Consider the following 57,671-nt stretch of genomic DNA (forward strand, 5'->3'; position numbering starts at 1 on the left):
AATCTCGGGAGGGACCGGCCCGTCCCAGTGTGTTCCGGCGACCTTACAGCATTCCCGGATCGACTGCTTTACGATCAGCGCATCATCGAAACCTGGAGACTTGGGATGCGCAAACCACGTGACTTCGACGCCGAACTGAAGAGCCTCGAAGACAAAGCCAAGACCCTGAAGGATCGTAAGGTTCGGCAACTTGGCGAACTGGTAATCGCCACGGGCGCGGACGCCCTCGACATCGACACCCTGGCGGGCGGGCTTCTCGATTTGGCCGACGCCGGAAACGCCGCTCGCAAGGAAGGTTGGAGGAAGCGCAGCGCGGGGTTCTTTCGCGGCGGGAAGGACGGCGCTCCGCCAAGCGCTGGCGGCGAGCAATGACGCCGAGCGCCGAACGAGGGCCGCGCGCCACCGCTTGGAAGCGCGGCGAGCGCGCATGGACACGCGGGCCTGGGTGGTGAAGCGGAGGGAGCGCACCCGCCACCTGATCGAACTGGGCGGCCTGGTGCAGAAGGCCGGCCTCGTCGATCTGACCTGCGACGATCGCGCCGCCCTCTACGGCGCGTTCACGTTCCTGGCGACCATGCTCAAGGCCGACGACGCCGAGCACACCCTGGCGCTCTGGCGGCGTGGCGGGAAGCGGGCGTTCGAGGCTCAATCCCGCCCGGCGTCGGAGATCCGCTAAAGCGATCGTCAGCCCTTATCGCGGCTTTCGTCGTCGGCCATGGCGCGCACGAGATCGAGGACTTGGCGACGGACCCGGCCTCGGCCGATCTTCGGGAACATCTCGGCCAGTTCCAGGCCTTCGGGCGTGTTGAGGAAGTCGGTGACGATGCGTTCGGCAGCGGCGCCGACTTCGTCGACCTCGTTGGCCGTCGGGTCGGCCAGACCATCGAAGAAGTATGACACCGGGACCTGGAGCGTCTTGGCGATATCGTAGAGCTTGCTGGCGCTGACGCGGTTGGCGCCCCGCTCGTATTTCTGCACCTGCTGGAAGGTGAGGCCCAGCGCATCGGCGAGCGTTTCCTGGCTGATACCCAGCATCTTGCGGCGCATGCGCACGCGGCCTCCGACGTGGATGTCGACGACGTTGGGCGTGCGAGCTTCAGGCGTATCGGTCACGAAAGTCTCCATGGTCGGTTCGCCGGCAACGCCGCCGATCCGCGAAAGGGCTTGCGGCGCAGAAACGCCCGCAAGCGTGGCTTTTCAAGGTCGTTCTCCACTCGCGCTAGTCGCGTGTGGATTTCGACGCGTCCGGATCAATCGGCGATGCTGGGGGATGTCCAAGTACGATCCCCTGTCGGGTCATCTGCGTCGCCAGCGTCAAGACGAACTCGAACTGACCTTCGCCGAGATCGAGCGCATCCTCGGCGCCATGCTTCCCAAGAGCGCGGCCCGCCAACAGTGGTGGGCCAACACCACCGATCCCTACACCAGCCAGGTGCAGCGCAAGGCGTGGGGCGACGCCGGCTACGACGCCTTCCTCATCGCCGGCAAGGACCGTGTCCGCTTCAAGCGCGTGCGCTGACAGGGCCGCTTGGCTGAGCCTGTCCGGCCGACCACCGAGCACGCGGCCATCGACCATCTTCGCTCGGAGACAAGACGCCCTGGATCGCTTGGTGGAACAAGGGCCGGACGGGCTGGTGCGCGTCAAGGGGACGCCCTGCGGGCGTCTCGCGGAGCGACGGCGAAGCCGCCCTTGACCCGCACCAGCCCGCCCGGCAGAGGCTCTCCAAGCGCTCCAGGGCGAGCACCGACCGTTCCGGTCCTGGCTCCCGCAGGTTGGGGTTGGCAAGGCAGTCGCCGGAGGGGGCGCTGCTAGCGCTTGCAAACGGGCGCCCCGCAGTTTGGACAGCGGGCGGTACGCAGTTCCTCCATCGTCGCCTTGAAGAGGTCGTAGCCGTCGCCCTGCTGGTGAACCATGACTCTCAGCGCCACTTCCAGCTTGGCGACGACGCCGTGCATGTCGTTGGCGCGCACAGCAGGAAGGGCTTCCAGCCACGCCTCCCGCTGGTCGAACAGCGATTCCATCTGCTTGTCGATGGCGTCCATCTCTTCGGAGGGCAACAGCTCCCCGCGCTCCTCGGGCGTCATGCGTTCCCAGCGCTTCTGCCGCACCAGAATGGTCTCCAAGTCCGACCAGCGCAGGCCCAGCCGATCAATCTCCGCGTCGAGCGCCAGCCACTCGGCGCAGCGCGCCACGGCGTGGTCTGACGGTGCGCTGCCACCGGCGCCACCGACCACGGGCGCGGCGCTGGCAGCGCCGATTACGACACGCCGGGACACGGCGAATGGCCCCTTGTCGTCAGACATCGGGATGCTCCGCTTTGGACAGTTTGGATGCAGGACGGGCGCGCTCGATCAGATCGACCGTTCGCGAGATTTCATAGAGCGCGTCGGCCAAAAGCGACTGGACGTCGGCGATGGAGAGACCGAGGTGACGCGCGATCAGCGCGTAGTCGAACTCCCTGATATGATTGAGGAGGAACACGTCTCGTGTTCCTCTGCGAAGGCGCAAGACCGCGTAGGACAAGACCTGCTGGCCGTTGTGTGGATCGAAGGTCCGGCCCCGCCAAAGACTGGGATATCGCCAGCGCCACCATTGGCTGACGACAAGCGGCCAAGGCAGGTGGAGACGGGCCATCACGCTATGCCCTCTCGACAAATATCCGCCCTGGCGGCCTCGATGACGGCGTCAATGAGCGCGCGGACAGTCGTGCAGGCCTCCGCCCAACAGACCGATACAATGGCCTCCGGCGACATCTCTGAGATGGCGTGGACCTTGTAAGGGCTCAGCAGCGCGGCCAGTCCGGGAAGCTGGGCGGGGACGGCGGTAAAGCCGGCGCGTCGTGCGAACCGGAGCACCTTGACGAGGTCGTGCCGGAGGTAGACGCGGTTCCAGTCGTCGCTGATCCCTCGGTCGAGCAGGTACGCTTTCAGCGCCAGTTCGATGGCGATGGCCAGGAAGTAGCGGGCGCCTTCGGGGTGTCGCGTCAGCACCGCCTCGGCGCCTTGGTGGAAGCCAGTGGCGTTACGGCGAAACGTCGCCGCTAGGGGGCGGTCGGCGCCGTCCCGTCGTCGCGGGACGCGGCGCGTCACTTTCCACCGGAGAAGGCGGTGAGGTCGCGGACGGCGCGGGTGATCAGGCCGTGGGCTTCGGGATGGTCTTCCTCGAAAATCAGGCGCGCAGCCACTGAAAGGTTGGCGATAACGGCCTCGACACTCCTGGCGGGCTTGGGCCGCATGGTCTTCAGCAGGGCGTGTCCCTCGACCTCCAGCACATCGAGCCGCGCGTCGATCTCAGAGAGCCTGGCACCTTCGGGGATTTCGGCCTGCTGGGCGAGCGTGAGTTTGTACCAACTGCGGTGGGTGATCAGCCAGCCTTCCAGCGTGCCCCATTCAAGTTGAAGGCGACGCTGCTCCGCGTCGATGGCCAGCCACCGACGACAGATGTTGATCGAGGGCTCGGTTGCCTCATGGGGCGCTGGGTTGGCCACAGTCGCGCAAGCAGCAGAGCTGCCAACTATGATTGCTCGTCTAGAAGGTTCCTGAAGGCGCGCAGCTGCACGCCCCGCCTTTCGACGTGACTCCATAGCCTGGACCCTATAATCATGGGTGACAATTTTATTATCACTCGGCATTCCAGTGAGGTCAATTATAAAATGATCACGCACGATAATAAAATTATCGCCTCGTGATTACCGCCGAACAGATCAAGGCGGCTCGCGCTCTCTTGGGCTGGAGCCAGCCGCAACTGGTGGCGGCCTCAGGTGTCTCCCTACCGACCATTGTTCGCATGGAGGGTGCGGCCGGTCCTGGCCGGAGTTCCGCCGCCAATGTGGATGCAGTACGCCAGTCGTTGGAGAATGCCGGGGTGACGTTTTTGTCGGCTGACGAAGCTGGCGGCCCGGGTGTGCGCCTGAAAAAATAGCGGAGCTAATCCGAGGCCTAGGACGGAATTCGCGGCGCCAGGGGCGCAGCCAGCTTCACGAAGGTACGTTCTCACCTTCGCTAGAGGCGCCTAGAGCCTGTCTTTCTTCCCCAGAGTACGATCTGGCCCCGCGAGGTCTTGCCGCCAGCGGCGAGCAATCCAATTCTGGCCCATCCAATGCCTTCAGATCCCAGTCTGTGGAGCTTTAAACGATGGCCGACCTCGACCGCATTGTCCGCCTGAAGACCGTGCTGGCGCGCACGGGCCTGAGCCGCTCGACCCTCTATCGGAAGATCGGGGAGGGCACCTTTCCTCGGCAGGTCCCGATCAGCGTCCACGGTGCGGGATGGCACGAGTCTGCGATCAACCGTTGGATTGCCGATCCGGCAGGGTATCGTCCGGACGCTAGTTAGCGCGCTCTGTGCCTCGTATGCGCCACAAGGGCCAGAGCCTATCCGTTGTCACGAACGGGCGACCTGCCAACAGGTCAGCGCCAGGCGCCGCTGTCGGGATCCCACGTTCCCCTCGCGCCTTCTGGTGTGGCTAGGCCTGCCAACACAGGGCCAAAGAACGTGCGCAACTCGGCCTGTAGTTCGGGGAAGGTGGGTGGCGTCAGTGCTGGCGGAGTGCGTCGAAGAAAGCCCGTCCAAAGTCCGCGCTCCTCTTGGATCACGGCAAAGGCTTCGGTCAGACCGATGGGTAGGTCTGTCGGGTCTGCGGTTTCGCGACGCCGTAGCGTACCGGCGACTGCGGCGACCACGTTGGCCAGATCCAAAGGAAAAGTGCGCGTGGTGACCCAGATGTCGTGGAAGTCCTTGATCCGGCCATTGGCTTCGCCGAAGCGGATCATCGCTTCGAACTTTTCGGCGACAACGGTCTCTGGCGGATACATCAGGATGTTCGCCTGCGGTAGGCCTGGCAACAGGCCCGGGAACATCTCGCGCTTGGGCGCAGGGTGCACGTTGTCGCCGAACCCGATGTCGACCAGAACGGTGATCAATGCACCGGCTAAGGTCGCCTTTAGGCTGAGGGTGGCGCCCTGGTACTTATCTGCTTCGCGGACCGGCTCGACTTTGACTGTTGAGGGATCGAAGCGGATGCCGTCGTCGGGAAGTTCGACTGCACAGATAGAGGCGAACAAGGCCCGGAGCGCTTCGGGATCGGCATCACCCTGGCCCAGAAGATCTAGATCGCCGGTTGGTCGGGCGACGTGTTCGGGCCAAGTCACGAATAACATCGCGCCCTTGAGGACATATCGTTCGGCCGCCTGAGTCTGGCTAAGGCGGAACAGCAGCCGTTCGATGGCGTAGCGCGTCAGGACACGCCCGAAGTCGTCACCTTTGGCCTTTGCGTGAGCCAGCAGCCTGGCGCGGATGGAAGCCGCTGGGTCCTTGATGATCTTGCCCTTCATTGGAGTGCCCTAATGAACGGCTCGATCCGGCCGACTACGCGATTGATTCCCGCAAAGAACATGAGTTCGCTGGGTGTGGTCTTGCGCTGGCGCAGCGCATCGCGCAGCGCCTCGATGGCTACATCCTCACCGATTTGGCGGCGGTGCTTGAAACAGTCAGTCACAGTCTTGGCGACGCTGTAGATGGGGACGTCGACGCCCTCGATCCGTGCATGCTCTACGCCTGCGGTCAGGACCTGCCCGGTGGCGCGAACGATCTCCAGGCGCACGCTGGTAATCGAGGGTGTGCGCGCCTTATGTGGTATTGTTAGCCAGACCGCATGCGGAAGTTGGGTGGTCAGTTCGTGGTGGCGGAGAGCACTCAGCAGGCTGACCACACCGTTGGGTACCAGTCGAGCCGCCTCGGCCAGATCGTGGGCGACGTCGGTACCTGCTTGTTCTGGATCCTGGTATAGTCCGCGTCCTAGTTTGAGCAGGTCGCCGGAATCCGTAAGGCGCTTGAGATAGGCCAGCGGAATGCCAGCGGCCTTGTAATCCCGCGCTCGCGCGATCCCGCGCTCCCGGGTCAGGCTGAGTGCGCGCTCGCGATAAGTTCTATGACCGTCAGCCATGTTGTTACCTATTGTCGGCAAAAATCTCTGTTTGTCGACAAAAGAAAACGGTTTGGATTTCTTCATTGAGGTCATATATTTCTTATGACCATGAGCAAGTCCAGCCCAGACGATTTAACGCCTAAGCACGTCCGCGCCGCCCGTGCGCTTCTGGCTTGGTCTCAGCAGGATCTGGCCAAGGCGGCGGGCGTAGGAACCTCGACGGTTGCGGACTTCGAGCGCGGATCGCGCACGCCGGTGGCCAACAACGCCCAGGCCATTCGAACAGCCCTAGAGGGCGCCGGCGTCACCTTCCTGGCAGGGGGCGCGGTGATTGGCCCCGTCGTGCCAGGCTTCGCGTCCGCAGGTGTCGACGCTGGTGAGCCGGGGACGCCTGTGCGTTGGGTAAGCGCTCAGGATCTTTCCGAATGGGGCGACCGTACGGACGGGGCCGTTAGCCTGCCGACACTGATCGCCAAGCTCGTCCAGGCCTCGCTCGACCCGGCGACAGAACTGCGCTTCCCGTCCGATGAGGGCGTGCGCCATCCGGGGTGGGACGGCATCACCAAGGCGGTGACGGGAAACGCTTATGTGCCCAAAGGGCGCGCGGGTTGGGAGCTTGGCGTCCAACGCCGCAACATTCAGCAAAAGGCCGAGGGCGACTACGCTAAGCGCACTGAAGATCCGGCCGATCTCGATCCGGCGACCGATGCCTTTATCTTCGTAACCCTGCGTCACTGGCCGCAAAAGGACGTCTGGGCCAAAGCTCGACAAGACGAGGGACCTTGGCGCGAGGTTCGAGTCTACGACGCCGATGATCTTGTTCACTGGATCGAACAGAACCCGGCAGTGGGCCTGTGGATCGCCGCGCGCCTAAACAAGCGCCCGCCCGGCACGCGCGAACTCGAAGAGGTCTGGGAAGAGTGGTCGCTCGCAACAGAGTGGCGGTTAACCGAGGACCTCGTGCTCGCCGACCGAAGCGAGGACGCGGCCGAAGTCCTGCGCTGGCTTCGCGGTGCGCCGTCGGTCCTGTCCCTACAGGCGACCACTACCGACGAGGTGGCGGCTTTCGTTCACGCGACTCTCGCGGAGCTGCCGGCCGACGTCGCGGCGACCTATCGCGCCCGCACCCTGGTCGCGACTACGCTAGACGCCGCGCGAGCGCTGATGAATGCCCGCGCGCCTCTAGTACTGGTGCTTACTGAACCCGATCCGGGCGTAGCGCGCGCGCTCGTCAAGCGAGGACACTATGTGCTCCTGGCCTACGACGAACGCCTGATTGGCCGGGGCGAGGTCCGAGCCCTGGCTCGTCCGTCTCGCGATGGCATCGCTGGGGCCTTGGAGGCGTCAGGCATGGCGGAGCCACGCGCCCGAGCCCTCGCCCGAGACAGCGCCCGTAATCTGGCCGCCCTTCGCCGTCTTATTCCCGGTGCGCCTGGGCGCCTGCCGCGTTGGGCAGAAGGGGCGCCATCCACGGCGCTGCTGGCAGCGCTACTGGCTGGCGGATGGGACGAAACCTCCGATGGGGATCGGGCACGCCTGGCCGATCTTGCCGATCAACCTTATGACGCGGTGATTGCCGATCTTGCGCCCTTACTCGGGGCTTTCGACAGTCCGGTGCAGAAGGTTGGACCCGCCTGGCGCATCGCTTCGCCATCCGACGCCTGGTTCCTGCTTGCCCACCACCTGTCGCCTGCGATGCTCAGCCGGTTCGAGGCTGTAGCCCACGCTGTGCTCGGCGCGGCAGATCCCCGCTTCGAAATGGATCCTGATGAACGGTGGATGGCCGGCGTCCACGGCGTCAGGCCCGATCACTCGGGTCTGCTGCGCCATGGGGTTGGGCAGGTGCTCATCCTGCTGGCGCTTTGGGGCGGCAAAGTACTAGCCGTGTCCGACGCCGCGCGCCGCGCCGACGTCATCGTCGCCAAGCTCCTGCGCGACGCCGATGCACAACGATGGTGGTCGCTGTCCAGCGATTTCCGTCTGCTGGCTGAAGCCTCACCTGAGGCGTTCCTTAGCGCCGTCGAAGACAGTCTCGATCAGGAAGAGCCGCCGATCAGCGCCCTGTTCGGCCACGACGAAGGCGGTCTCTTCGGGTCTGAGCACCTGTCAGACCTGATGTGGGCGCTGGAGGCGTTGGCATGGTCGCCCGACTGGATGCCAAGGGTCACGCACGCGCTGGCGCGGCTGGACGCCATCGACGTCAAGCCGCGCAAGTACATCAATGGCCCCATGAGCAGCCTCGGCAAGATCCATCTGCTGTGGCTGCCGCAGACGAACGCCAGCCTGGAGCAGCGCCTCCGCGCCCTAGACCTGATCCGCAAGCACGAACCTGTTGCGGCCTGGAAGCTCATGTTGCGCATCTTGCCAAGAGGCCATGACAGCGCGGACCCTTCACCGCTTCCCCGCTGGCGAGATTTCAGCGTCGACAAGCCCGAAGTCGTGACGTGGAACCTAATCGGGCGTGGCGCAGCCAAGATTACCGATCGCCTAGTCAGCGATGCTGGCGCAGACCCAAGGCGCTGGGCTGAGCTCCTTGAGCGACTGAACGACCTTGCGCCAGATCCGGATGCGGCACTTTGTGCGCTTGAGACCGTCGCGCCCACCATCATCGACAAGGCCGATCGTACCTTTCTTTGGGACAGGCTGCGTCGCGAGTTGCATCGCCACCGCGAGTTCGTCGATGCAGAATGGTCTTTAGACCCGGTGGCGCTCGACCGTTTGGAAGTAATCTATGACCGGCTAACGCCCGCCGACCCGCTGGAGCGATCAGCTTGGCTATTCGAGAACGGCGTGGCTCTGCCCACGCCAACTCGGGAGGGTTGGGAAGCCGAGCAGCGCCAGATCGACTCCGCCCGGCAAGCTGCTGCTAAGGCCCTTTTCGCCGAAGGCGGAGCAGAGGCGGTGCTGGGGTTGGCGCGATTAGTTGATACCGGAGGCTATATCGGCAAGGCGCTCTACGACGCCGGCGTCTCGACAGTTGATCTGGACCCAGTGCTGGAGATGGCGGCTCGCAGCAGCGACGCCCGTGAGCGCAACCTCGCTCATGGCCTGATCATTTCAATGTTCCGCGATCGCAAGGAACCGTGGGCCGTTGAACTCATCGGCCGGGCCCGGCGAAACGCTTGGGGCGCCGAAGCGCTGATGACCATACTGCGAGCCATGCCGGCCTCGCGATGGACTTGGGATCAGGTTGCCGCCATCGGTGGCGACTTCCAAGTAGCCTACTGGCGAGGCGCGCCGGTGTTCTGGATTGACGAGGACATCGACGCGGTCTGCTACGCGATCCGCCAGTTGATCGATGTTGGACGAGCGCGCCACGCGCTGGCCCTGGTTGGGCGGCGCAGTAAGGGCGTGCGTTTGCCGTCGCCGCTGCTGATTGAGGTTCTTGAACAGGCCGCGAAGCAGCCGTTCGACAGGGCCGACGACGGCAACGAAGCGACGATGTTCCAGCATTATGTCGCCGAGACCCTGTCGGAACTCGACAGCCGCGACGACGTCGATCGCCAGGTTCTGGCGATGCTCGAATGGAACTACCTTCGAGTTCTGGAATACTCACGCCGTCCGGCCAAGGTCCTACTAAGCGTGCTAGCCGAGCAGCCCAAGCTGTTCATCGAGATGCTCAGCACCATTTTCAAGGCAAGCGATGATAGCGGCGTAAAGGAGCCCGAGCCGGAGAACCCCGAACAGGCCCGCGCAATCGCCAATCAGGCTTATCGACTCCTCGACCTTTGGGATCACATACCGGGACGTCGCGCCGACAACACTATCGATGGCATGGTTCTAGAGGCCTGGGTCAAGGAAGCCAGAGCCCTGGCCAAGGTCGCTGGGCGAGCCGAGATCGCCGACAGCAAAATCGGCCAAATGCTTTCCGCCTCACCGATGGGGGCCGACGGGAACTGGCCGGCTGAGCCTGTCCGTGATGTGCTCGACCTATTTCGTAGCAAGCCAATGCTAGAGGGCTTCAGCGTTGGTAAGGCCAACCGCCGGGGCGTCACCAGGCGCATGCCCGGCGATGGTGGAGATCAAGAGCGTGCGTTGGCGGCGCAATATCGAGCGTGGGCCAAGGCCATCGCCATCGAGTCTCCGCACACCGCAAAGGCGCTCGATGGACTGGCGGATCGCTATGAATGGGACGCCGCTCGTGAGGACGAAGAAGCCGAGCTCCGCGACTGGTCCTATTGACTCCCGCCTTATCGCCGCAAGCTTCGATAGCTAAGCTGACTTGGTCTTTGGCTCTGCGGGCGTGGCCAGATAGTCAGCCCAGGCCTGCATCAGCTTGCGTCGCTTTTCGAAAAAATCCGTCCGGCGATAGGCGGCTTCGACCCGATCTGGAATCTTGTGCGCCAGCGCCTTGTCGGCGACCTCCTTGGGAAAATCAGTCATCTCCGACGACCAGTCGGTGAAGGCGCTGCGGAAACCGTGAACGGTCACGTTCTCGACCTTCATGTCGCGAAGCACCTTGGACATTGTCATGTCGCTGATGGGCTTGACCCCATTTGGAGAGAACAGGAGTTCGTCGTCGTCCATCCGGTCGTCGTGCATTCGCCGTAGGAGAGCGAGGGCGGGCTTCGATAGCGGGATGGCATGGGCCACCTTCATCTTCATGCGCTCGGCCGGAATCGACCAGACGCCCTTTTCGAGGTCAAATTCACTCCAGACCGCAAACCGCGTCTCGTTGGAGCGCACAGCCGTGTAGACGGTCAGTTGCAGAGCATCCCGACCAAGGGTTGGCGGCATCGCCGCAATTGCTTGGAGGAAAGCCGGCACGTCCTGATAAGGCATCGCCGCATAGTGCGAGCCAGTGTTGTTCTGGCGCGGAAGTCCCTTGCGGACCGATCGCAGGGAAACTTCCTTGCTAATCCAGCCCTTGATGTGCGCGAAGTCGAGAACCGCATTGATCCGCTGAAGCACCTTATTGGCGGTATCAGGCACCGTCAGCCAAATCGGCTCCAGAACATCTCGAACAACGAGCGCATCGACCGTGTCTACGGGCTTGGACCCGATCATTGGAAAAACATGCCGCTCGAAGCTGGCGATCCAAATGCCCTGCCGGCTGTCCTTCCAGCCGGCCTTCAAGGTCTCGTAGCAGGCGCGGGCAGCGGACTCGAACGACGGAACGGACCGACGAGCGCTTCGACGATCGGCGGCTGGGTCGCCCCCGCTCCTGACTTTCCGGCGCATCTCGGCCGCCGCGATCCGCGCATCGGCGAGGCAAACGTCCCGCACGGAGCCCAAGCCGAAATCGCGACGCACCCCCTGGAACTGGATACGGAAAAGCCATGACCGCGATCCACTAGGCTGAACATCGAGATACAGGCCGCGCCCGTCGCAATGGCGACCGGCTTTCGCGTTCTTCACCTTCAGGGCTGTAAGCGACAAGTTAGAAGTCCCTGTTCTGGAGCCTCCGATTTTCCCCTCGGTTTCCCCACACTTTTGATGCGGATTTCAGGGAACAAAGTGAGATTACCTGAAACTGCAATTTCGATCAACTATATGAAGATAAAGAGGTTTTGGTACGGAATGGGACGTTCTGGTTAGACCCCTAGATCATCCTCGGCTCCACCAAGGACCTTCCAAAGGCTTAGAGGCCTTGGATTTCCAGGGAAATCAGCAGCTTAGAATGGCCAAGACCCGCGTGCGTGTTACACACGATGAGGTGGGACCATTGCCGGAAGGGCTGCAACGCAAGGCCAATGGCCGTTACTATCTGCGCTATCGGATACCGAAAGACTTGGTGCCGAGGTTGGGATGGGCGGAGATCTCCTGGGCGCTTGGAACTAGCGACCCGAAGGAGGCTAGACGGGTGCTGCCGCAGCAGGTGGCGAACCTACTCAACGAGTTTGATGCCGTGCGCACTGGGGCTAATCCCGCTGCGCTGCCCCTCCTATCTCGAAAACGTGCTGTCGTTAGAGACGGTGACGCCATTGCTCCCAAGCGTCCGTATCCTACGATCTCAGACGCGGAGTTTGCGTATATCCTCGATCGTCAAGCCTATGATGAAGAAGAGATCGCCGATGATCTGCGCAGGCAGTACGAGGAAGAAGAGCTAGAAGATCGCGTCGCCGAGATCGTTACACAGTCGCGAGATAGCATGAGTGACGCGGACAAGATGGTTCTTATGCTTTTCCGCGAAAGGGAGGAGTATAAACGCCTCTCGACAGATCAGGACCATGCTCTCAAGCGCTCCAATCTGTTCGCGAACTCGGTAGTCCAAGTGGAGGCGGTTTCCATCAAGGCCCCCGCCGTCGAGCCTACGCCAGTCACAACGACCTCATTCGACCGTCTAGTTGACCGATGGGCTAATGAGCGTGGGCCTGACGCCAAGGGCATTGACGCCCACCGTGCTGTTGCACGTTGGTTCGTTGAGAGAACCGGTGTTTCTCAAGTCGAGATGGCGGCAAAGAAACATGTACTGCTCTTTAAAGATAAGCTTTTGGAGGAAGGTCAGTCCCTCGCGAACATCAAAACAAAGATCTCGCGACTGAAAACGCTTCTGAATTGGGCTGTTCAGAACGACATCATACAGATTAACCCCGCAAACGATGTGATCGTTGTCATACCCGATGCAGATCGGGCGAAGCGTATGACTTACGATCATGCTTCGTTGCGCCTGTTGTTCGACAGCCCCGTTTATCAAGCTGATGACCGTCCAGCTGAGGGTCGGGGAGAGGCAGCTTACTGGCTTCCTCTATTGGCTCTTTTCACAGGGGCAAGGCTGGAGGAGCTTGGTCAGTTAAGGCCTATCGACGTGAGCTTGGAGCGCTATCCCGATGCGAATGATGTCGATCAAGCGGCATGGTTCATTCGCATGGTCCATAACCCGAGCGCAGGCCTTAAGCTGAAGAACGCAGCAAGCGAGCGGGCCGTCCCGGTCCACTCGGCCCTGGAGCGACTGGGTTTCACGCGCTTCGCGCTGGACGCCCAATCTTCTGGGCAAGATCGCCTGTTCCCCGAACTGCGCCCGAACAAGTACGGGACCAAAAGTGCAAAGTGGGGCGAGTGGTTTGGTTCGTATCTGCGGGATGTTGTCGGCCTAACTGACCGCCGACTGGTGTTTCACTCCTTCCGGCACACGTTCAAAGACAATGGTCGTGGCCGCATGGCTGAGGGGGTGCAGCGTCGGATCATGGGGCACGCAAACCGAGATGTGGCTGAGAGCTACGGCTTGGGATATCCGATGTGGCAGCTGGTTGAGGCGATGGGACAATATCGGGTTCCAGGTGTCGTCCTGCCACCGTCGCCGCCGAAGTACCGCGCAGGCCAGCCCTGATTTCAACGCCGCTGAAGGTGGGAAGGTCGGTCGGCGCGGAGCAGGCCCGGTGGGCGCATTGCCGCCCTCTGGCGGGCTACAAATCGGCCTTCTTGAACAGCTCGGCTGCCGTGGTGTTCAGCGCTTCGGCCAATCGCAGGACATTGAGGGTGGTGACGTTCCGCTTCCCTCGCTCCACCTCGCCCATGTGGGACCGGTTCACGCCTGACGCATCGGCCAGGGCCTCCTGTGACAATCCTAGTTCACGGCGGCGCGCGGCAACAGCTTGGCCCAGCGCGTACAGGCGCTCATCCCTCTTGCCGTCTGTATTTCCCGACACCCTGGCCACGGCGACGAAATCGCCAGATGCCGGATTTACGAACCGCCGGATTTACGCACCAATCGGAGGTGCCTACCGGTGAAGTGACCTGTGTGAGAGATTTGGGGTCGGGGTGGGGCCAACATAAACATGGTCGAAGTCAGTCTCATCCTGTCCCAGCCTGAGGTCGATCGCGAGGTAGGGGATGAGCATCGATTTCCCAGTACGGTATTGTATGTCGTTGTCCCTGAAGTTTGACCTCGGCGGGGAGACCATCCGCCATTCACCTTCCTCCTTGAAGGTTGCGTTCTTAAACAGCGCCCCAATGCTTAGAATGACAGGCTCAAGCTCTTCGAATACCCCGTAGTAACATTGGCTGGAGTGCTTTGCCTCAGACGGGCCCCGGCGCTCGGTCTCCTCAACCACGCCATCAATAATACTTGAAACGATCTTGGACTGATCTTCGCTGCCGTACACGCATTGGCCCATGCGGAAACCGGAGTGATGAGTGATCGCTGCTAGCTTTTCAGGCGAGATGCCAAGGCTGACGCCTTGCCCAAACGGGCAGTAGCCGCGCCACTGGCTCAACAGGTTGCCGTGCTCTGTGAAGGACGCGACAAACAGCATATAGCCATCAGTCAGGCGCTCGGTTGTCCAAGTGGCGAACTGTTCAAGTATGCGTGCAGTGTGAACACTGGCTACTGGAAGGCGTCGCGCGATCTCCCATCCAATCGACTTCGCGAGATATGCTAACTCGTCGGCGTCATTGAGGTATCTCGCCTCGCTTGCCCTAAGTTTGCCGCTACCGACGATCCCCATCAGGCCGTCTAATGAGGTGTAGTGATAGAGTGACTGCTGGGGCGTTCGGCTGTACAGGCGGCCCGCCAGATTGTGGAGGATTTGGCCCACTTGATCACGCGCTTCCCAGCGCTCCCCTTGCATCGAGAAGGTTTAGCTTAGCCTATCTGCAGTTGCGAGGTTAGCTTCATCATTAGCGGCGCGAACTCCGATCGCGAGTGCCAATTCTAGTGAGGCGGGGCATGTGATGGTCAACATAGTTAATGACGAGCGGTCTCGAAATCTAGTCAAGAGCTTCTTAGAGGTCGCGGCACGTAGCTATATTGGTATGTACGATATGCTAAACGGCGAAGGTCGGCTTCCGCCTAAGTCCGAGTTCTTCATTTGTGGGGGAGCTTGCTTCGCAAAGAGCGTCGAACTCGACAAAGCCATCGATCTGATCTGTGCTCGGTGCCACGATCGCGCAGAGGCTTCGCATGATGACGATGTGATTGAGTGTCTGTGGTTGGCGGTAGCCGACGTGCTGCCCCAAGGTGGGATTGGAAGTCTGGTCAGGCATGTGAAGGTCTTGTTGGAGAGGCTAGAGGGCGTTGTACGCGGGGAGCGTCTATATATTAACGACAACCACGTAATACATCTCCACTCGGGTCCAATATCAATCGGCCCCGTTCGTGCAATTAAGTCGTCCTCGTTGACGGATATATTGGCGGACCGTCATCCAAATGCGTCTTGGCTTCTTGCGGGCGGCAGCTCCAAAACGAAAGATGACGTGTTAAGGCCTAACATGTCGTCAGTATGCTGGGAGGTTCGCCTTCGGGCCTCCCCACGACAAGTTGAGGTCCGAGCCGAACAGCTGATAGGGCTAGCTCTAAGCATCCTCCGCTTATCATTGGAGGATATACCTCCTCTCTACCCTGGCGTCGGCGACATAGAGACGTCTAACTCATCCAGGCAGAAGCTATCAGATACTAGTATCGTAATCACTGGGGATAGCGTGTTAAGCCGGGGCAGTGCGCCGCTAGGATATTGGGTTGATTACAAAGTTGCCGGAATAATATACTCTAAGGAGTTTAGGGAAAGAGCGGATATATTATTCAATCCGCCTAGTAACTCCGTAGCGTCTCGTGTGTCGCAGGGGCTTGTGTGGCAAACACGGGCTCGACAGTCTATGGATAGAGCCGAGCGGCTGCTGTTTTTCTTCACGTCTATTGAGGCCCTCTTAATGAGAGGCCCGTCCGACCCAGTGACGGAAACCGTTGCCCGCTTCTCTTCGATAATGCTCGATAATGAACCTGTAGCCAGGGAGCGAATATATAAACGCGTGAAGAAGCTGTATGGAGTTCGCTCCACTGTCACGCATTCTGGTAGTCGTGCAGTCACAAACGACGAAGCAGAAAGTGTACATAACTTAGCTGAGGCGCTTTATAGGCGGGTCTTCAACACGCCGAAGCTGGTCCAGCGACAAGAAGAGTTCATCGCAGAGCTTGAGGCGGCGACCCACGGGGCAGCATGGCCCCCAGCACCTCAGGATACGCTTCGCTAACGGCCGCTTCCCTTAGACGAAGATGGTGAGTGTCGGCTTCCAATCGGCACCGTAAATTGCTACACACGCGAGATACGCACGTCACGCGCGCTTACCATAAGTGGTTGATTTCGTTGGTCTGGGGGAGTTTCCCCTCGGCTCCACCAAGGATCTCTCGAAACCAAGGATCTCTCGAAAACGCCACGCGGTGACGCTCCAGACGTCTGGAGCGCCGAGCTGAGGCGTCTTCTGCAACAATTAATCCGAAATTAGAGCCTTTCCGTTCACGCTCCGGCATGGATCCCCTCACCGTGCCGACTCCCGTATCGGGAGTTGAAATCTTCGATATCGAGGCGGGTTGGTCGCGGCTTGCGGCCGGCGAACGCGGCCTGCGTGCTGTCGGCGAGACGGCGACGGCGAAAGCCTTCAATCAGATCGCGGCCCGACTGGACATGGCGGCGCGCGGCGAGCTCGGCGCTCCTGGCATCCTGACCGCCGCCGACGCCGGCGGCGGTTATGTCGCCGCCCTGTCCGTGAAAGGTCTGGGCCGTCTGCGGCGAGACCTGGGCTCGTCGGTCGCGGACCATATCATCCAGCAGATGACTGGACGTCTGAAGGTCTTGCTTCCCCAGTCCCGGGTCGGACGTGTCAGCCGGGCCGGCCTGGAGTTCGCCTTCAGCGCTGACGATGACGCGGCCGCCGAGGCGATGCTGGCCGGGCTGGAGGCCGATCTGGAACGGCGACTGCCGGTCGATGACCAGGTGTTCGACCTGCAGGTCGTCATCGGCTTCGCCAGCCGCGCCGTGCACGGCGAACATGTGGCCGACTGCGCCGCCGACGCTCTGATAGAAGCCCAGGCTCAAGGCCGCCGGGTGCTGCTCTACCGCGAAGCCGACCTGCAGAAGGCCGCGGAAGCCAGCGCCATGTTGCGTGACCTCCGCGCCGCCCTGACGGATGACTCCCTGTCGCTGGTCTACCAGCCCAAGCTGCACGTCCCGTCCGAAACGATTGTCTCCGCCGAGGCCTTGCTGCGCTGGCGACATCCCTCGAAGGGCTGGATCTCGCCCGAGATTTTTATCGGCCTGGCCGAGGAGACCGGCCTGATCGCCGACATCACCCAATGGGTCCTGCGCCGGGCGATCAGCGACCAGGCAGGGTTGGTCAAAGCCGGCAAGCCGGTCATCGTCTATCTCAATCTGTCGGGTCGGCTGTTGGCCGACGCAGCCTTTTGCGCATGGATCCTGGAGACGGTGCGCCAGGCCGAGGGCTGCGCGCTGGGCCTGGAGATCACGGAGACCGCCGTGATCGACGATCCCCAGCGCGCTTTGGCCAATCTTCAGGCCCTTGTCGACGCCGGCCTGAGGATCGCCATCGACGACTATGGCTCGGGCCTCTCGTCCCTGTCCTATCTCAAGCAGATGCCGGCCCACGAGCTGAAGATCGACAAGATGTTCATCTCGACCCTGACCTCCAGCCACCGCGATCCGCTGCTGGTGCGCTCGACCATCGACGTCGCCCACGCGCTGGGCATGGAGGTGACCGCCGAGGGCGTGGAGACGGCGGGAGCTTTGGCCCTGCTTCGCGCGATGGGATGCGATCACATCCAGGGTTATCTGGTCTCCAAGCCGGTGGCGCTGGCCGCGCTGGCCGACCTGCTGGGCGACAAGGACTTCGCCGCCTCGTTCAGGCGCCAGGCTTCGCCGTTCCGACTCCCGATCAAGACCTCCGTCCAAGGTATGACTGGCTGATCGAAGAGCTCTACCGTCGTGTAGGCGACAGTATCATAAGGGATTGTACGAACTCGCGTTTCAGTCGATGAACGTTACAGCGAGTATTGGGAGTTTGGCCTTGCGGATTCTATTCGTCGAAGACGACGCGATGAACCGCCGTGTGGTGCGCGACATGCTGTCGGTCGCCGGGCTGGACATGGCCGAGGCTCCGGAGGCTGAGACCGGTCTTCGCATGATCGAGGACAACGAGTACGACCTGATCCTGATGGACTTGCGCATGCCCGGTATGGACGGTCTGACCGCCATCCGCGCGATCCGGGCGCGAGGTGACGCCAAGGCCAGCGTCCCGATCGTCGTCGTGACCGCCGACATGGGCTCGGACATCCGCCACCAGAGTCTGACCGCGGGCGCAGACGACGTCATGATGAAGCCGGTCGCAATGGACATACTGTTCGATACGATCGGTAGGGCCGTTGCCGAGCGCGGCGGTCAGACGCTTCTTTAAGGTCAGAACGACGCCGAGATCGCCGCGAAGACGCGCCAATCCTTGTCGCTCGTCTCGTAAGGCGTGCGGGTCAGCGGCTTGGCGGCTTCGACACGGGCGGTGATCTTGTTGTTGACCGTCACACGCAGGCCGCCGCCTGCCGACGAGAGGGCCGCCGAGCGCAGGCTGTAGGCCGAGGCCTTGTTCCACACCTTGGCCCCGTCGACGAACGCGTAGGCCTGGACGAAGGTGACCGGGCCGGCCTTCTTCGGGGCGAACCCGTAGCGAAGCTCGGCCATGGCCCCCACGCCGCTGTCGCCCGAGATTTCCGCGTAGTTGTATGCCCGGCCATACGGCAGGCCGCCGGGAGCAAATTCCTCGGACAGCAGCAGAGGATTGGGGCTCCACTGAGCGTCGGTGGCGACATAGACGCCCATACGCTTGCCCAGATCGCGATAGTGGCTGGCGCCGACATTGACCTTCCAGAAGCCGCCATCGGCGTCGAAGCGCGAATGGTCGCGGCTGGGCGTACGGGTTGCGCCGAGGACCTGGAGGCCTCGCGACACCTGGGCATACCCGCTGACTGAGCTGCGGTTCGTGCCGCTGTCAGCCTGGACCGAGGCGCGCACGACCCGAAGGTCGTCACGATAGGCTCCGCCATTGCGGTAGGACTGTTCGACGTGCCGGCCATCCAGCGACACCGCCGCCCAGACCGCATGCTTGCGGTCGCGAACCAGCGGGTGGGAGAGGCGCAGGCTGACACTCTGGCTCTCGGTGCCGACACTGTTGTTCAGGGGCGCGCTGCCCTGGCGCGACCGCGACGCCGAGGCCGCCACGCGCAGGCGCGTCTCGCCCGCCAGCGGCGCGCCGTAGGCGACGTCGGCCTGGACATACTCGCCCGGATCATTGGGCACGGTCAGCACTGACAGCGCCAGCTGATCGCCTGACGTCACGACGCCGTTGCGCGCCAGCCGAACATTGGCCTGCACCGGGCCCAGCGTCCGCGCGCCGCGATTGTCGACATAGACGCTGCCGGTCCAGCGCTTAAGGCCGGCGACGACGACCAGCTTGTGGCGGGCCGGATCGTCCAGATTGGGCTCGATGCGCGAGCTGGGTCTTACGCCCGGGAGGTCGCGCGCCAGGGTGAGGCCGCGCTCGAGGTCGACAAGGCGCAGCGGACGGCGGCCCGACACGCCCGAAAGCAGGGCCTCGACGGCCGGGGCCGCGTCGCCGGTAACCTCGACCTGGTCGATATAGCCTTCGTAGACACGGATGCGGGCGTGGCCGCCTGGCGCTTGAGGCGGCACGACGGCGCGCGACAGGAAGTAACCGTCGGCGCGGTACTTGTCGGTGATGGCCTGCGCGACCTTCACCAGATCCTCGATGGCGACTTCGCGCGTCAGATAGTTAGAATACAGCGGCGCCAGCTGCTTCAGCGGATAGGCGCTTACGCCGTCGATGGTTAGGCCGGTGAGAACGAACCGCTCAGGGGCTTCGGCGATCGGCTTTTGTTGGGCCAACGCGGGCGAAGCTATGCTCAGGGTTGCAAGAACTACTGCGAGTATCCGTACGCAAAACCCAGAGTATGCGTTTTCGCCAAGCTTGTTCAAAACATTTGATACGAAGTGTCCCACAACGAAACCAATAGCGTAGACAGATAAATCCAGCGTTAAATTCAGCTGATCGCGCCGGGAGTTAGGAGAGCTTTAGCTTCGTTGAATTATACCTGATCGACTACATGGATCGGCAGGTATAGAGGCACTACCATGGGTTTGACCCGTATGGCCATCGCGGTTTCCGCTATCGCCCTCAGCGCCACGGGCGTTTTCGCGGCGGACTGGAAGCTGGTCGAGGTCGCTGGCGTCGTCCGCGTCGCGGCCCCCGGCAAGGCGCCGTCGCCGGCTGCCGCCAACCAGGTGCTACCGGTCGGAACCATTGTCACCACGGCTGCTGGCGCGCGCGCGGCGCTTTTCAACGGCAAGCAGCGCATCACCCTGGGCCCCAACAGCCGGATGTCGGTAGCGCCCGAGTCCAACGACGGTATGACCCGCGTCATGCAGGACCTGGGTTCGATCCTGTTCCAGGTCGACAAGAAGCCGTCGCAGCATTTCCGGGTTGAAACCCCGCTGCTGGCCGCGGTCGTCAAGGGCACCACCTTCACCGTCAATGTCGAGATGAGCGCAGACTCGGTGCACGTCGCTGAGGGCCTGGTCGAGGTCCACGCCAACCAGGGCAGCGCCACACGCGACGTCGGAGCCGGTGCAACGGGCGTGGTCTCCAAGGCCGCGCCTGAGCAGCTCAATGTCGAAACCCCGCGCGCCAGCGTCGACGCGCCGCTCCCCGCCCAGACGGTGTCGCTGGACTATGGCGCCGTCTCGGGAGGTTTGGTCGAGGGACCTGGCTCTGCGGGCGCCGGCCTTGCGGTCGCCGCTGCGCCGGCGGCGGCCCCGATGACGAACATGTCGGTCGCCTCTGTGGGGAGCGAAGGCGCGGCCCTGTCCGCTGCCACGCCGGCCCCGGCTGCGGCGGTCGTGCACGTCAGCCTGGCCGCTAGCGGTGATGTCGCCGCGCACACCGCCAACCCGGCCGGCTCGGTGTCCCCGGGAACGACGGCCGGCAACGCCGGTGCTGCCGGCGGTAATACCGGCGTAAGCACCGCTGCGGGCCAGGGCGCCGGTAACGCGGCGGGCAATGGCAACGCCGGCAACAACGGGAATGGTCAGGGCAACGGCAATGCCGGCAATACCGGCAACGGCCAAGGCAATGGCAATGCCGGTGACAACGGCAACGGCAACGTCGACAACAAAGGCAACGGCCAGGGTAACGGCAACGCTGACAATACCAGCAACGGCCAGGGCAATGCCGGCAATACCGGCAACGGCCAAGGCAACGGCAACGCCGGCAACAACGGCAACGGCCAGGGCAACGGCAACGCCGGCAACAACGGCAACGGCCAGGGCAACGGCAACGCTGGCAATACCGGCAACGGCCAGGGCAACGGCAACGCTGGCAATACCGGCAACGGCCAGGGCAACGGCAACGCCGGCAACAACGGCAACGGCCAGGGCAATGGCAATGCCGGTGACAACGGCAACGGCCAAGGCAACGGCAACGTCGGCAACAACGGCAACGGCCAGAGCAATGGCAATGCCGGCAATACCGGCAACGGCCAGGGCAACGGCAACGCCGGCAACAACGGCAACGGCCAGGGCAATGGCAATGCCGGTGACAACGGCAACGGCCAAGGCAACGGCAACGCCGGCAACAACGGCAACGGCCAGAGCAATGGCAATGCCGGCAATACCGGCAACGGCCAGGGCAACGGCAACGCCGGTAACAACGGCAACGGCCAGGGCAACGGCAACGCCGGCAACAACGGCAACGGTCAGGGCGCCGGCGATGCTGGGGGCGATGGCGCCTCGGGCAACAATGGCAACGGCCAGGGCAATGGCAACGCCGGTAACAACGGCAACGGTCAGGGCGCTGGCAATACCGGGAGCGATGGCGCCTCGGGCAATACTGGCAACGGCCAAGGCAATGGCAACGCGGGCAATGCCGGCAGCGGCAACTCCGGCAACGCCGGAAACAGTGGCAACGGCCAAGGCAACAACGGCCAGGGCAAAGGCGATGGCGGGTCCAAGAGCTAAGCCTCGATGCCGATCAAACTGACTTTTGGCGCGCGTCTGCGGTCCGCAATCGGCGTGGCGCTGATCACGGCGAGCGTGGCGTTGGCCCTCCAAATCGGGGCTCTGCATCCGCTGGACGACGCCCTGTCGCAATGGCGCTTCCAGCTGCTGAAGCGACCACCCAGCGACACCCTGACCGTCGTCGAGATCGACGCCGAGAGCCTGCGCGCGGCGGGAACCTGGCCTTGGGGTCGCGACCGGTTCGCGCGGGTGATCGACAACCTGAACGGCGCCGGGGCCAAGGTCGTCGGGCTGGACGTGGATTTCAGCGCCCGCTCCTCGACCGCCGCCGATCAGAGCCTGGCGGCGACGGTCCGTCGCTGGCCGGGCCAGGTGATCATGCCGACCTTTGTCCAGGCGGGGCGGGGGGGCGATGGCCGCGCCATCAGCACCCGTCCGATGGACGACCTGGTCGGAGATGTCGTGCTGGCCAGCGTCAATGTGCCGATCGACGCCGATGGGCGCGTGCGCCGTTACCGCCTGGGCTTCGACACCACCGCCGGTCTTCGTCCTTCGATGGCGGCGACGCTGCTGGGCCAGCCGCCGTCGTCGGGCGACTTCCTCATCGACTACGGCTTCGACGCCAACGCCGTGTCGCGGATCAGCTTCCAGGACGTCTATGCCGGCAAGTTCGATCCCAACCTGGTCCGCGGCCGCAACATCCTGATCGGCTCGACGGCGATCGAATTGGGCGATCAGTTCGCCACGCCCAAGCGCGGCGTCCTGCAGGGGGTATATGTCCACGCCCTGGCCTATGAGAGCCTTCGCGTCGGTCGCGCCCTGCAGGCGCCCAGCCTGCTGCTGCTAGTCCTGTGCGCGGCCCTGGCGACTGTCTTCCTGCGCCCCAGGACCCATGTTGACTACGGCGCGGCCTTGCGCCGGCACCTGCTGGTCGGCGTCGCCATCCTCGGATTGCCTGTGGCGCTGCAGGCCTGGACGCCGATCGCCTTCAGCCCCGGGGCGGTGGTCCTGGCCCAGGTCCTGAGCCTGGCGTGGCTGGTCCGCACTGAACTCAAGCGTCGCGCCGACGCGGTGGTGCAGGCGCGCGAGGCCCATCTTCGCCAGCTGGCCGACCACATGCGCGAGAGCCGCGACAGCATCCAGGCCGCCCACGACGACCTGGCCGTCGCCAATGTCGCGCTGGACCATGCCTTGAGGGCTCGCACCGACTTTCTGGCCATGACCAGCCACGAAATCCGCACGCCGTTGAACGGTGTGATGGGCATGACCCAAGTCGTTCTGGCCGATCCTACCCTGCCTGACCGGGTCCGCGAGAAGATCCGCCTGGTTCACGCCAGTGGCGAGACCATGCTGGCCCTGGTCGAGGACCTGCTGGACGTCGCCAAGATGGAAAGCGGGACCGTCGCCATCACCAAGGCGCCGATGGACCTGCACCGCCTGTTCGACGAGACCCTGGCGGTCTGGACGGACAAGGCCCGGGAAAAGGGGCTGGGCCTGAGAGGCGACCGCGCCTTGGCGCCGACGCTGATCGAGGAGGACGCCGGCCGCCTGCGCCAGGTCCTGTTCAACCTCCTGGCCAACGCCATCAAGTTCACGGACGGCGGCGAGATCGCTTTGACCACTGCTGTCGAGCGATCCGAGGCGGGCGAGACGCTGGTCTTTACAGTCGCCGACACCGGCATCGGCATCGCCCCGGAAGACTTCGAGCGCATTTTCGAGCCCTTCACCCAGGTCGACGCCAGCACCACGCGCAAATACGGCGGCACGGGCCTGGGCCTGTCGATCTGTCGCCGGCTGGCGACCGCCATGGGCGGCGCCCTGTCGGTCGAAAGCGAACTTGGCGTTGGATCGCGCTTCACGGTCCGGCTGCCCCTGATCGAGATCGCCACGGAGAGTGGTGGGGCGGCGACGCGTCTGCAGGACGCCAGGACGGTGCTGGTCGAAGCCAATCCCCTGGCGCGGGGCGTGCTGAAAGCCTCCCTGTCGGCGCACGTCGGCGGTCTGGACATCGTCGGCACGCTGGCCGAGGCGCGTCAGCACCTCGCCAGCCGCGCCTGCGACGTGCTGCTGATCGAGGGCAAGACCCTGTCAGAGCCGGAACGCGCCGTTGCCGAGGTGCTGGCCGAAGTTGTGGGCGTGGCCGGCGCGGCCAAGGTCGTCGTGCTTTGGGCCGGCGAGGTTGGCGAGGCGGGCCTCCTGGAGGCCGGCGGTGCTGACCTCGTTGTCCAGAAGCCGGTCACGGCCAGCGAGCTGCCCGAGCGCTTGAAGGTGCTGTTCGCGACTGGCGCCGTCGCCGACGCGGCCTGAAGAGGCGAACCAAAATGCGTGTGCTCTTTGTCGATGATAATGCGGTGAACCGGCTGATCGTGAAGAACATGCTGGCGGCTGCCGAGGTCGTGATGGTCGAGGCCGAGGACGCGAAGATCGGTCTAGCAATGGTCGAGGCCGAGACCTTCGACGTCATCCTGATGGATTTCCGCATGCCGGGAATGGACGGCTTAACGGCGATCCGCGCAATCCGTGCGCGATCAGACGCCAAAGCGCATCTGCCCATCCTGATGGTCACGGCCGATGATGGGCCTGATCTACGCGCACGAGCCGTCGCGGCGGGCGCGGACGACCTCTTGCGTAAGCCAGTCCAGATGCAGTCACTCTTCGACGCGATCGCGATGGCGATGACGAAGGGTTCAAGCGGCGCGGAATTGGTTACCTAGTTTCAGCCCTCGCCAACGCCGACAACCCGCTGCCGCTGAAGGCTTGGCTGGCGCACCGGCCCAAGCTGAAGAGTTGCAACCGCTGATGTGAAAACGGCCCCGGTGTTTTCACCGAGGCCGCTGTTTCTTTTTGGAAGAACCCGAGCCTTAGCCCAGGGCCGCTTCCGCGACGGCTTCGGCGGTGATGCCGAACTCCTTGTAGAGGCGCTCGAACGGGGCCGAGGCGCCGAAGCTCTTCATGCCGACGAACTTGCCGTCCTCGCCGATGAAGCGCTCCCAGCCCATCTTGATGCCGGCTTCGACAGCAACGCGGACTGGCGCCGTCCCAATAACGGAAGCCTGGTAGGCGGCGTCCTGCTTGTCGAACAGTTCCCAGCAGGGGGTCGAGACGACGCGGGTCGGCTTGCCCTTGGCCTGCAGGATGTCGCGGGCGGCGACGGCGACGCCGACCTCGGTGCCCGAGGCGAAGATCGTCACGGCGGCTTCACCGCCGTCGGCGGCCAGCAGCTCGTAGGCGCCCTTGGCCGAGAGATCGCCGGCGGCGGTGCGCACGTGCGGGGTCTTCTGGCGCGACAGGGTCATGACCGACGGGGTGCGCTGGCTCTGCAGGGCGACCTTCCAGCACTCGGCGGCTTCCACCGCGTCGGCCGGGCGGAAGACCAGCAGGTTGGGGATGGCGCGCAAGCTGGCGACCTGTTCCACCGGCTGGTGGGTCGGGCCGTCTTCGCCCAGGCCGATGGAGTCGTGGGTCATCACGTGGATGACGCGGGCTTCCATCAGCGCGCCCAGGCGGATCGCCGCGCGGCTGTAGTCGGCGAAGGCCAGGAAGGTGCCCGAATAGGGGATGATCCCGCCGTGCAGGGCCATGCCGTTCATGGCCGCGGCCATGCCGAACTCGCGCACGCCGTAGTGGACGTAGCGGCCGGTGTAGCTGGGAGCGTCGAACGCGCCCATGCCCTTGACCAGGGTGTTGTTCGAGCCGGTCAGGTCGGCCGAGCCGCCGATCATTTCCGGGATCGACGGGATCAGGTGATCCAGGGCCGAGCCCGAGTGGACGCGGGTGGCGTTGATCGGCTTGGTCTCGACGGCCTTGGCGATGTGGGCGTCGACGGCTTCGAACGCAGTGGCCGGCAGTTCGCCGCGCATGGCGCGCTTGAACTCGCTGGCGTTGGTCGAGGCGGCCAGCTTGGCTTCCCAGGCCTTGCGCACCTTGGCGCCGCGGCGGCCGACGCTCTTCCAGGCCGTGGCGATGTCGCCCGGCACGGTGAACGGCTCGGCGTCCCAGCCCATGGCGACGCGGGCGTCGCGGATCTGGTCGTCGAACAGGGTGTAGCCGTGGCTGTGGGGGTCGCCTTCTTTCGAACCCGCGCCCTTCGAGATCAGCGTCTTGCACGCGATCATGGTCGGGCGGTCCTGCTTGGTCGCCCAGCGCAGAGCGGCGGCGATCTTGCCGTGGTCGTGGCCGTCGACGACCTTGACGGCCCAGCCGGCGGCCTTGAAGCGGGCGACCTGGTCGCCGGTCTCGGCGATGGTGGCCTCGCCGTCGATGGTGGTGTTGTTGTCGTCGAACAGCACCGTCAGCTTGTTGAGCTTCAGGCGGCCGGCGATGCTGATGGCTTCATGGCTGACGCCTTCCATCAGGCAGCCGTCGCCAGCGATCACCCAGGTGCGGTGGTCGACGATGTCCGAGCCGAAGCGGCCGGCCAGATGGGCTTCGGCCATGGCCATGCCGACGGCGGTGGCCAGGCCCTGGCCCAGCGGGCCGGTCGTGGTCTCGACGCCGGGCGTGTGGTGCACTTCCGGGTGGCCGGGGGTCAGCGAACCCCACTGACGGAAGTTCTCGATCTCCTTCATCGTCACGGCCTTGAAGCCGGTCAGGTGAAGCAGCGAATACAGCAGCATCGAACCGTGGCCGGCCGACAGGACGAAGCGGTCGCGGTCGGCCCAGTCGGGCTGGCTGGCGTCAAACTTCAGGAACTTGCCCCACAGGACCGTCGCGACATCGGCCATGCCCATCGGCATACCCTGGTGTCCGGACTTGGCCTTGTGCACGGCGTCCATGGAAAGGACGCGGATCGCGTCGGCCATCTTGATGGGCGAAACGGGCATGGAAGTTCCGTCTTTGTTATGTTTTGCGGGGCTGCGCGAGGGGCGCAGTCGCATGGGAACCCGGAGGGGTCAACCCGCGACACCGGCCAAACGGGGAGGCGAACCTCTCTCGTGGGCGCTATGCAACAATGTCCGTGGGCGCTATAGCTGGTGCGCGACTTATGCTCATTTTAAGCATAACCTGAAAGGCCGATCCGTTGGGTAGTCCGTCGTTCTTCTCGCCCTATCGCCACGGCTTCGTCCGGGTGGCCACCGCCGTGCCGAAGGTGAAGCTGGCCGATCCGGCCGTGAACGTCGCCAACGTGCTAGCCCTGGCCGGCCAGGCGCACGAGGCCGGCGTGGCGGTGATGGTGTTCCCGGAGCTGGGCCTGACCGGCTACACGATCGACGACCTGCTGCAGCAGGACGCCTTGCTGGACGCCGTCGAGACGGCGATCGCGACCCTGGCCCGGCAGAGTGAGAAGCTGGCCCCGATGATCGTGGTCGGCGCGCCGCTGCGCGACGGCGGGCGCCTCTACAACACCGCCGTGGCCATCCAGGGCGGCCGGGTGCTGGGCGTCGTGACCAAGAGTTTCCTGCCCAACTATCGCGAGTTCTATGAGCGCCGCTGGTTCACGCCGGGGGCGGGGGTCACCGGCAAGACCCTGAACCTGGCTGGCCAGGCCGTCCCGTTCGGGACCGACGTGCTGTTCCGAGGCGGCGGCGAGGGCGTCACGCCGTTCACGGTCGGCGTCGAGATCTGCGAGGACGTCTGGACGCCCGCGCCGCCCAGCACTGCCCAGGCCCTGGCCGGGGCCGAGATCCTGCTGAACCTGTCGGCCAGCAACATCACCATCGGCAAGTCCGAGACCCGCCGCCTGCTGTGCGCCAGCCAGTCCGAGCGCATGATCGCGGCCTATGTCTACTCAGCCGCCGGGGCGGGCGAGAGCTCGACGGACCTGGCCTGGGACGGCCATGTCGACATCCATGAGATGGGCCAGCTGCTGGCCGAGACGGAACGCTTCGCCACCGGCCCGGTCTGGACCTGCGCCGACATCGACGTCGACCGCATCCGCCAGGAGCGCATGCGGGTCGGCAGCTTCGGCGACGCCATGGCGCTGGCCCCGCCCAAGGTCCCGTTCCGCATCGTTCCGTTCGCCTTCACGCCGCCGGTCGGCGACCTGTCCCTGTGCCGCGCGGTCGAGCGCTTCCCGTTCACGCCGTCGGACCCCGCCAAGCTGCGCGAGAACTGCTACGAGGCCTACAACATCCAGGTCCAGGGCCTGGCGCGCCGGCTGGAGGCCTCGGGCCTGAAGAAGCTGGTGATCGGCATCTCAGGCGGGCTGGACTCGACCCACGCCCTGCTGGTCGCCGCCCGGGCCATGGATCAGCTGTCGCTGCCGCGCACCAACATCCTGGCCTACACCCTGCCGGGCTTCGCCACCTCGGACCACACCAAGGCCAATGCCTGGCGACTGATGGAGGCGATGGGCGTCACGGCGGCGGAACTCGACATCCGTCCGGCCGCGACCCAGATGCTGAAGGACCTGGGTCACCCGTTCGGGCGCGGCGAGCCGGTCTATGACGTGACCTTCGAGAACGTGCAGGCGGGTCTGCGCACCGACTATCTGTTCCGGTTGGCCAATCACAACGGCGCGTTGGTTGTGGGCACTGGAGACCTGTCGGAACTGGCCCTGGGCTGGTGCACCTATGGCGTCGGCGACCACATGAGCCACTACAACCCCAACTGCGGGGCGCCCAAGACCCTGATCCAGCACCTGATCCGCTTCGTGGCCCATTCGGGCGACGTCGATGCGAGCACGACGGCGCTGCTGGAGGATATCCTGGCGACCGAAATCTCGCCGGAGCTGGTGCCGGGCGAGAAGACGCAGGCCACCGAGAGCTTCGTCGGCCCCTACGCCCTGCAGGACTTCAACCTCTACTATTTCAGCCGCTACGGCATGGCCCCGTCCAAGATCGCCTTTCTGGCCTGGACCGCCTGGCACGACGCAGGCCAGGGGGGCTGGCCGGTCGGCCTGCCCAAGGACGCGCGCAAGGCCTACGATCTGCCCGAGATCAAGAAATGGCTGGAGCTGTTTCTTAAGCGCTTCTTCGCCAACCAGTTCAAGCGCTCGGCCGTGCCCAATGGTCCTAAGATCTCGTCTGGCGGCGCCCTGTCGCCGCGTGGCGACTGGCGGATGCCGTCGGACGTCACCGCAGACGCCTGGTTGGCCGAACTGCACGCCAACGTGGCGGTGTAGGGAAAACTCTTCGTTCCCGAGGCCTTTGCCTTTAAGCACCCTTCGCAATGACGCCCTATCAAGGGCGCAAAACAAAGTTGGTGGGGTTTATCTTGGCTTCGATCTATCCGGTGATCCTGTGCGGTGGCTCAGGCACGCGTCTCTGGCCGGCGTCGCGTAGCGACCAGCCCAAGCAGTTCCTGAAGCTGGTCGGCGACCGCTCGTCGTTCCAGGAAACTGTCCTTCGCGTGAAGGACATCCCCGGCGTGGCAGAAGTCGTGGTCGTCACGGGCGAGGCCATGGTCGGCTTCGTCGCCGACCAGACCGCCGAGCTGGGCGCCAAGGTCACCATCCTGGTCGAGCCCGAGGCCCGCGACAGCGCCCCGGCCGTGGCCGCCGCCGCCGCCTATGTCGAAAGCCGCGATCCGGACGGCGTCGTCCTGATGTTGGCGGCCGACCACCACATCGCCCAGCCCGAGATCTTCGGCGAGGCGGCTCTGGCCGCGTCCAAGGCCGCGCTGGAAGGTTTCATTGTCACCTTCGGCGTGCAGCCGACCGTGCCGGCCACGGGCTTTGGCTACATCCGCCCCGGCGCGCCGCTGCTGGACGGTTCGGTGCGCGAAGTCGCCGCTTTCGTCGAGAAGCCCGACCAAGCGACCGCCGAGCGCTATCTGCTGGAAGGCTATCTCTGGAACAGCGGTAACTTCGCCTTCAAGGCTGCGACCCTGATGGGCGAATTCGCCGCGTTCGAGCCGACGGTCGCCGACGCCGCCAAGGCCGTCGTGGCCCGGCTCTCGCTGCTGGACGGCCTGGGTCGCCTGGACCGCGAGGCCTTTGGTCAGGCCAAGAAGATCTCGCTCGACTATGCGGTGATGGAGCGGACCACGAAGGCCGCCGTCGTGCCGGCTGCCTTCGCCTGGTCGGACCTGGGCGCCTGGGATGCGATCTGGGAAGCCTCGACCCGCGACGACGACGGCAACGCCCAGGACGGCGACGTCGATCTGCACGGCGCTAAGGACGTTCTGGTCCGCACCACCGGTCCCTATGTCGGCGTCATCGGCGTCAGCGACATCGTGGTGGTGGCTGAGCCCGATGCGGTTCTGGTCTGCCATCGCAAGGACAGCCAGGCGGTGAAGACCCTGGTCGACGGCCTGAAGGCCAAGGGCCGTTCGATCGCTTCGCGCAAGAGCGCCTCGCCGAACGGGATCGAGACCCTGGTCTCGACCGAAGGCTTCGACGTCGAACTGCGCCGCGCCCCGGCTGGCGAGACGATCGTGCTGCCGGCCTCGACCGTGCAACTGCTGGAAGGCGGTCTCGAACTGGACGGCGGCGTCTATGCCGCCGGCGCGGTTATTCCGCTGACCGGCGAAGGGCGCGGCCGGGCCATCGGCGCGGCCACGCTGCTGGTCACTCGGCCGCGCTGACCACCCGGTCCAGCTCGGCGATCGCCAGGACGATATGGTAGAAGGAGCTGGCCGGCGCCGGCTCCTCCACGAAGGTCTCGTCGGGCTGGTACTTGTCGCGCCACAGGCCGGGCACCGGCGTACGCAGATAGGCCAATAGGCCCTCGGCGGCCGCGGCCGCCATGTCCCAATACTTGCTGTCGCCGATGATCTCGGCGGCCAGGGCCGCGGCCTTGATCCGCTCGGTCTGCGGCCACAGGCGGGCGTTGTCGTCGTGGACCGAGAGGTCGTCCAGCAGGGCGTTGATGGCCACCCCGCGCGCCGGATCCGTACCGTGGGCCTCGGCCGTGTCAATCATCTTCAACGCCGCCACCGTGGCGTCGGCGCGGTGGGTCAATTGGCCCCAGCGCAGCAGCAGCCAGCCCCATTCGAACTGGTGTCCCGGCTCGCAGATCCGGCCCTCGACGCCCGGGGCGGGGTTCCAGTCCAGGTCGAAAAACTCGCGGATCTGGCCGCTTTCGGCGTGGATGAACTTGTCCAAGGCCAGCTGGGCGATCTCGTCGGCCAGGGCGCGCCAGACCGGATCCTCGTCGATGGCGGTCCAGGCCAGCATGGCCTCGAACAGGTGCATGTGCGGATTGGACTGCAGCGGCGCGGTCGGCGGGTTGGTCTGGTGGAAGCCGGCGACCGGGTGCTTGCGCTCGGCGAACAGCTTGTCGCGCACCTGGACGGCGATGGCGCGGACCGCTTCGGCGCGTTCGGGGATGGCCTTGGCGACGGCGGCCAGGGCGAACAGCGCGAAGGCCTGGTCATAGAGGTCGGCGGTCTCGTCCAGGCTTTCGCCGTTCGGGCCGACCAGGGTGCGGAACAGGCCGTCCGGCCGGCGATAGGTCGAGAGATAGTAAGACAGACCGTGCTCGACCGCGTCGCGCCAGGGCCCGGTCCAGCCCAGCTGGCCGGCGATGGCGAACGAGAAGATCTGCCGCGGCAGCACGCGGCCGCGCCGTGGGCCATCGACCGGCTCGCCTTCCAGATCCAGCTTCTCGAAGAAGCCGCCCTTGCCGTGATCAGCCCCGACGGTCCACCATAGCGGATAGGCTGCGCCCGTCGCCCAGGTCCTCAGGCGGTCGCGCAGATAGGCGGCGTCGGCGAAATTGGTCATACGAAGCTCCAGTCGCCGCCTTTCTAGGCGAGGTTGTGTGACGTCGCCAAGACCGTGGCATGGTCTTTCGACGGCAAGCGGAGTAGTGCTCGCGCCATGACCGATTTGCTCCCGCTGAAGGCCGTGTTCCTGGATCGGGACGGCGTGCTGAACATCGACCATGGCTATGTCCACGACCCGGCGCGGCTGGAGTGGATCGAGGGCGCCCGCGAGGCGGTGGCGGCGATGACCAAGGCCGGCCTGAAGGTGCTGGTGGTCACCAACCAGTCGGGCATTGGCCGGGGCTATTTCGACGAGTTCGCGCTGGAGCGCTTCCACGCCGCCATGCAGGATCAGCTGGGCGAGGTCGGCGGGCGGGTCGACGCCTTCTACCACTGCCCGTTCCACGAGCTGGCGGCGGTCGAGCAGTACCGTGTCGCCGACCACCCCGACCGCAAGCCCAATCCCGGCATGGTCCTGCGCGGTCTGGCTGACTGGAACCTCGCGCCGGAAGAGGTCGTGATCATCGGCGACCGCCACATCGACGTGGAGGCGGGCAACCGCGCCGGCATGCCGGGCTATCTGTTCAAGGGCGGCAACCTGCGGGCCTTCGTCGCCCAGGTGCTGGGCGAACGGGTTCCGGCTCTTAAATGAAGATCCTGCAGTTCGGCCAGACGGGCCAGGTCGCCACCGTCGTCCAGGCCGCCGCGAAGGTCGGAGGCGTCGAGGTGGCCGCCCTGTCCCGCGCCGACTGCGATCTCGAAAATCCCCAGGCGATCCGCGCCGCGATCCTGGCCGCTGACTGTGGCCTGGTCCTCAACACCGCCGCCTTCACCCATGTCGATCCTGCTGAGGCGCGGCCCGACGAAGCCTTTGCCGTCAATGCGATCGCGCCGGGGGTGATGGCGCAGACCTGCGCCGCGCGCGGCTTGCCGTTCGTGCATCTGTCGACCGATGCGGTGTTCGACGGCCTGACCGATCGCGCCTATGTCGAGACCGACGCGGCCCGGCCGATTAATGTCTATGGCCACTCCAAGCTGGCTGGTGAGCAGGCGGTGCTGGCCCATCCCCGCACCGTGGTGCTGCGGATTTCGTGGGTGTTCTCCCGCTACGGCCGTAACTACGTCAGCTTCATGCTGCGCCTGGCCCGCGAGCGCGAGGTTCTGAAGGTGGTCGCCGACCAGTTCGGTACGCCGACCGACGGCGAGGCCCTGGCGGGGTTTCTTTTGGCGGCTGCTCCCCGCTGGGTCGTCGCGCCGGCCGAGGATCCGGCGTTCGGCCTGTTCCACTTCGCCAATGCCGGCGAGGCCAGCCGCTTCGAGTTCGCCCAGGCCGCCATCGATCGCGATCCCCGCAGTCGCGCTCGCCTTGAGCCCACCACCCAGGCCGCTTTCGCCGAGCCGGCCCCGCGTCCGCCGCGCACGCCGCTGGACACGGGCAAGCTGCGGGCCGTGTTCGGCGTCACGCCTGAGCCCTGGCGCCCAGCGGTCGAGCGGACGGCGGATCGTCTTATATCGCTGGTATGACGACCCTGGCCTAACACCGCTGGCCGGGCTAAACCCGACGGAACCTTCGTTAGAAAGACAGAGCGCGAGCGACCATGCAGATCTTCCTCGACAGCACCGACACCAAGGTCATCGCCGACCTCAATTCAACCGGCCTGATCGACGGCGTCACCACCAATCCGACCCTGATCGCCAAGTCGGGCCGCCCGATGCTCGAGGTGATCGCCGAGATCTGCGACATCTGCCCGGGTCCGATCAGCGCCGAGGTGGCCGCCACCACGGCCGACGCCATGATCGCCGAGGGCAAGAAGCTGGCCGCCATCGCCCCTAACGTGGTGGTGAAGATCCCGCTGACCCGCGACGGCCTGATCGCCTGCGCCGCTTTCGCCGATGAAGAGATCAAGACCAACGTCACCCTGTGCTTCTCGCCGACCCAGGCCCTGCTGGCCGCCAAAGCCGGCGCGACCTTCGTCTCGCCGTTCATCGGCCGCCTGGACGACTACGGCTTCGACGGCATGGACCTGATCCGCGACATCCGCACGATCTATGACAACTTCGGCTACGAGACCGAGATCCTGGCCGCCTCGGTGCGCAACGCCGCCCATGTCAAGGAAGCCGCGATCACCGGCGCCGACGTCGTCACCATCCCGCCGGCGGTGTTCAGCGACCTCTACAAGCACCCGCTGACCGACAAGGGCCTGGAACAGTTCCTGAAGGACTGGGCCTCGACCGGCCAATCCATCCTGTAACGGACTTTTCGCCAGCTGGGCGGGCGTTCCGCGCCCGTCCGGACTGGAGTCAAGTGATCAAAGTTTATTTTGCAGTGGCGAAGCTGGTTCGCAAACGCGAGTTGGCGCGTTAGGGTGGTCCGTCCACAGAGGGGGCCACCTGCATGGCTACCACGACCGCCGAGACCGAAGTGCGCCTGGCTGGCCCTGAAGAGGCCGACCGCTTTTCGCGATTCCTGCACGGTTTTCTCTCGGCCAACGACTTCCCGTTCGTCATCGTCCACGACAATCCCGAGCTGCTGGGTCAGCAGCGCAAGGTGGTGTTCGAGGACGTCTGCCTCAGCCGCAAGTTCGCCCGCGAATGGATCCGCCTGCGCCGGACCGCCGGGGCTGCCTGAGCGCGTTAGGCGAAAGTGTCCGCGGTTTCGCCGCCAGACGCGCGGCGACAAGGGCGCCGCTTTTGTTTTTCCTCGAATGGCGCCTACCTAGGGTGAGATCGTTTCACCTCCGCTAGGAGACGCGCCATGAACGACCCCGAAAACGGCCTTATGCCGATCGCCGGTTCCGCCCTTGATCTGATCGGGCGCACGCCGATGATCGAGGTCAAGCACCTGGACACCGGCCCGTGCCGGCTGTTCCTCAAGCTGGAAAACCAGAACCCCGGCGGCTCGATCAAGGACCGCGTCGCCCGCGCCATGATCGCCGCGGCCGAGGCCGACGGCCGGCTCAAGCCCGGCGGCACGATTATCGAGGCCACCGCCGGCAATACCGGTTTGGGCTTGGCCCAGGTCGCCACCCTGAAGGGCTACAAGCTGATCCTGGTGGTCCCCGACAAGATGGCGCGGGAGAAGATCCTGCACCTGCGGGCCATGGGCGTGGACGTGCGCCTGACCCGCAGCGACGTCGGCAAGGGCCATCCCGAATACTACCAGGACATGGCCCAGAGCCTGGCCCAGTCGATCCCGGGCGCGCTCTATGCCAACCAGTTCGAGAACCCGGCCAACCCCTACGCGCACGAGACCACGACGGGCCCGGAAATCCTGTCCCAGATGGGCGGTGACATCGACGCCATCGTCGTCGGCGTCGGCTCGGGCGGCACCCTGACCGGCATCGGCCGCTACATGCAGGCCCACTCGCCGAAGACCAGGATGGTGCTGGCCGACCCCGAGGGCTCGATCCTGCGCGACTATGTCGAGACCGGGACGTTCGGCGAGGCCGGCAGCTGGATCGTCGAGGGCATCGGCGAGGACTTCATCCCGGCCAACGCCCAGATGGATCTCGTCTCCAAGGCCTATTCGATCAGCGACCGCGAGAGCGTCGAGACCGCCCGCACCCTGCTGCGGAAGGAAGGCATCCTGGCCGGCTCGTCCTCGGGCTGCCTGCTGGCCGCGGCCCTGCGCTATTGCCGCGAGCAGACGGAAGCCAAGCGGGTCGTGACCCTGGTCTGCGACACCGGCTCGAAATACCTGACCAAGATGTTCAACGACCTGTGGCTGGCGGCGCACGGCTTCGACGACCGCGAACTGCACGGCGATCTGCGCGACCTGATCGCCAAGCGCTATGCCGACGGCGGGGTGGTGGCGATCGGCCCCGACGACACGCTGATGACCGCCTATAACCGCATGCGCTCGTCCGACATCAGCCAACTGCCGGTGGTCGACCACGGCCGCCTGGTCGGCATCCTCGACGAGAGCGACATCCTGGCCGCCGTCGAGGACGACGATCGCGACCTGCGCTTCAAGACCCCGGTCGGCCAGGCCATGACCCGCGAGGTCCGCACCCTGCAGGCCCACCAGGGCGTCGACACCCTGCCCGACGTCTTCGACCGCGACGAGGTGGCGCTGGTGGTGGACGGCGAGGAATTCCTGGGGGTGATTACCCGCGTGGACCTGATCAATCATTTGCGGATGAGCGCGTGAGCGCTCTTAAGGCCAAGGACCCTTCATGACCGACATCCCCGGCAAGAACCGTCTGGACTTCGCCACCCGCACCATCCACGGCGGCCAGTCTCCGGACCCGACCACCGGCGCCGTGATGGTGCCGATCTACGCGACCTCGACCTACGCCCAATCGAGCCCCGGGGAGCACAAGGGCTTCGAATATAGCCGCAGCCACAACCCGACGCGGTTCGCCTTTGAGCGCAGCATCGCCGACCTGGAGAGCGGCACGGCCGGCTTTGCCTTCGCCTCGGGCCTGGCGGCGGCCTCGACGATCCTGGAGACACTGGACAGTGGCGCCCACGTCATCGCCAGCGACGACCTTTATGGCGGTTCATTCCGGCTGTTCGACAAGGTGCGCAAGCGCTCGGCGGGCCTGACCTTCAGCTTTGTCGACATGGCCGACCTCTCGACCATCGAGGCGGCGATCACCCCGGCCACCAGGATGATCTGGGTCGAGACCCCGACCAATCCGATGCTGCGGCTGGCGGATCTGGCCGCCATCGCCGCGCTCGCGAAAAAGCACGGCCTGGTCACCGTCGCCGACAACACCTTCGCCAGCCCCTATGTCCAGCGGCCGCTGGAGCTGGGCTTCGACATCGTCATGCACTCGGCGACCAAGTACCTGAACGGCCACTCCGACGTGGTCGCGGGCGTGGCGGTGGTCGGCGATAATTCCGCTTTGGCCGAACAGATGAAGTTCCTGCAGAACGCGGTCGGCGCGGTGCTGGGACCGTTCGACAGCTTCCTGGCCCTGCGCGGGGTAAAGACCCTAGCCCTGCGGATGCAGCGGGCCTGCGACAGCGCCCTGGAGATCGCCCGCTGGCTGGAGGCTCATCCGGCCATCGAGCGGGTGATCTATCCGGGCCTTGAGAGGCATCCGCAACACGACCTGGCCAAGCGCCAGATGCTGAACGGCTTCGGCGGCATCATCTCGGTCGACATCAAGGGCGGCCTGGCGCCGGCGCGCGCGATGCTGGAGCGCACGCGCCTCTTCACGCTGGCGGAAAGCCTGGGCGGGGTCGAGAGCCTGATCGAGCATCCGGCGATCATGACCCACGCCTCGATCCCGGCCGATCAGCGCGCGGCGCTGGGAATCTCCGACGGCCTCATTCGGCTTTCGGTGGGGATTGAGTCTTGCCGGGATCTGATTTCCGACCTCGACGCGGCCTTGGCAGCTTGAACATCAGATGATGTTCTCCTTCGCCAGGCATGGCGGGGGAGGGATCCTTGGCGTTGGTCGGTCGCGGCGGGGGCAGGTCCTCGCGCGCCGGATCCTCGGCCAGCAGGTGGGCGGTCAGCATCAGGTCGGTCTTGACCGATCCGAAGTCGGCCGCCGCCGTCCACACGCGGATGGCGGCCTGGGCGAAGACCTCCGACAGGTCGGTGACCTCGATCATCGGCGCGGGGTCCTTGCGGATGCGCGGATCGTTCTCGGCGCGCTCGCGCATGCGCTTGAGCACCGGCACGAGGTCAGTCTTCAGCGGGACCTTAAACAGCACGTCCACGCGCCGGGTGCGGTGGGTCGAGTAGTTGAGGATGACGTCGCCGAACACCTTGCTGTTGGGGATCATCACCTTGACGTTGTCGGGCGTGGCGATCTCGGTGAATAGCAGGTCCAGCGACTTGACCGTGCCCTGACGCGTGGCCGTCTCAATGACGTCGCCGACGCGATAGGGGCGAAACAGCAGGATCATCACCCCGGCCGCCACGTTCGACAGCGCGCCCTGCAAGGCCAGGCCGATAGCCAGTGAGGCCGCGCCCAGCACCGCAATGATCGAGGTCGCCTGCACGCCCAACTGCTGCAGCACCGCCACCAGGCCGATGGCGATGATGGCGTAGCGGGCCAGGGACGAGGCGAAGCTTTCCAGCGTCTGGTCGGGATTGTTCCGATGCACGCGGTTCAGCGTCCGGCGCATGAACTTCGACGCCCAACCGGCGATCCAGAAGGTCACCACCAGGATCAGGGCGGCGACGCACAGGTTCACCGCCACCTTGCCCAGCCAGTCCAGGAAATGGCCCAGCATGGTCTCATCGGCGCGAAGATTGGCGATCGCCGGCAGGGAGGCGTCCTCCGGGATGATGCTCGGTTTGGCTTTCATGAAGGTCTCGATAAGCGCCCCCGCGCTCCCGGGTCAACGAAAGCGCGACCGGAACCGTTCCGATGTCTCTTGAGGTGGAAACAGTCGGTTACACCATTTGGCTCGAAATCGCCGCGAACGGGTCCTAGAGAGCGCGCCATGAGCATGCCCTTCATCGACCTCGCCGCGCAGCAGCGCCGGATCCGCGACAAGATCGACGCCGCGATCGCCAAGGTGCTGGACAGCGGCGCCTATGTGATGGGCCCGCAGGTCCGCGAGTTCGAGGCCAAGCTGGCCGAATTCGGTCAAGCCAAGCTCGCTTTGTCCTGCGCCAACGGCACTGACGCCATCGCCCTGCCGCTGATGGCCTGGGGCGTGGGCAAGGGCGACGCGGTGTTCTGCCCGTCCTTCACCTTCGCGGCGACGCCGGAAGTCGTGCCGTGGGTCGACGCCACCCCGGTGTTCGTCGATGTGCTGAAGGACACCTTCAATATCGACCCCGCCAAGCTGGAAGCGGCCATCGCCGGCGTGAAGGCCGAGGGCAAGCTGACCCCGAAGGTGGTCATCGCCGTCGACCTGTTCGGCCAGCCCGCCGACTATCCGGCCATCAAGGCCATCTGCGACCGCGAAGGCCTGAAGCTGATCGCCGACAGCGCCCAGGGCTTCGGCTGCACGCTGAACGGCAAGCATCCGCTGCACTGGGCTGACGTGGCCACCACCAGCTTCTTCCCGGCCAAGCCGCTAGGCTGCTACGGCGACGGCGGGGCGGTGCTGACCAATGATCCGGTGCTTTGGGACCTGATGGACAGCTACCGCGTCCATGGCAAGGCGGTGGGGCCGGATCTCGAGGGCAAGACCTTCGACCACGACCCCAAGTATCTGAACACCCGCATCGGCATGAACTCGCGCCTCGACACCATCCAGGCCGCGATCCTGATCGAGAAGCTAGCGATCTTCGCCGAGGAGATCGCGCTGCGTCAGTCTGTGGCCGACCGCTACGCTAAGGGCCTGAATGGCGCGGTGCTGGCGACCCCGGGCGTCATCGACGGCGGCGTGTCGGTCTGGGCGCAGTACGTGATCGAGCACCAGGATCGCGACGGTCTGGCCGCGCACCTGAAGGCCCAGGGCATCCCGACGGCGGTCTACTATCCCGTCCCGATGCACGTGCAGGCGCCCTACGCGAACTTCCCGCGTGGCGCCGGCGGCCTGCCGGTGACGGAAGCGAAGTCCGAGACCGTGCTGGCCCTGCCGATGCACCCCTATTTGGCCGAGGCCGACCAGCAGAAGATCATCGACGCGATCCGCGCCTTCGGCTCTTAAGCCGCCGCGAGACGGCGGCGGCGCAGCAGGTTCACCGCCTGCAGCGTTGTCGCCGTCGCGGTCAAGGTCACGGCCATCGTGCAGACGCCGGTCCAGCCGGCGGACTTCCACAACATCACCGCGACAGCCGAGCCGGCTGCGCCGCCCACGAACATGCCGCCCATGAAGACGGTGTTCAGCCGCGCGCGGGCCTCGGGCCGCAGAGCGTAGACGATGTGCTGGTTGGAGACGAGGACGCTCTGGATCGCGAAGTCCAGCAGGATCACCCCGACCACCAGGCCGGCCACGCCAGGCCAGAACCCCAGGATCAGCCACGACACCAGGGTCAGGGCCGCGCCGGCCACGATGATTGGCCGCGGGCCGCGCTTGTCGGCGATGCGGCCGGCCAGGGGCGCGGCCAGGATGCCGACGGCGCCGATCACCCCGAACAGGCCGGCGATGTCCGAGCCCAGATGATAGCTCTGCAGATGAAGGGCCAGGATGGTCCAGAATGCGGTGAAGGTGGCGAACAGCAGGGCCTGGGTGACGACGGCCAGGCGCAGCGAGCCGAACTCGCTCCACAGCCGTCCCAGCGAGATCATCAGGGTGACATAGGAGAGGCCGCCAGCGGGATGGCTGCGTGGCAGCTTCGCGTACATCCAGCCGCCGACCGCCAGAACCACGGGCGCAGCCAGCCAGAACATCGCCCGCCAGCCGGCGTGGGCGGCGACGAAGCCGGCCAAGGTCCGCGACAGCAGGATGCCGCACAGCAGACCGGCCATCACGGTCCCCACCGTCGCGCCGCGCTTCTCTGGGGAGGCCAGGTGGGCGGCGAACGGCACGATCTGCTGGGCCACCGTCGCCGCCGCGCCCAAGAGCAGCGAGGCGAAGATCATCAATCCCGGCGTCGGGGCCAGGGCGGTGGCGACCAGGGCCAGGGCCAAGGCCAGGAACTGGAAGGCGATCAGCTTGCGCCGCTCGATCAAGTCGCCCAGCGGCACCAGCAGGAAGAGACCGGCGGCGTAGCCGGCCTGGGTCGCGGTCGGGATCAGCGCCGTGGCCTCGCCCGGCATGTCGCGCAGCATCAGCCCCAGCGTCGGCTGGCTGTAGTAGATGTTGGCGACGGCGATCCCGGTGGCGGCGGCCATGGCCAGGGTCAGGCCCCGGCTCAGGACGCCGGGTTGGGAAGCTTGGGTCATTGCGGCGGCTATATAGGCCTTTCCGCCCATAATGCGATGGCCCGGCGTTGGCTTGATCAACGACAAGCCCTATATCGCCCCTCGTTGCGTCTCGCCGGACCGGGGCGTCGGCCGCAAGAAAATCCGGGAAAAGCCATGTCTGACATAGCGCCTTCGCCGCATCCCGGCATGGGCTTCAAGCAGTTCGTCGCCTTGATCGCGGCGATGATGGCGACCAACGCCCTGGCCATCGACTCCATGCTGCCGGCCCTGCCCAATATCGGCGAGCACTTAGGCATGGCCAACGAGAACGCCCGTCAGTGGGTGATCACTTCGTACCTGTTGGGCTTTGGCGTCGCCCAGCTGGTCTACGGCTCGCTGGCCGACCGCTATGGCCGCAGGCCGGTGATCCTGGGCGGCCTGGCGGTCTATACGATCTTCGCCACCCTGTGCGCCTTCGCCACCACCTTCGACATGCTGCTGCTGGCCCGCTTCCTGTGCGGCCTGGGCGCGGCCTCGACGCGGGTGCTGACGGTGTCGATCGTCCGCGACTGCTATGCCGGCCGCCGGATGGCGCAGGTGATGTCGCTGGTGTTCATCGTCTTCCTGTCCGTGCCGATCTTGGCGCCGTCGGTGGGCCAGGCGGTGATGCTGTTCGCCTCGTGGCGCTGGATCTTCGGCGTGCTGGCGATCTTCGGCCTGGTCGTCATGGCCTGGACCTTCTTCAAGCTGCCCGAGACTCAGCATCCGGAAGACCGCATTCCGATCTCGGTCCGGGGCATCGGCTCGGCCTTCAAGGTGGCCCTGACCGACCGCGTGGCCATGGGCTACACGATCGCCTCGGCCCTGGTGCTGTCGGGCCTGTTCGGCTTCCTCAATTCGGCCCAGCAGGTGTTCGACCAGGTGCTGCACGCCGCCGACATCTTCCCGCTGGTCTTCGCGGCCATCGCCGGGACCATGGCCGTCTCGTCGCTGCTGAATGCGCGGATCGTCGAGAAGCTGGGCATGCGCAAGGTCTCGCACTGGGCGCTGATCGGCTTCATCGGCTTTGCCGGGACCCACGCCGTCATCGCCATGACCGACCATGAGACCCTCTGGACCTTCGCGATCATGCAGGCCGGGATGATGTTCTGCTTCGGTGTGGTGATGTCCAACTTCGGGGCCATCGCCATGGAGCCGCTGGGCCACGTGGCCGGCGCCGCCGCCTCGGTCCAGGGCTTCATCACCACCATTGGCGGGGCTACGGCCGGGTTCGTGATCGGCCAGAGCTTCAACGGCACGGTGGTGCCGCTGACCCTGGGCTTTGCGGGCTTTGGCCTGCTGGGTCTGCTGACGGTGTTGGTGACGGAGAAGGGCCGGCTGTTCCAGACCGGCCATGCCGCCTCGGCGGGGTCAGCCGCGCACTAGTCAGGCCTGGGTCTTCGTCCCCGCGCGGTCCAGCGCCGCGTAGAGGGCGCGGATGTCGAGCGGCTTAGCCAGCCAGTCGGTCATGCCCGCCTCGCGACAGGCCCGGACCTCGTCCTCGGCCACCCCGGCGCTGAAGCCGATGACCGGGATATGCTGGTTGGGACCGCCCCCCGCCCGCAGGCGGCGGGTGGCCTCGCGGCCGTCCATGCCCGGCATGTTGACGTCCATCAGCACCACGTCGAAGGGCTCGGCTTCCAGGCGCTTGAGGGCTTCCAGGCCATCGGTGGCGGTGGTCAGGCGCACGCCCAGCGGCTCCAGCACCAGGGCCAGCGTCCGGCGGTTCACCTCGTGATCGTCGGCGGCCAGGATCCGCATCGCGCCGATGTCGGGGGCGGTGGTCTCCAGGATCTCGGCCCGACGGGGGGCTGTGTCCTCGTGGCCGGCGGGTAGCGTCAGGGTCAGGCGGAAGATCGCCCCGCGCTCGGCGCCGGGCCGGGCGTCCAGCTCGCCGCCCATCAGCCGCGCCAGCTGGCGGCTCACGGCCAGACCCAGGTCCGTGCCGCCATAGGTCCGCGCCGTCTCCTGGGAGGCCTGGGTATAGGGCGTGAAGAGCCGGTTCATGACGTCGGTGGCGATGCCGGGGCCATTGTCCTGCACCTCGATCTCGACCCGCACCTGGTCGCCCTCTACCGGCGTGGTCGTCAGAGCCAGGGCGATGACGCCTTCTTCCGTGAACTTCACCGCGTTGGACAGCAGGTTGTTGAGGATCTGGCGCAGGCGGAAGGGGTCGCCGCGCACCCAGGCCGAGGGCTGCTCGCCAGGCGGCTCGCGCAGGATCAGGCCCTTGGCCTTGGCGTTGGCGCCCCAGAAGCGGGTGGCGTCGCGGATCGCCCCCAGCACGTCGAAGTCGCGGTCCTCCAGGCTCATGGCGCGGGCCTCGATCTTGGCCTGGTCCAGCATGTCGGTCAGCAGGCCGGTCATCAGGTGGCCGGCGTCGATGATCAGGTCGGCGGTGGCGTAGGTCTGGGTCGGGGTGGCGCCGGCGCGGATCAGGTGGGCGCCGGCCTGGATCGCCGACAGCGGGGTGCGCAGTTCGTGCGAGACGATGGCGGCCATGGCGGTGCGGTCCGACAGGGCTTCCTCGGTCTGGATGCGGCGGCGGTCGGCCTCTTCGCGGGCGGCGACCACGGCGCGGCGGTCGTTGTGCATCCGGCCCCAGATCGTGTGCAGGGCCAGCAGGAAGAAGGCCACGCAGACGGCCAGCACCGCGACCTGCTCCTGCGCCGAATGCCAGGCCAGGACGGGCATGGCGATCATGGCGGCCGCATAGGGGGCCGCGCCGAGATAGAACAGGGGGCGGCTGTCGACGCCCGAGCCGACATTGTTCAGCGCCCCGCCGACCAGCACCATCAGGGCCAGGGCCATCAGCGCCGGCTGGCCGTTGCGCCAGAAGATCAGCACCACTCCGGCATGGACGGCGGCCATGGTGACCATGGCCAGCAGCATGAAGACGACCCGCGCCTCCAGGTGGCGGGTCGGGAAGCGGCCCTTGGCGAACGGCCGGACGGCGACGAATTCCAGCAGCTGCACCGACAGGCTGACGGCCACCCACGGGGCGATCAGGTCGGGACGGCCGATCAGGCTAAAGGCCCAGGACAGCAGCACGGTCAGGCCGACGCGGGAATAGACCTGCCGGTAGCGTTCGTTGGCGTTGACGGCCAGATGCGGCGTCAGGGACGCAAGGAACGAAGACATGGCGGACTCCCTCGCAACCTTGCGTAGGAGCACAAGGCAAACGAGTTGTGAACGCTACCGTGTCAGTCGAGCATGGCCTCTAGCGTTTTGAGTTCATCGGCTTCGCGCGCGGGTTTGTCCCAGCGGATGCGGTTGATCCGCGGGAAGCGCATGGCCACGCCGGACTTGTGCCGAGTCGAGCGCTGCAGGCCCTCGAAGGCCACTTCGAACACCAGGCCGAACTCCAGGTCGGCCCGCACCGATCGCACCGGACCGAAGCGCTCGATCGTGTTGTCGCGGACGAACTTGTCGATCTGCTTCAGCTCCTCGTCGGTGAAACCGAAATAGGCCTTGCCCACGGGCGTGAGGGCGCGACAGCCCTCCTCGTCCTCGCGCCAGACGCCGAAGGTGTAGTCGGAATAGAAGCTGGACCGCTTGCCGTGGCCGCGCTGGGCGTACATCAGCACCGCGTCGATCAGGTGCGGGTCGCGCTTCCACTTGAACCACGGGCCCTTGGGCCGGCCGGGTTCGTAGACGCTGTCGCGGCGCTTCAGCATAAGGCCTTCCGACAGTCGGGCGTCGCCCTCGGGCGGGTTTAGGCGTAGGGCGGCCAGCTCATCCCACGAGCCGAACGGCTGCAGCGGTGAAAGGTCGATGCGCGGGGTGGCCAGCCGTCCGACGAACGCCTCGAGCCGCGCGCGGCGCTCGACGAAGGGCAGGGCGCGCAGGTCGTCCTCGCCGTCCAGCAAGAGGTCGTAGGCGCGGATCCCGGCCGGGAAGCTGGCCAGCTGCTTGCCGTCGACCGTCTTGCGGTTCAGCCGCTGCTGCAGGTCGCCGAACGGGGCCAGGGCGCCGTCGCGCAGGACCAACAGTTCGCCGTCGATCGCGCCCTCGAAATCCATGGCCTCGACCACGTCGGGGAAGGTCGCCGAGATGTCGTCGCCGGTGCGGGTGTAGAGCCGCCGCTCGCCGCGTTCGGCCACGGCCTGGACGCGGATGCCGTCCCACTTCCACTCGGCGATGTAGGCGGCGGGATCCAGCTTGGGAAAGTCGGTCTCCTCGTCGATCGGTTGGGCCAACATCACCGGGCGGAAGCGGCCGGGCGCGTCGGGCGATGGGCGCTCGGAGCGGCCCTCCAGCCAGGCGAACAGATCGCCATAGGGCGGCTCCAGGGCGTGCCAGATCTCCTCGATCTCGCCGATCTCGACCTGGCCGAAATTGGCGCAGGCCTGCTTGGCCAGGCGCGAAGACACCCCCACCCGCAGGCCGCCGGTCATCAGCTTCAAGAGCGCCCAGCGGCCGTCGGGGTCCAGGGCGTCCAGCCAACCCTCGATCAGTCGTTGCACCTCGGGCCGGGTGGCGGTGCGCAGGGCCTCGATGACCTCGGAGAGCTCCGGCGGCCGGTTGGCGCCGGGGCGCTGCGGCCAGACCAGGGCGACGGTCTCGGCCAGGTCGCCGACATAGTCGTAGGACCAAGCGAACAGCTGGGCGTCCATTCGCGCCTCGACGGCCTTGCGGATGAAGGCCGGCTTGGCGGCGTTGAACGACAGCGCGCCGGTCAGGGCCGCCAGGGCGTAGCCGCGGTCAGGGTCCGGCGTCTGGCGCAGGTGATCCTGGATCAGGGTCAGCTTGGCGTTGCGCGAGGCCGTCAGGGACAGCCGGTCGAGCAGGTGGGCGAAGGCGCGCATGGACATGGAATGTCGAGGGGCCCCGGTTCGTTCAGCCGCAGGCTCGCGCAAGTCGCGGTTCGATGCTAGATTAAAACAGTTGTTTGAATTTCGTGTCGAGGCGACGATGACCGACGACCTGATCCCCGAGGGCTTTGCGCCTCACAGCCGCAAGAGCCCGATCACCCAGCCGTGGGAGCCGCTGTATGCCAGTGCCCAGCCGGACCGGCTGGTGCTGGCCACCCGGATTCGCGAGGCGCACTGCAATTCGCGGGGGATGCCGCATGGCGGCTTCCTGGCGGCCCTGGCCGACAACGCCATGGGCCTGTCGCTGGGGGCCAATCTGGCGAACGCCAACCTGCCGGCCGGGGGCCTGGTGACCGTGTCCCTGACCCTGGACTATCTAGGCTCGGCGAAGCTCGGCCAATGGCTCGAGTTCGACACCGACTTCGTCAAGCTGGGCCGGTCGATCTGCTTCGCCGAGGCCACGGTGCGGGCGGATGGCCAGCCGATCGCCCGGGCGCGGGCGACGTTCAAAGTCCTGGACGCCAAGGCCGCCGCCTAGACAGCGATGGCCCTGGTGGGGGAACCGCAGGACGCTGGACGCGGCCCCCCACCTCCGGACCGAAGTCCGGAGCCCCCTCTCCCCCTGGGAAAGGCGACCTCTTAAGCCCGTTCGTGCACCGCTTCCTCGGCCGCGAGCGGCTGGGGCAGACGGCTGATCATCTCCTTCGGGCAGACCTGCCAGAACTGGTCGCGGACGCGGTCCCAGTCGCGCAGCAGGCTGGCGGCGAAGGCCGAGTCCGTCTCACGGGCGTGTTCGGCGATCAGCGAGCGCAGCACGCCTTCCCAATAGGGCGAGGCCAGGCGCTGCACGACGATGCTGTCGGGGTTGATGTTGTCCTGGAAGCGGTCGTGCTGGTCCAGAACGAACGCCATGCCGCCGGTCATGCCCGCGCCGAAGTTGCTGCCCGTCGGACCCAGGATCACCACCTGGCCGCCGGTCATGTATTCGCAGCCGTTGGCGCCGCAGCCTTCGACCACTGTCACCGCGCCCGAGTTGCGGACGGCGAAGCGTTCGCCCGCCTGGCCCGCCGCGAACAGCCGGCCCGAGGTGGCGCCGAACAGCACGGTGTTGCCGATCAGAGCGTTGGTCTCCGGCGCCGCGAGACCGCGTGTCGGCTTGATCACGATCGTCGCGCCCGACAGGCCCTTGCCGACATAGTCGTTGGCCTCGCCGGTCAGTTCGATGCGCAGACCCTGGACCGCGAAGGCGCCCAGGCTCTGGCCGGCCGAACCCTTCAGCTGGACGGTCAGGTGGCCCGAGGGCAGGCCCTTCATGCCGAACTTGCGGACGATGTGGCTCGAGGTCCGGGTGCCGATGGTGCGGGCGGTGCTGCGGACCGTGTAGGTCAGCTGCATCTTCTCGCCGCGCTCCAGCAGCGGAGCGGCGTCGCGGACGATCTGGGCGTCCAGCGTGTCCGGCACCGCGTTGCGGCCGACGACCGTGTTGTACGGCTTGTTCGAGCCGGGGTCGGCGCGGACCAGCAGCGGGTTCAGGTCGAGGTCGTCCAGGTGCTCGCCGCCGCGGCTGACCTGGGCCAGCAGGTCGGTGCGGCCGACAATTTCCTGCAAGCTCTTGAAGCCCAGGCCCGCCAGGATTTCGCGCACTTCCTCAGCCACGAAGGTGAAGAGGTTGATGACCTTGTCCGGCGTGCCGGTGAACTTGGCGCGCAGAGCCTCGTCCTGGGTGCAGACGCCGACGGGGCAGGTGTTGGAGTGGCACTGGCGCACCATGATGCAGCCCATGGCCACCAGCGAGGCGGTGCCGATGCCGAACTCCTCGGCGCCCATCATCGCGGCGATGACGACGTCGCGGCCCGTGCGCATACCGCCGTCGGCCCGCAGGACGACGGAGTGGCGCAGGTTGTTCAGGGTCAGGACCTGGTTGGCTTCCGACAGGCCCATTTCCCACGGACCGCCGGCGTACTTCACCGAGGTCTGGGGCGAGGCGCCCGTGCCGCCGACGCCGCCGGCGACCAGGATCACGTCCGCCTTGGCCTTGGCGACGCCGGCGGCGATGGCGCCGATGCCGGTGGCCGCGACCAGCTTGACCGTGACGCGGGCGATCGGGTTGATCTGCTTCAGGTCATAGATGAGCTGGGCCAGGTCCTCGATCGAGTAGATGTCGTGGTGCGGCGGCGGGCTGATCAGCATCACGCCAGGCGTCGAGTGACGCAGTCGGGCGATCATCTCGGTGACCTTGAAGCCGGGCAGCTGGCCGCCCTCGCCGGGCTTGGCGCCCTGGGCGACCTTGATTTCCAGCTCGACGCACTGGTTCAGATACTCGGCGGTGACGCCGAAGCGGCCCGAGGCGACCTGCTTGATGGCGCTGTTGGGGTTGTCGCCGTTGGGCAGCGGCTTGTAGCGCGCGCTGTCTTCGCCGCCCTCGCCCGAGACCGAGCGGGCGCCGATGCGGTTCATAGCGATGTTCAGGGCGCCGTGGGCCTCGGGGCTCAGCGCGCCCAGGCTCATGCCCGGCGTGACGAAGCGCTTGCGGATCTCGTTGACGCTCTCGACGTCGTCGGTCGAGATCGGGTTGCGGTCCGAACGCCAGTCCAAGAGGTCGCGCAGCTGGATCGGCTTCTGCGTGCGCAGGCCGTTGGACCAGCGGCGATAGAGCTCGAAATCACCGGTGTCGCAGGCCGTCTGCAGGGTGTGCATCAGGCGCGCTTCGAACGCGTGGGCTTCGCCCGAGCGACGGGCCTTGTACAGGCCGCCGACCGGCAGGGTCACGGCGCTGGCGCTCCAGGCCTTGCGGTGCAGCTCGACCGTCTTGCTCTCGATGCCGGCCAGGCCGATGCCCGAGATGCGCGAGGGCATGCCGGGGAAGAACTCGGCGGCCATGGCGCGCGACAGGCCGACGGCTTCGAAGTTGTAGCCGCCGCGGTACGAGGAGATGACGCTGATGCCCATCTTCGAGATGATCTTCAGCAGGCCGCCCTCGATGGCGCCCTTGAAGTTCAGGCAGACGTCGCGAAGCGTCTTGTCGCCGATCAGGCCGCGCTCCAGGCGATCTTGGAAGCTTTCCTGCGCCAGATAGGCGTTGACCGCCGTGGCGCCGACGCCGACCAGCACCGCGAAATAGTGGGTGTCCAGGCACTCGGCCGAGCGGACCACGATCGAGACGTACGAGCGCAGGCCCTTGGCGACCAGGTGGGCGTGGACGCCGCCGGTGGCCAGGATCATCGGCAGGGCGACGCGGCCGGCGTCGCTGGCCTCGTCGGTCAGGACGATGGCGCCGCAGCCGCGCAGCACGGCGTCTTCGGCCTCGGCCCGCACGCGGTCGAGGTTGGCGCGCAGGGCGTCGCCGGCGCGAGCCTCTTCGGCCGGCAGCGGCATGGTGCAGTCGATGACCGCGACGTTCTTCTCACCCAGCAGCTCGTGGATGCGGATGTACATGCCGGTGGTCAGCACGGGGCTTTCCAGCACGTAGACGTCGGCCTGCGCCGCGTCCTGGGCCAGGATGTTGCCCAGGTTCTTGAAGCGGGTCTTCAGGCTCATGACGCCGGTCTCCCGCAGGGGGTCGATCGGCGGGTTGGTCACCTGGCTGAAGTTCTGGCGGAAGAAGTGGCTGAGCGGACGATACTTCTCCGACAGCACCGCCAGCGGGGTGTCGTCACCCATCGAGCCGACGGCTTCCTTGCCCTCTTCGACCATGGGCGCCAGGACCATTTCCAGGTCTTCCAGCGAATAGCCGGCGGCGGCCTGACGACGGGTCAGTTCCTCACGACCGTACTTGCGCGGCTCGGGACCAGGCGCGATCTCCTGTTCGAGATTGACCATGTTGCCCAGCCACTCGGTGTAGGGGTGGCGGCCGGCCAGTTCGTCGATGATCTCGTCTTCGCCGTACAGGCGGCCCTCGGCCAGGTCGATGGCCAGCATACGGCCGGGCGAGATGGCCAGCTTGCGGGTGATGCGGCTTTCCTCGACGCCGCACATGCCCGCTTCCGAGCCCATGATCACCAGGCCGTCATCGGTATAGGCCACGCGCAGCGGACGCAGGCCCGAGCGGTCCTTGCCGGCCACGACCCAGCGGCCGTCGGTGGCGCACAGGGCGGCCGGACCGTCCCAGGGCTCCATCACGGCGTTGCAGTACGAATAGAGCGCCTTGTGGGCGTCCTTCATCTTGGGGTTCGAGGCTTCGGGCACCAGCAGCGCCTTGGCCATCGGCGCATCGCGGCCGGCGCGGACCAGCACCTCGAAGGTGTTGTCCAGGTTGGCGCTGTCCGAAGCGCCCGGCTGGATCACCGGCTTCACATCGTCCCCGAACTCACCGAAGGCCTGGGCGGCCATCTTGATCTCGTGGGACTTCATCCAGTTGATGTTGCCCTTGATGGTGTTGATCTCGCCGTTGTGGGCGAGCATCCGGAAGGGCTGGGCCAGACGCCACTGCGGGAAGGTGTTGGTCGAGTAGCGCTGGTGGAAGATCGCCACGGCGGCCGTGAAGCGCTCGTCCTTCAGGTCGGGATAGAACTCGTCGATCGCCTCGGCCAGGAACATGCCCTTGTAGATCAGCGAGCGGGCCGACAGCGAGCAGATGTAGAAGTCGGTGATGTTCTGGGCGTGGACGCGCTTTTCGATGCGCTTGCGGCACAGGAAGAGGGCGCGTTCCAGCGCCTCGCCTTCCAGGCCGGGCGCGCCGGCCAGCATGATCTGCTCGATTTCCGGACGGGTGGCGTTGGCCTTCTCGCCGATCACCGAGGTGTCGACGGGCACCTGGCGCCAGCCATAGATATAGAAGCCAAAGCGCAGGGCTTCCGCTTCCACGATCGTGCGGCAGGTCTCCTGGGCGCCCAGGTCGGTGCGCGGCAGGAAGATCTGGCCAACGGCGATCGGGCCCTGGCGCAGGGCGTGGCCGGTACGGCGCACCTGGTCGCTGAAGAAGTCCTGCGGAACGCTGACCAGCACGCCGGCGCCGTCGCCGGTCTTGCCGTCGGCGTCCACGGCCCCGCGGTGCCACAGGGCCTTCAGGGCCTTGATGGCCAGTTCGACGACTTCGCGACGCGGCTGGCCGTCGATGGCGCAGACCAGGCCGACGCCGCAGGCGTCGCGCTCGGTGGTCGGGTCATAGGCGTGACCGTCGATCAGCGCCTGGCGGTTCTTCAGATAGAGGTCCATCTCGCTCATGTTCGGGGTCCTCTTGTCTTATTCCGCCGCGATCAGCGCGGGCGCGCCGACCTTGGCCTGCAGGTAACGATGAATGGCGTCGGCGGCGTCGCGGCCGTCCTTGATCGCCCAGACGACGAGCGAGGCGCCGCGCACGATGTCGCCGGCGGCGAACACGCCGTCGAGATTGGTCATCTGATTGCGGACGTCGGCCTTGACCGTGCCCCAGCGCGTGACCTTCAGGTCGGGCGCCGACCATTGCTCGGGCAGGTTCTCGGGCTCGAAGCCGAGGGCCTTCAGCACCAGCTGAGCCGGACGATCGAAGTCGCCGCCGGGGATTTCCTCGGGGCTCTGGCGGCCCGAGGCGTCCGGGGCGCCAAGGCGCATGCGGATGGCGCGCACGCCGGTGACGGCGTCGGCTTCGCCCGACAGGGCGCGCGGGGCGGCCAGCCATTCGAAGGCGGCGCCTTCTTCCTCGGCGTTGGCGACTTCGCGCATCGAGCCGGGCATGTTGGCCTTGTCGCGGCGATAGAGGCAGGTCACCGACTTGGCGCCCTGGCGCAGGGCCGTGCGCACGCAGTCCATGGCGGTGTCACCGCCGCCGACCACGACCACGTCCTTGCCTTCGGCGTTTAGCTCGCCCGACTCGAAGGCCGGCACGGTGTCGCCCAGGTTCAGGCGGTTGGAGGCGATCAGATAGTCCAGCGCGGGCGAGACGCCCTTGCTGCCGCCGCCGGGCACGGAGAGGTCGCGGGCGGCATAGACGCCGACGGCGATCAGCACCGCGTCGTGCTTGGCGCGCAGGTCTTCCAAGGTGGCGTCCTTGCCGACTTCAAAGCCCAGCTTGAAGGCGACGCCGCCGTCGGCCAGGCGCTGGGTGCGACGCTCGACGACGTCCTTTTCCAGCTTGAAGCCGGGGATGCCGTAGATCAGCAGGCCGCCGGCGCGGTCGTGGCGGTCATAGACGGTGACGTCATAGCCGGCTTCGCGCAGCTTCTCGGCAGCGGCCAGGCCGGCGGGGCCCGCGCCGACGACGCCGACCGACTGGCCCCGGGCCGGACCGGCCGCCAGCGGCTTCACCCAGCCCATCTCCCAGGCTTTGTCGGTCAGGTAGCGCTCGACCGAGCCGATCGTCACGGTGCCGTGACCCGACTGCTCTATGACGCAGTTGCCTTCGCACAGACGGTCCTGAGGGCAGATCCTGCCGCAGACTTCCGGCATGGAATTGGTCGCCTGTGACAGGGCGTAGGCTTCTTCCAGGCGGCCCTCGGCCGTCATTCGCAGCCAGTCGGGAATGTTGTTGTGCAGCGGGCAGTGGGTCTGACAGAACGGCACGCCGCATTGCGAGCAACGCGAGGCCTGCTCGGTGGCTTTCGCATCGATGAAGTCGGCGTAGATCTCGTGGAAGTCGCCAGAACGCTCGGCGGCCGCGCGCTTTTCAGGCGTCTTGCGGGCCACCGTGGTGAATTTCAGCATGCGCTCGGCCATGCGACTTTCCTCGTCTGCCCAATGCGAATTTCATTGGGAGAAAAATTGCTCTCTGGGGCCTCATACGGACTCTCCGGGGCAATAAGAATGCGATTGTCAAAAAGATAGACTTATATATCCGCGTCTTGGGTGGGGTCTTTGAGATCGACTCGCAACACAAGCTAAAAGTGGTCCACTTTATGGATTAACGACGTATTTACCGTAGAAGGCGCACGCCCAGGCCAACGTCTGAGAGACAAGCGTCTAAAACGCAGGTGGGGACTTCAATGCCGGATTGGCTGATCGCACTCGTACTGGGCCTGATCGAGGGCCTGACCGAATTCATCCCGGTCTCGTCGACCGGCCACCTGCTGCTGGCGGGACACTTCATGGGCTTCAACAGCCCGGGCAACACCTTCCAGGTGCTGATCCAGTTGGGCGCGATCCTGGCGATCATCAGCGTCTATTTCGGCCGCCTGTGGGCGCTGCTGACCACGCTGCACACCGATCCGGGCACGCGGCGGTTCGTGACCGGCATCCTGCTGGCCTTCCTGCCGGCGGTGTTCGTCGGGGTGCTGGCCCACGATTTCATCAAGACCGTGCTCTACGAGAGCCCGACCCTGGTCTGCACCACCCTGATCGTCGGCGGCTTCATCCTGCTGGGGCTGGACCGCATGAAGTTCGAGCCGCGTTACACCGACGTGTCGCAGTATCCGCTGAAGACGGCCTTCATCATCGGGGTCTTCCAGTGCCTGGCCCTGGTGCCGGGCGTGTCGCGCTCGGGGGCGACGATCGCCGGCGCCCTGCTGCTGAAGTGCGACAAGCGTTCGGCCGCCGAGTTCAGCTTCTTCCTGGCCATGCCGACCATGGCCGGGGCGTTCGCCTACGACCTCTACAAGAACATCGACCTGCTCAGCGCCAAGGACCTGAACCTGATCGCCATCGGCTTCGTCGCCGCGCTGATCTCGGGCGTGTTCGTGGTCAAGACGGTGCTGAACTTCATCACCCGCCACGGCTTCGCGCCGTTCGCCTACTGGCGGATCGCGGTGGGCGTGGTCGGTCTGGCGGCGCTGTACATTCCTCGGTGATTTGGCCGCGCTGATCCAGATCCGTTTTCCCGGCGAAAGCCGGGACCCAGATCGTAGAGCTGTGAGGCGCATGCAGAAACGCCCGCGATCCAATCCGGATCGCGGGCGCTCTTGCATCTGGGCCCCGGCTTTCGCCGGGGAAGCGGCTTTTGTTAGAACGCGCCCGCCGGGGTCTCGGCGTACTGGCCGCCCTTGCGGTAGCGGTAGAGGTAGGACGGGACTACGGCCTCGACCGCGGTTCCGGCCACGCCCAGCTCGGCCAGGCCCGGCAGGCCGCCATCGGCGACGTTGTCGGTCTTCAGCATCTCGACCTGGTCGGTGGTCAGCGGCGGGGCCCAGGGAATGATCGAGCCCTGCAGGTCGCCCAGCGAGCCCAGCAGGCCGGCGATCGGCGAGGGCAGGGCGACCAGGGGGCGATTGCGGCCGGTCTCGGTCAGCACCAGCTGCATGATCTCGCGCATGGTGAAGATGGCCGGACCGCCCAGCTCGTAGGTCACGCCAACGGCGGCCGGGCTGGCCACGGTCTTGGCGATCGCCGCGGCGACGTCGCCGACGAACACCGGCTGGATACGCGTCTCGGCGCCGACCACCGGCATGATCGGTGACAGGGCGGCGATCTGGGCGAACTTGTTGAAGAACTTGTCGTCGACGCCGAACACCAGCGACGGACGCACGATGGTCGCGCCCGGGAAGGCGGCGCGCACGGCCTGTTCGCCTTCCGCCTTGGTGCGGAAGTATTTCGACTCGCTGTCGGCCTTGGCGCCCAGGGCGCTGACATGGACCAGCTGCTTGACGCCGGCCTTGGCCGCGGCCTGGGCCACGGTCTGGGCGGCCATCACATGGACCGACTGGAACTTCTGGCGGCCGCTCTCCCAGAGCACGCCCACCAGGTTCACGCAGGCCTCAGCGCCGTCCAACGCGCGGGCCACCGAGGCCGGGTTGCGGACATTGGCCTGGAAGACCTCGATCTGACCGACGTCGCCCAGCATGCGCATGCGATAGGCGAGATTGGGTTGGCGCACGGCCACGCGCACGCGATGACCCGCCTTGGCGAGCGCGCGCACCACTTGGCTGCCCACGAAACCCGTGCCGCCGAACACGGTGACCAGACCCTGCATCTTCATTCCTCGTCGCAAGACATGACCGGGGAATTAGACGACCACGGCCTTGTTCGCAACGAAATCACGATTTGTCGTTTTTGCCTGTTGACGCGATGAGAAGCTGCCCCTAAACGTCCCGGCCTCGCAGCGACCTACCCGGTTGCGCAGCGGGCCCAGGTGGCGGAATTGGTAGACGCGCTGGCTTCAGGTGCCAGTGACCGAAAGGTCGTGGAGGTTCGAGTCCTCTCCTGGGCACCACCCCTTATTTGCTTCATTTGATGAGGCGGGGGTGGCGCCAACTTCCCTAAAAGTTAGATATCCCGTTCATCGCGAGTATATGTGTCGCGCGCCTATAACGGTGCGTGGTTCGCCGCGCTGTATGCGCAGCTTCGCCGGAGATGTCTGAGAGTTGGCCAATTTCGTTCACGAGGGCGACCTGCCCGATGGCGTGTTCGCGGGCGCGAGCATCATTGCGATCGATTCGGAGACCATGGGTCTGCGTCTGGGGCGTGATCCTTTGTGTGTCGTCCAGCTGTCGTCGGGCGACGGCAACGCCCATGTCGTGCGCCTGGATCGCTCGACCTACAACTGCCCGAACCTGAAAGCCCTGCTCACGGACGCCAACGTCCTGAAGCTTTTTCACTTCGGGCGCTTTGATATCGCCATGTTCGAACTCCATCTGGGCGTGGTGACCGCACCCGTCTACTGCACCAAGATCGCCTCGAAGCTGGCGCGCACCTACACCGACCGCCACGGCCTGAAGGACGTGTCGCGCGAGCTGCTGGGCGTGGAGCTCTCCAAGGTCCAGCAGTCGTCGGACTGGGGCTCGGCCACGCTGTCGGCCGACCAGGTCGCCTATGCCGCCTCGGACGTGCTGCATCTGCACGCCCTGCGCGACAAGCTGAACGTCATGCTGGTGCGCGAGGGCCGGATGGCCCTGGCCGACGCCGCCTTCGCCTACCTCCCCCACCGCGCCTCGCTGGACCTGGCCGGGTGGGAGGACGTCGACATCTTCGCCCACAGCTAAGACGGACGGACGATGCACCCCACCGCGGTCATGACCGGACGAGCGATGAGCGCCGATCTCGCGCGCTGGCGCCGCCGCTCGCGTCGCGTGCTGGCTGCGCGCATCGTCCTGCCGGCCGCGATCGCGGGGCTGCTGCTGGTGGTGGTCGTCCAGGTGGGCTGGCGCACCTACATGGCCGCCGCCCATCCGCCGGCCGAGGCCAAGACCGAGATCCGCCTGATCACGCCGCGCTTCTACGGTCAGTCGACCGACGGGCGCAGCTTCATGATCACCGCCCGCTCGGCGATCCGCGACGACAACGACATGCGTCGCATCATTCTCGAGGAGCCGGCCCTGACCCTGGACCTGGGTTCGCCGACCCCGACGCGGATGACGGCCAAGAACGGCGTCTATCGTCAGGACGACTTCAGTCTGAACCTGAAGAACAATGTCCGGCTGGACGACGGCGCCGGCTATCGGTTCGCGTCCGAGCAGTCGGTGGTCGACACCAAGACCGGGGACGTCACGGGCGATACGGTGATGAGCGGCGAAGGTCCTACGGGGCAGGTGCAATCCAGCGCCTACTCCGTATATGACAAGGGCGATCGCATCGTTTTCCGCGGCGGGGTTCGCGCGCGCCTCGAACGGCAGTAAAGAACAGTTGAATGGCGCAGGTTCGCGAGCAAAGCGGGCTGCGACGGATGAGGAACATGGTTCTGATGAAGCGATGGACGGCGGCGGCGACGACCGCGTTGATCCTGGCTGGTATGGTCGGCGGCGTCGCTCACGCGCGCCAGAGCGCCTCGAGCGCGCCGATCGACGTGGCCGCCGACAACCAGGAAACGATCAACAGCAAGTGCATCACGATCTTCAGCGGCAACGTTGAGATCCTGCAGAACCGTTCGCGGATGCGCGCCGACAAGGTCACGGTCTACAGCGCCAAGAAGCCGGGCGCTGACAACCAGTGCGCCGACGCCCAGCGCATGGAAGCCGAGGGCAGCGTCTACATCGTCAGCCAGAACCAGCAGGCCCGCGGCGACCGCGCCGTCTACACCTTCAACAACAGCATCGCCGTCGTCACCGGCGACGTGGTGCTGGTCAAGGGCAAGGACGTGGCGCGGGGCGACCGTCTGACCGTCAACACCAAGACTAACGACGCCAAGCTGGAATCCACCGCCAAGGGCCGTGGAACCCAGCGCCGGGTCCGCGCGGTGTTCTACCAGAACGAAGACAAGACGACCGGCGCGCCCGCCGCGGCCGACCAGCGCCCGTAAGAAGATTCGTCAGTAGGACCGTCCATGACCCTGACCTCCAACGACATGGACGGCCTGTTCGTCGATTCCGTCGGCAAGTCGTTCGGCGACCGCCCGGTCGTCAAGAACGTCTCGCTGCGCCTCAAGCGCGGTGAGGTCGCGGGCCTGCTGGGTCCCAACGGCGCTGGCAAGACCACCTGCTTCTACATGGTCACCGGCCTGATCGCCGCCGACTACGGCGCGATCTATCTGGACGGCGAGAACATCACCGCCCAGCCGATGTTCCAGCGCGCCCGCCTGGGCGTGGGCTACCTGCCGCAGGAAGCCTCGATCTTCCGCGGCATGACCGTCGAGCAGAACGTCATGGCCGTGGTCGAGATGCGCCAGAAGGACTCGCGCAAGGCCCGCGAGCAGGTCACCAGCATCCTGGAAGAGCTGCGCATCACCCACATCCGCAAGTCGCCCGCCGTCGCCCTGTCGGGCGGTGAGCGCCGCCGCGTGGAAATCGCCCGCGCCCTGGCCAGCGAACCGTCCTTCATGCTGCTGGACGAACCGTTCGCCGGTATCGATCCCCTGGCCATCGCCGACATCCGCGAGGTGATCGGCTACCTCAAGGGTCGCGGCATCGGCATCCTGATCACCGACCACAATGTGCGCGAGACGCTGGACATCATCGACCGCGCCTCGATCATCCACGCCGGCGAGGTGCTGTTCGAGGGCTCGCCGCGCGAAATCGTCGAGAACCCGGAAGTTAAGCGCGTTTATCTGGGCGACAGCTTCAGCGAGCCTCGGCTCGGCGATTAACAGCGGCCAAAAGCGCGCAGGGGTGGGCAAAAGGCGCCTGCGTCATCGCTCCGCACGCTGATCAAGCCGTTGATCTTGCAGGGACAATGCGACTGGCACGATCTTTTCCAGGACGGAACGTCGCACCGGCCCGATATTTGCAAGTCTTCGCGACCCGTTAACCAAACCGGCCCTTCAATGGCGCTCGAAGTTTTTCGATCGTCAGGAGGGCGCATTGGCGCTCAGCCACCGTCTCGAGATCCGTCAGGGTCAGGGCCTCGTCATCACCCCGCAACTGCAGCAAGCGATCAAGCTTCTGCAGCTGTCGAATATCGAGCTCGACGCCTTCGTCGACGCGGAGTTGGAGCGTAACCCGCTTCTGCAACGCGACGAGGGTCAGCCCGAGCCCGTCGGTGAGGTTGAAGCCGAACGCGCCGCCAGCAACACCCAGCTCGACGCCGTCGCCGACAGCACGGCCGGCCGCGAGATGGACGCCCCGCACGAGGACGTCTCGCCGGGTGAACGCGCCACCGGCGACGGCGCCGAAGCCGAGCACGCCGGCGGCCAGATCGACTGGTCGCGCGCCGGCGGCGGCGGCTCGTTCGAAAGCGACGAGGGCTATGAGAGCGCCCTGACCGATATGCCGACCCTGGCGGCTCACCTGCGCGAGCAACTGGTCCAGGCGGCCTTGTCGCCGGCCCGCAACGCCATCGCCGAGATCCTGATCGATGCGGTCGATGAAGGCGGCTATCTGCGCCTCGACACCGTCGAGCTGGCCGCCCGCCTGGGCTGCAAGCTGGAGCTGGTCGAGGTGACCCTGGCGACCCTGCAGGGCTTCGAGCCGGTCGGCGTCTTCGCCCGCGACGTCCGCGAGTGCCTGGCGCTGCAGCTGAAGGACCTGAACCGCTACGACCCCTGCATGGCCGCCCTGCTCGACAATCTCGAGCTGCTGGCCAAGCGCGATCTCGTCAGCCTGCGCCGTCTGTGCGGCGTCGACGACGAAGACCT

Annotated in this window: 47 protein-coding genes, 1 tRNA gene and 2 pseudogenes (2 of these 50 running past the window's edge); 30 read left to right on the forward strand and 20 right to left on the reverse strand. The window is 65.8% G+C overall.

From position 1 onward, the window contains the following. Positions 1-372, forward strand: partial view of a conjugal transfer protein TraD gene (locus ABDW31_RS05405; RefSeq protein WP_343698419.1) — the 3' portion only. The gene continues 69 nt to the left of window position 1, outside the view; the window shows 372 of its 441 coding nt (coding positions 70-441); its start codon lies beyond the left edge, outside the window; the stop codon is at positions 370-372. Positions 373-427: 55 nt separating this feature from the next. Beyond that, a complete protein-coding gene (locus tag ABDW31_RS05410; protein WP_184715244.1) occupies positions 428-676 on the forward strand; it encodes a conjugal transfer protein TraD in 249 nt (82 codons plus the stop codon). A gap of 8 nt (positions 677-684) precedes the next feature. Here ABDW31_RS05410 and ABDW31_RS05415 read toward each other — a convergent pair whose 3' ends face one another. Next, positions 685-1,113 carry a helix-turn-helix domain-containing protein gene (locus ABDW31_RS05415; protein WP_184715246.1) on the reverse strand — a complete coding sequence of 143 codons (429 nt, stop codon included), beginning with the start codon at positions 1,111-1,113 and terminating at the stop codon, positions 685-687. A 157-nt stretch (positions 1,114-1,270) separates the two neighbouring features. Here ABDW31_RS05415 and ABDW31_RS05420 point away from each other — a divergent pair, with 157 nt between their 5' ends. Beyond that, a complete protein-coding gene (locus ABDW31_RS05420) occupies positions 1,271-1,519 on the forward strand; it encodes a hypothetical protein (RefSeq protein WP_184715248.1) in 249 nt (82 codons plus the stop codon). Between the two features lie 290 nt (positions 1,520-1,809). On the opposite strand, the gene ABDW31_RS05425 is transcribed toward ABDW31_RS05420, so the two are convergent. From ABDW31_RS05425 to ABDW31_RS05440, 4 genes are all read right to left on the reverse strand, one after another. Continuing rightward, on the reverse strand, positions 1,810-2,304 hold the full coding sequence (locus tag ABDW31_RS05425) for a hypothetical protein (RefSeq protein WP_184715249.1): 495 nt from the start codon (positions 2,302-2,304) through the stop codon (positions 1,810-1,812). Continuing rightward, positions 2,297-2,635 carry a sigma factor-like helix-turn-helix DNA-binding protein gene (locus ABDW31_RS05430; RefSeq protein WP_184715251.1) on the reverse strand — a complete coding sequence of 113 codons (339 nt, stop codon included), beginning with the start codon at positions 2,633-2,635 and terminating at the stop codon, positions 2,297-2,299. The genes ABDW31_RS05425 and ABDW31_RS05430 overlap by 8 nt, the downstream gene beginning before the upstream one ends. Beyond that, positions 2,635-2,991 (reverse strand): hypothetical protein, encoded by a 357-nt coding sequence (locus ABDW31_RS05435; RefSeq protein WP_343698420.1) that lies wholly within the window; start codon positions 2,989-2,991, stop codon positions 2,635-2,637. The genes ABDW31_RS05430 and ABDW31_RS05435 overlap by 1 nt, the downstream gene beginning before the upstream one ends. Positions 2,992-3,086: 95 nt before the next feature. Beyond that, complete coding sequence (locus ABDW31_RS05440) at positions 3,087-3,488, reverse strand: hypothetical protein (protein WP_343698421.1); 402 nt, start codon at positions 3,486-3,488, stop codon at positions 3,087-3,089. 646 nt (positions 3,489-4,134) lie between these two features. Here ABDW31_RS05440 and ABDW31_RS05445 point away from each other — a divergent pair. Beyond that, entirely contained in the window at positions 4,135-4,335 is a 201-nt protein-coding gene (locus ABDW31_RS05445; protein ID WP_184715258.1) for an AlpA family phage regulatory protein, read from the forward strand. 74 nt (positions 4,336-4,409) lie between these two features. On the opposite strand, the gene ABDW31_RS05450 is transcribed toward ABDW31_RS05445, so the two are convergent. Both ABDW31_RS05450 and ABDW31_RS05455 read right to left on the reverse strand, forming a co-directional pair. Then, the gene (locus tag ABDW31_RS05450) at positions 4,410-5,333 is read right to left on the reverse strand and encodes a nucleotidyl transferase AbiEii/AbiGii toxin family protein (RefSeq protein ID WP_184715260.1); all 924 of its coding nucleotides are present in this window, start codon (positions 5,331-5,333) and stop codon (positions 4,410-4,412) included. Then, positions 5,330-6,010, reverse strand: coding sequence for a type IV toxin-antitoxin system AbiEi family antitoxin domain-containing protein (locus ABDW31_RS05455; protein WP_221444594.1), 681 nt, complete (start codon positions 6,008-6,010; stop codon positions 5,330-5,332). Before ABDW31_RS05455 ends, ABDW31_RS05450 begins: the two co-directional genes overlap by 4 nt. Positions 6,011-6,034: 24 nt before the next feature. Between ABDW31_RS05455 and ABDW31_RS05460 the strand changes: the two genes are divergently transcribed. Further along, entirely contained in the window at positions 6,035-10,108 is a 4,074-nt protein-coding gene (locus ABDW31_RS05460) for a helix-turn-helix transcriptional regulator (protein WP_221444595.1), read from the forward strand. A gap of 30 nt (positions 10,109-10,138) precedes the next feature. Here ABDW31_RS05460 and ABDW31_RS05465 read toward each other — a convergent pair whose 3' ends face one another. Then, positions 10,139-11,305 carry a site-specific integrase gene (locus ABDW31_RS05465; protein ID WP_184715264.1) on the reverse strand — a complete coding sequence of 389 codons (1,167 nt, stop codon included), beginning with the start codon at positions 11,303-11,305 and terminating at the stop codon, positions 10,139-10,141. 241 nt (positions 11,306-11,546) lie between these two features. Here ABDW31_RS05465 and ABDW31_RS05470 point away from each other — a divergent pair, with 241 nt between their 5' ends. Further along, positions 11,547-13,196, forward strand: a complete 1,650-nt coding sequence (locus ABDW31_RS05470) for a site-specific integrase (RefSeq protein WP_343698422.1) — start codon at positions 11,547-11,549, stop codon at positions 13,194-13,196. A 76-nt stretch (positions 13,197-13,272) separates the two neighbouring features. Here ABDW31_RS05470 and ABDW31_RS05475 read toward each other — a convergent pair whose 3' ends face one another. After that, positions 13,273-13,524 (reverse strand): helix-turn-helix transcriptional regulator, encoded by a 252-nt coding sequence (locus ABDW31_RS05475; RefSeq protein WP_184715274.1) that lies wholly within the window; start codon positions 13,522-13,524, stop codon positions 13,273-13,275. Positions 13,525-13,587: 63 nt separating this feature from the next. After that, the gene (locus ABDW31_RS05480; protein ID WP_184715276.1) at positions 13,588-14,436 is read right to left on the reverse strand and encodes a DUF2971 domain-containing protein; all 849 of its coding nucleotides are present in this window, start codon (positions 14,434-14,436) and stop codon (positions 13,588-13,590) included. 103 nt (positions 14,437-14,539) lie between these two features. On the opposite strand from ABDW31_RS05480, the gene ABDW31_RS05485 reads away from it, so the two are divergent. The 3 genes from ABDW31_RS05485 (at position 14,540) to ABDW31_RS05495 (ending at position 18,049) form a co-directional block, all read left to right on the forward strand. After that, positions 14,540-15,835, forward strand: coding sequence for a HEPN domain-containing protein (locus tag ABDW31_RS05485; protein WP_184715278.1), 1,296 nt, complete (start codon positions 14,540-14,542; stop codon positions 15,833-15,835). 290 nt (positions 15,836-16,125) lie between these two features. Continuing rightward, a complete protein-coding gene (locus ABDW31_RS05490) occupies positions 16,126-17,562 on the forward strand; it encodes an EAL domain-containing protein (RefSeq protein WP_184715280.1) in 1,437 nt (478 codons plus the stop codon). A 100-nt stretch (positions 17,563-17,662) separates the two neighbouring features. Next, positions 17,663-18,049, forward strand: a complete 387-nt coding sequence (locus tag ABDW31_RS05495) for a response regulator (protein ID WP_184715282.1) — start codon at positions 17,663-17,665, stop codon at positions 18,047-18,049. 2 nt (positions 18,050-18,051) lie between these two features. On the opposite strand, the gene ABDW31_RS05500 is transcribed toward ABDW31_RS05495, so the two are convergent. Continuing rightward, positions 18,052-19,548 carry a ShlB/FhaC/HecB family hemolysin secretion/activation protein gene (locus ABDW31_RS05500; RefSeq protein WP_184715284.1) on the reverse strand — a complete coding sequence of 499 codons (1,497 nt, stop codon included), beginning with the start codon at positions 19,546-19,548 and terminating at the stop codon, positions 18,052-18,054. A 246-nt stretch (positions 19,549-19,794) separates the two neighbouring features. On the opposite strand from ABDW31_RS05500, the gene ABDW31_RS05505 reads away from it, so the two are divergent. Genes ABDW31_RS05505 through ABDW31_RS05515 form a run of 3 tightly spaced genes read left to right on the forward strand, consistent with a single transcriptional unit; the run spans position 19,795 to position 24,389 of the window. After that, positions 19,795-21,675 (forward strand): FecR family protein, encoded by a 1,881-nt coding sequence (locus ABDW31_RS05505; protein WP_184715286.1) that lies wholly within the window; start codon positions 19,795-19,797, stop codon positions 21,673-21,675. A gap of 6 nt (positions 21,676-21,681) precedes the next feature. Continuing rightward, positions 21,682-23,982, forward strand: coding sequence for a CHASE2 domain-containing protein (locus ABDW31_RS05510; RefSeq protein ID WP_184715289.1), 2,301 nt, complete (start codon positions 21,682-21,684; stop codon positions 23,980-23,982). 14 nt (positions 23,983-23,996) lie between these two features. Then, on the forward strand, positions 23,997-24,389 hold the full coding sequence (locus ABDW31_RS05515) for a response regulator (RefSeq protein WP_184715291.1): 393 nt from the start codon (positions 23,997-23,999) through the stop codon (positions 24,387-24,389). A gap of 147 nt (positions 24,390-24,536) precedes the next feature. Here ABDW31_RS05515 and tkt read toward each other — a convergent pair whose 3' ends face one another. Beyond that, positions 24,537-26,498 (reverse strand): transketolase, encoded by a 1,962-nt coding sequence (gene tkt, locus ABDW31_RS05520; RefSeq protein WP_184715293.1) that lies wholly within the window; start codon positions 26,496-26,498, stop codon positions 24,537-24,539. A gap of 197 nt (positions 26,499-26,695) precedes the next feature. Between tkt and ABDW31_RS05525 the strand changes: the two genes are divergently transcribed. Both ABDW31_RS05525 and ABDW31_RS05530 read left to right on the forward strand, forming a co-directional pair. Next, on the forward strand, positions 26,696-28,738 hold the full coding sequence (locus tag ABDW31_RS05525; RefSeq protein ID WP_184715310.1) for an NAD(+) synthase: 2,043 nt from the start codon (positions 26,696-26,698) through the stop codon (positions 28,736-28,738). Positions 28,739-28,830: 92 nt separating this feature from the next. Further along, complete coding sequence (locus ABDW31_RS05530; protein WP_184715312.1) at positions 28,831-30,141, forward strand: mannose-1-phosphate guanylyltransferase; 1,311 nt, start codon at positions 28,831-28,833, stop codon at positions 30,139-30,141. On the opposite strand, the gene ABDW31_RS05535 is transcribed toward ABDW31_RS05530, so the two are convergent. Continuing rightward, entirely contained in the window at positions 30,125-31,282 is a 1,158-nt protein-coding gene (locus ABDW31_RS05535; RefSeq protein WP_184715314.1) for an AGE family epimerase/isomerase, read from the reverse strand. The genes ABDW31_RS05530 and ABDW31_RS05535 overlap by 17 nt on opposite strands. Before the next feature lie 96 nt (positions 31,283-31,378). Between ABDW31_RS05535 and ABDW31_RS05540 the strand changes: the two genes are divergently transcribed. From ABDW31_RS05540 to ABDW31_RS05565, 6 genes are all read left to right on the forward strand, one after another. Beyond that, entirely contained in the window at positions 31,379-31,915 is a 537-nt protein-coding gene (locus tag ABDW31_RS05540; RefSeq protein ID WP_343698423.1) for an HAD family hydrolase, read from the forward strand. Further along, a complete protein-coding gene (gene rfbD / locus ABDW31_RS05545; protein WP_184715318.1) occupies positions 31,912-32,787 on the forward strand; it encodes a dTDP-4-dehydrorhamnose reductase in 876 nt (291 codons plus the stop codon). Before ABDW31_RS05540 ends, rfbD begins: the two co-directional genes overlap by 4 nt. Positions 32,788-32,861: 74 nt before the next feature. Next, the gene (gene fsa, locus ABDW31_RS05550; protein WP_184715320.1) at positions 32,862-33,515 is read left to right on the forward strand and encodes a fructose-6-phosphate aldolase; all 654 of its coding nucleotides are present in this window, start codon (positions 32,862-32,864) and stop codon (positions 33,513-33,515) included. Positions 33,516-33,658: 143 nt separating this feature from the next. Next, a complete protein-coding gene (locus ABDW31_RS05555) occupies positions 33,659-33,892 on the forward strand; it encodes a hypothetical protein (RefSeq protein WP_184715322.1) in 234 nt (77 codons plus the stop codon). Positions 33,893-34,018: 126 nt separating this feature from the next. Continuing rightward, complete coding sequence (locus ABDW31_RS05560) at positions 34,019-35,413, forward strand: cystathionine beta-synthase (protein WP_184715324.1); 1,395 nt, start codon at positions 34,019-34,021, stop codon at positions 35,411-35,413. A 25-nt stretch (positions 35,414-35,438) separates the two neighbouring features. Beyond that, positions 35,439-36,614, forward strand: a complete 1,176-nt coding sequence (locus ABDW31_RS05565) for a PLP-dependent aspartate aminotransferase family protein (RefSeq protein WP_184715326.1) — start codon at positions 35,439-35,441, stop codon at positions 36,612-36,614. Here ABDW31_RS05565 and ABDW31_RS05570 read toward each other — a convergent pair. Beyond that, entirely contained in the window at positions 36,541-37,533 is a 993-nt protein-coding gene (locus ABDW31_RS05570; protein ID WP_184715328.1) for a mechanosensitive ion channel family protein, read from the reverse strand. The two genes, ABDW31_RS05565 and ABDW31_RS05570, sit on opposite strands and share 74 nt — an antisense overlap. Positions 37,534-37,671: 138 nt before the next feature. On the opposite strand from ABDW31_RS05570, the gene ABDW31_RS05575 reads away from it, so the two are divergent. After that, positions 37,672-38,832 carry a DegT/DnrJ/EryC1/StrS aminotransferase family protein gene (locus tag ABDW31_RS05575; RefSeq protein WP_184715330.1) on the forward strand — a complete coding sequence of 387 codons (1,161 nt, stop codon included), beginning with the start codon at positions 37,672-37,674 and terminating at the stop codon, positions 38,830-38,832. On the opposite strand, the gene ABDW31_RS05580 is transcribed toward ABDW31_RS05575, so the two are convergent. Next, complete coding sequence (locus ABDW31_RS05580) at positions 38,829-40,010, reverse strand: MFS transporter (RefSeq protein ID WP_184715332.1); 1,182 nt, start codon at positions 40,008-40,010, stop codon at positions 38,829-38,831. The two genes, ABDW31_RS05575 and ABDW31_RS05580, sit on opposite strands and share 4 nt — an antisense overlap. A gap of 135 nt (positions 40,011-40,145) precedes the next feature. Between ABDW31_RS05580 and ABDW31_RS05585 the strand changes: the two genes are divergently transcribed. Next, entirely contained in the window at positions 40,146-41,396 is a 1,251-nt protein-coding gene (locus tag ABDW31_RS05585; protein WP_343698424.1) for a multidrug effflux MFS transporter, read from the forward strand. On the opposite strand, the gene ABDW31_RS05590 is transcribed toward ABDW31_RS05585, so the two are convergent. Both ABDW31_RS05590 and ABDW31_RS05595 read right to left on the reverse strand, forming a co-directional pair. Continuing rightward, entirely contained in the window at positions 41,397-43,151 is a 1,755-nt protein-coding gene (locus ABDW31_RS05590; RefSeq protein ID WP_343698425.1) for an ATP-binding protein, read from the reverse strand. 62 nt (positions 43,152-43,213) lie between these two features. Next, positions 43,214-44,824 (reverse strand): cisplatin damage response ATP-dependent DNA ligase, encoded by a 1,611-nt coding sequence (locus ABDW31_RS05595; RefSeq protein ID WP_184715336.1) that lies wholly within the window; start codon positions 44,822-44,824, stop codon positions 43,214-43,216. A gap of 100 nt (positions 44,825-44,924) precedes the next feature. Between ABDW31_RS05595 and ABDW31_RS05600 the strand changes: the two genes are divergently transcribed. Continuing rightward, positions 44,925-45,362 (forward strand): PaaI family thioesterase, encoded by a 438-nt coding sequence (locus ABDW31_RS05600; protein ID WP_184715338.1) that lies wholly within the window; start codon positions 44,925-44,927, stop codon positions 45,360-45,362. A gap of 101 nt (positions 45,363-45,463) precedes the next feature. Here the strand turns inward: ABDW31_RS05600 and gltB are convergent, their stop codons facing one another. Together gltB and ABDW31_RS05610 are read right to left on the reverse strand one after the other, a co-directional pair. Further along, positions 45,464-49,987 (reverse strand): glutamate synthase large subunit, encoded by a 4,524-nt coding sequence (gene gltB / locus ABDW31_RS05605; protein WP_184715340.1) that lies wholly within the window; start codon positions 49,985-49,987, stop codon positions 45,464-45,466. Positions 49,988-50,005: 18 nt separating this feature from the next. After that, positions 50,006-51,454, reverse strand: a complete 1,449-nt coding sequence (locus ABDW31_RS05610) for an NAD(P)-dependent oxidoreductase (RefSeq protein WP_184715342.1) — start codon at positions 51,452-51,454, stop codon at positions 50,006-50,008. 266 nt (positions 51,455-51,720) lie between these two features. Between ABDW31_RS05610 and ABDW31_RS05615 the strand changes: the two genes are divergently transcribed. Beyond that, positions 51,721-52,521, forward strand: coding sequence for an undecaprenyl-diphosphate phosphatase (locus tag ABDW31_RS05615; protein ID WP_184715344.1), 801 nt, complete (start codon positions 51,721-51,723; stop codon positions 52,519-52,521). A 152-nt stretch (positions 52,522-52,673) separates the two neighbouring features. On the opposite strand, the gene ABDW31_RS05620 is transcribed toward ABDW31_RS05615, so the two are convergent. Then, a complete protein-coding gene (locus tag ABDW31_RS05620) occupies positions 52,674-53,639 on the reverse strand; it encodes a complex I NDUFA9 subunit family protein (protein ID WP_184723533.1) in 966 nt (321 codons plus the stop codon). A gap of 153 nt (positions 53,640-53,792) precedes the next feature. Here ABDW31_RS05620 and ABDW31_RS05625 point away from each other — a divergent pair. The 6 genes and pseudogenes from ABDW31_RS05625 to rpoN form a co-directional block, all read left to right on the forward strand. Further along, positions 53,793-53,879: transfer RNA gene (locus ABDW31_RS05625), tRNA-Leu, on the forward strand. Between the two features lie 151 nt (positions 53,880-54,030). Continuing rightward, positions 54,031-54,648, forward strand: a complete 618-nt coding sequence (locus ABDW31_RS05630; RefSeq protein WP_184715346.1) for a ribonuclease D — start codon at positions 54,031-54,033, stop codon at positions 54,646-54,648. After that, positions 54,615-55,281, forward strand: a pseudogene (lptC, locus tag ABDW31_RS05635) (LPS export ABC transporter periplasmic protein LptC). Before ABDW31_RS05630 ends, lptC begins: the two are co-directional and overlap by 34 nt. Positions 55,282-55,346: 65 nt before the next feature. Then, positions 55,347-55,901, forward strand: a complete 555-nt coding sequence (locus tag ABDW31_RS05640) for an LptA/OstA family protein (RefSeq protein WP_184723535.1) — start codon at positions 55,347-55,349, stop codon at positions 55,899-55,901. 24 nt (positions 55,902-55,925) lie between these two features. Then, entirely contained in the window at positions 55,926-56,684 is a 759-nt protein-coding gene (gene lptB, locus ABDW31_RS05645) for an LPS export ABC transporter ATP-binding protein (RefSeq protein ID WP_172267338.1), read from the forward strand. A gap of 214 nt (positions 56,685-56,898) precedes the next feature. Next, positions 56,899-57,671 (forward strand): annotated as a pseudogene (gene rpoN / locus ABDW31_RS05650) (RNA polymerase factor sigma-54); its annotated part runs 712 nt beyond the window's last position; the annotation flags it as partial.

The sequence above is a fragment of the Caulobacter sp. genome (genome assembly GCF_039596335.1).
Taxonomy (GTDB): domain Bacteria; phylum Pseudomonadota; class Alphaproteobacteria; order Caulobacterales; family Caulobacteraceae; genus Caulobacter.

Bases quoted from the DNA above. Each gene is read 5' to 3' on its own strand.
- ABDW31_RS05410 (WP_184715244.1), top strand. From the start codon at position 428: ATGGACACGCGGGCCTGGGTGGTGAAGCGGAGGGAGCGCACCCGCCAC.
- ABDW31_RS05420 (WP_184715248.1), top strand. From the start codon at position 1,271: ATGTCCAAGTACGATCCCCTGTCGGGTCATCTGCGTCGCCAGCGTCAA.
- ABDW31_RS05425 (WP_184715249.1), bottom strand. From the start codon at position 2,304: ATGTCTGACGACAAGGGGCCATTCGCCGTGTCCCGGCGTGTCGTAATC.
- ABDW31_RS05430 (WP_184715251.1), bottom strand. From the start codon at position 2,635: ATGGCCCGTCTCCACCTGCCTTGGCCGCTTGTCGTCAGCCAATGGTGG.
- ABDW31_RS05445 (WP_184715258.1), top strand. From the start codon at position 4,135: ATGGCCGACCTCGACCGCATTGTCCGCCTGAAGACCGTGCTGGCGCGC.
- ABDW31_RS05450 (WP_184715260.1), bottom strand. From the start codon at position 5,333: ATGAAGGGCAAGATCATCAAGGACCCAGCGGCTTCCATCCGCGCCAGG.
- ABDW31_RS05455 (WP_221444594.1), bottom strand. From the start codon at position 6,010: ATGAAGAAATCCAAACCGTTTTCTTTTGTCGACAAACAGAGATTTTTG.
- ABDW31_RS05460 (WP_221444595.1), top strand. From the start codon at position 6,035: ATGAGCAAGTCCAGCCCAGACGATTTAACGCCTAAGCACGTCCGCGCC.
- ABDW31_RS05470 (WP_343698422.1), top strand. From the start codon at position 11,547: ATGGCCAAGACCCGCGTGCGTGTTACACACGATGAGGTGGGACCATTG.
- ABDW31_RS05480 (WP_184715276.1), bottom strand. From the start codon at position 14,436: ATGCAAGGGGAGCGCTGGGAAGCGCGTGATCAAGTGGGCCAAATCCTC.
- ABDW31_RS05485 (WP_184715278.1), top strand. From the start codon at position 14,540: ATGGTCAACATAGTTAATGACGAGCGGTCTCGAAATCTAGTCAAGAGC.
- ABDW31_RS05505 (WP_184715286.1), top strand. From the start codon at position 19,795: ATGGGTTTGACCCGTATGGCCATCGCGGTTTCCGCTATCGCCCTCAGC.
- ABDW31_RS05510 (WP_184715289.1), top strand. From the start codon at position 21,682: ATGCCGATCAAACTGACTTTTGGCGCGCGTCTGCGGTCCGCAATCGGC.
- ABDW31_RS05515 (WP_184715291.1), top strand. From the start codon at position 23,997: ATGCGTGTGCTCTTTGTCGATGATAATGCGGTGAACCGGCTGATCGTG.
- tkt (WP_184715293.1), bottom strand. From the start codon at position 26,498: ATGCCCGTTTCGCCCATCAAGATGGCCGACGCGATCCGCGTCCTTTCC.
- ABDW31_RS05535 (WP_184715314.1), bottom strand. From the start codon at position 31,282: ATGACCAATTTCGCCGACGCCGCCTATCTGCGCGACCGCCTGAGGACC.
- ABDW31_RS05540 (WP_343698423.1), top strand. From the start codon at position 31,379: ATGACCGATTTGCTCCCGCTGAAGGCCGTGTTCCTGGATCGGGACGGC.
- rfbD (WP_184715318.1), top strand. From the start codon at position 31,912: ATGAAGATCCTGCAGTTCGGCCAGACGGGCCAGGTCGCCACCGTCGTC.
- fsa (WP_184715320.1), top strand. From the start codon at position 32,862: ATGCAGATCTTCCTCGACAGCACCGACACCAAGGTCATCGCCGACCTC.
- ABDW31_RS05555 (WP_184715322.1), top strand. From the start codon at position 33,659: ATGGCTACCACGACCGCCGAGACCGAAGTGCGCCTGGCTGGCCCTGAA.
- ABDW31_RS05560 (WP_184715324.1), top strand. From the start codon at position 34,019: ATGAACGACCCCGAAAACGGCCTTATGCCGATCGCCGGTTCCGCCCTT.
- ABDW31_RS05565 (WP_184715326.1), top strand. From the start codon at position 35,439: ATGACCGACATCCCCGGCAAGAACCGTCTGGACTTCGCCACCCGCACC.
- ABDW31_RS05570 (WP_184715328.1), bottom strand. From the start codon at position 37,533: ATGAAAGCCAAACCGAGCATCATCCCGGAGGACGCCTCCCTGCCGGCG.
- ABDW31_RS05575 (WP_184715330.1), top strand. From the start codon at position 37,672: ATGAGCATGCCCTTCATCGACCTCGCCGCGCAGCAGCGCCGGATCCGC.
- ABDW31_RS05580 (WP_184715332.1), bottom strand. From the start codon at position 40,010: ATGACCCAAGCTTCCCAACCCGGCGTCCTGAGCCGGGGCCTGACCCTG.
- ABDW31_RS05585 (WP_343698424.1), top strand. From the start codon at position 40,146: ATGTCTGACATAGCGCCTTCGCCGCATCCCGGCATGGGCTTCAAGCAG.
- ABDW31_RS05590 (WP_343698425.1), bottom strand. From the start codon at position 43,151: ATGTCTTCGTTCCTTGCGTCCCTGACGCCGCATCTGGCCGTCAACGCC.
- ABDW31_RS05595 (WP_184715336.1), bottom strand. From the start codon at position 44,824: ATGTCCATGCGCGCCTTCGCCCACCTGCTCGACCGGCTGTCCCTGACG.
- ABDW31_RS05600 (WP_184715338.1), top strand. From the start codon at position 44,925: ATGACCGACGACCTGATCCCCGAGGGCTTTGCGCCTCACAGCCGCAAG.
- gltB (WP_184715340.1), bottom strand. From the start codon at position 49,987: ATGAGCGAGATGGACCTCTATCTGAAGAACCGCCAGGCGCTGATCGAC.
- ABDW31_RS05610 (WP_184715342.1), bottom strand. From the start codon at position 51,454: ATGGCCGAGCGCATGCTGAAATTCACCACGGTGGCCCGCAAGACGCCT.
- ABDW31_RS05615 (WP_184715344.1), top strand. From the start codon at position 51,721: ATGCCGGATTGGCTGATCGCACTCGTACTGGGCCTGATCGAGGGCCTG.
- ABDW31_RS05620 (WP_184723533.1), bottom strand. From the start codon at position 53,639: ATGCAGGGTCTGGTCACCGTGTTCGGCGGCACGGGTTTCGTGGGCAGC.
- ABDW31_RS05640 (WP_184723535.1), top strand. From the start codon at position 55,347: ATGAAGCGATGGACGGCGGCGGCGACGACCGCGTTGATCCTGGCTGGT.
- lptB (WP_172267338.1), top strand. From the start codon at position 55,926: ATGACCCTGACCTCCAACGACATGGACGGCCTGTTCGTCGATTCCGTC.